Source organism: Bacillus sp. 22446, from assembly GCF_052044955.1.
GTDB classification, from domain to species: domain Bacteria; phylum Bacillota; class Bacilli; order Bacillales; family Bacillaceae; genus Bacillus; species Bacillus altitudinis.
In genome coordinates, this window is sequence record NZ_JBQEOD010000002.1 from 518,382 (window position 1) to 576,052 (window position 57,671).

The following is a 57,671-nucleotide window of genomic DNA, read 5'->3' on the forward strand; positions in this document are numbered from 1 at the left end:
TGATATCGTCAATGTCTTTAGACGTTCAGAGTTTTTGCCTGAGGTGGCGAAAGAATTTCTTGAAATAGACGCACCTGTTTTTTGGGCGCAGCAAGGCGTATATCATGAAGAGGCAAAAAGGCTGATTGAGGAAAATGGCAAGGTCGCCATCATGGATTTATGTATCAAAGTGGCTCATGCGATGACAAAAACTCATTAAATCGTCAAAAATCCTTGGTTTTTCAAGGATTTTTGCTTTTTTGTTGCAGAAATATATTTGCGATTCTAGAAGAAAGCGATAAAATAAGGCGACAGGGACCTATCGGTGACCTTGCATATCGAGAAAAAGAGCGATAAGATAAATATAGAACATTTGTTCTGTTTTGCTAAAACCATCATATGATTGCATTTGGCTTATGAAACAGTCTTGTTTATAATGGACTTCTAGTTCTGATTGCAGAATGTAGAACATTCTCATAACCGTGCAAAAGAGCATGTATCGCTGAATCACACATGCATGGTGATGATGCAGCTTATTAAAGTGGACAGTAATGAGCAGCATGATCATCATTAAAATCTAGAGAGATCATTGATGATTAGCCGGTTATGTTTGTTAGTGAAAGGGGATTAAGCATTTGGTTAAAAAGCAGCAAGTAGATTATAACGATGATTCTATTCAGGTGCTAGAGGGGCTTGAAGCGGTCCGTAAACGCCCAGGGATGTATATTGGATCGACGGATTCACGCGGTCTTCATCACCTTGTCTATGAGATTGTAGACAACTCTGTCGATGAAGTGCTCGCTGGCCATGGAGATCATATCATTGTCAAAATACATAAAGATAACAGCATTTCCGTCCAAGATAAAGGGCGCGGAATGCCTACTGGTATGCATAAGCTTGGAAAACCGACACCAGAAATCATTTTAACGGTCCTGCACGCAGGCGGAAAATTTGGTCAGGGCGGTTATAAAACAAGTGGTGGACTTCACGGAGTTGGGGCGTCCGTTGTGAACGCACTTTCAGAGTGGCTCACCGTGACGATAGAACGCGATGGATTTATTTATCACCAGCGCTTTGAACATGGCGGAAAGCCAGTCACATCACTTGAAAAAATCGGGAAAACGAAAAAGACCGGTACACTGATTCATTTTAAGCCAGATCCAACGATGTTCAGTGTCACCACCTATAATTTTGATACATTATCAGAGCGTTTAAGAGAATCAGCCTTTTTATTAAAAGGGTTAAAAATAGAGCTGATTGATGAGCGCCATGATGTGCAGGAAACCTTTTATTATGAGACAGGTATTGAAGCGTTCGTTGCTTATTTAAACGAGGAAAAGGATGTACTTAGTGAAGTCGTTTCGTTTGAAGGCGAACATCAGTCCATTGAAGTCGATTTTGCCTTTCAATTTAACGACGGATATTCAGAAAATATTTTGTCGTTCGTCAATAACGTAAGAACCAAAGATGGCGGTACGCATGAGTCTGGTGCAAAAACGGCCATGACGAGAGCCTTTAATGAATATGCACGCAAAGTGACCCTTTTAAAAGAAAAAGACAAAAATTTAGAAGGTACGGATATTCGTGAAGGCCTGTCAGCTGTTATTTCTGTCAGAATTCCTGAAGAACTTCTTCAATTTGAAGGACAAACAAAAGGAAAGCTTGGAACGAGTGAGGCAAGGTCAGCTGTTGATGCCGTGATTTCTGAAAAATTGGCTTATTTCCTTGAAGAAAACCGCGAAACGGCGACACTGCTTGTGAAAAAAGCGATTAAAGCGCAGCAGGCAAGAGAAGCGGCTAGAAAAGCAAGAGAAGAAGCAAGAAGCGGCAAGAAACGGAAAAAGTCTGAAGCGACACTAAGCGGAAAATTAACACCTGCTCAATCTAGAAACCCGGCAAGAAATGAACTGTATCTAGTAGAGGGTGACTCAGCGGGTGGATCAGCCAAGCAAGGACGTGACCGGAAATTCCAAGCGGTGCTGCCGCTTCGAGGAAAGGTCATTAATACAGAGAAAGCAAAGCTTGCGGATATTTTCAAAAACGAAGAAATCAACACCATTATCCATGCTATTGGCGGCGGGGTTGGTGTCGATTTTAATGTAGAAGACATCAATTATGACAAAATTGTCATCATGACAGATGCTGATACAGATGGAGCACATATTCAGGTTCTATTGCTTACATTCTTCTACCGCTATATGAAGCCGCTGATTGAGCATGGCAAAGTATTCATTGCCCTTCCGCCTTTATATAAAGTTAGCAAAGGCTCAGGGAAGAAAGAAGTCATTGAATATGCTTGGTCTGATGAAGAAATGGATGACGTACTAAAGAAAGTTGGAAAAGGATATACGATTCAGCGCTATAAAGGTTTAGGTGAAATGAATGCCGACCAGCTATGGGAAACGACAATGAATCCAGAGTCGAGAACGCTTGTCAGGGTGAAGATCGATGATGCTGCACGAGTGGAGCGCCGCGTCACGACACTGATGGGTGACAAAGTAGAACCACGCCGTAAATGGATTGAAAAGAATGTCGCCTTTGGACTTGATGAGGAAAGCAACATTCTTGAAAATGAAAACTTGTCGCTAGCTGAGGAGGTTTAAACATGGCACAACAAGAACGATTTCATGATTTACCGTTAGAAGAAGTGATTGGGGACCGTTTTGGTCGCTATAGTAAATATATTATCCAAGATCGTGCACTTCCAGATGCACGTGATGGATTAAAGCCTGTACAACGAAGAATTTTATATGCAATGTATGCGGAAGGAAATACACAAGATAAAAACTTCCGTAAAGCTGCCAAAACAGTCGGTAACGTCATTGGTAACTATCATCCGCATGGTGATTCTTCTGTTTATGAAGCAATGGTGAGAATGAGCCAGGATTGGAAAGTGCGAAATGTGCTGATTGAGATGCATGGAAATAACGGGAGTATCGACGGAGATCCTCCTGCTGCCATGCGTTATACGGAAGCAAGGCTTTCTGCCATTGCATCAGAGCTTTTAAAGGACCTCGACAAGGAGACAGTCGAATTTGTCGCGAACTTTGATGATACAAGCAAAGAGCCTGTTGTCTTACCAGCGATGTTTCCCAACCTTCTTGTGAACGGGTCAACAGGGATTTCAGCCGGTTATGCGACTGATATTCCGCCGCACCATCTAGGAGAAGTGATTGATGGCGTGATTAAGCGAATCGAACAGCCGCATTGTACGGTTGAGGATTTAATGACAGTCATCAAAGGACCAGATTTCCCAACAGGCGGGATCATTCAAGGTGTGGATGGTATTAAGAAGGCATATGAAACAGGTAAAGGAAAGATTATGATTCGCGGAAAAGCGGAGATTGAAACCATTCGTGGTGGACGCCAGCAAATCGTGATCACAGAAATTCCTTATGAAGTGAATAAGGCCAATCTTGTCAAAAAGATGGACGAGTTCCGCATTGAAAGAAAAGTAGAAGGAATTTCTGAGGTTCGGGATGAGACGGATCGTACCGGCCTTCGGATTGTTGTAGAGCTGAAAAAAGAAGCGGATGCGAATGGTGTCTTGAATTTCTTATATAAAAATTCTGATCTGCAAATCCCATATAACTTTAATATGGTCGCGATACATAACAGAAGACCGACTTTAATGACGCTTACAACTGTACTAGACGCTTACATTGCTCATCAAAAAGAAGTGGTGACGAACCGCTCAGCATACGAGCTTCGAAAAGCAAAAGAACGTCATCATATTGTAGATGGATTAATTAAAGCTCTTTCCATTTTAGATGAAGTCATTGCGACGATTCGTTCGTCTAATGATAAGCGTGATGCGAAAAACAATTTGATGGAGAAATATGATTTTACAGAAGCTCAATCAGAAGCGATTGTTTCTCTCCAGTTATATCGTTTAACAAATACAGATATCACTCAACTAAGAGACGAAGCAAGAGAGCTTGACGTGCGAATTGCAGAGCTGGAAGACATTTTAGCGAATGAGAAGAAGCTGTTTAAAGTCATTACGAACAACTTGAAGAAGTTGAAAAAGACGTATGCTGATGAAAGACGATCCGTCATTGAGGAAAAAATTGAAGAAATTAAGATTAACCTTGAAGTGATGATCGCATCAGAGGACGTGTACGTCACAGTCACAAAAGATGGATACATCAAACGGACAAGCCAGCGTTCATATGCTGCATCAAACGGTAAGGACTTCGGTATGAAGGATACAGACCGACTGATTCACCAGTTTGAAATGAATACAACAGATGTTCTTCTGCTCTTTACGAATAAAGGGAGCTACATTTACTGTCCAGTTCATCAGCTGCCAGATATACGCTGGAAAGATATGGGGCAGCACATTACGAATATTATTTCGATTGATCGGGATGAATCCATTCAAAAAGCGATCCCAATTAAAGAATTCGATGAATCATCGTATCTCTTGTTCTTCACAAAAGGCGGTATGGTGAAGAAAACAGAGCTTCTCCAATATAAAGCGCAGCGCTATTCAAAACCGCTTGTCGCCTTGAATTTAAAAGGTGACGATGAACTTGTAGATGTTCATGTTACAACAGGTCAGCAAGAATTGTTTATTGCAACGAAAAATGGCTATGGATTATGGTTTGATGAAGAAGAAGTGAGTGTGGTCGGTCCGAGAGCGGCTGGTGTGAAAGGCATCAATTTGAAGGACGGAGACGAGGTGGTCTCTGGACAAATCATTGATCCGAAGAACAATGTGCTTGTTCTCACGACACAAAGAGGTGCTGTGAAGCGGATGAACCTCTCTGAATTTGATAAGACATCAAGAGCAAAACGTGGAGTGATCATGCTAAGAGAATTAAAGAAAAACCCTCACAGAATTGTTGCTGTGATTGCTGCTTCACTGCACGATACACTTGAGATTGATACGGAAAAGGGTGCCACGATCCCGCTCGATATTTCCACACTAAGGGCAAATGATCGTTATAGCAATGGATCGTTTATTTTAGATGAGGAAGAGCAGGGAGAAGTAACTCAAGTTCTTTTATCACCTGCTGCATCTGACCAAGATGACAATAAATAAGCAAAATGAAAACCCCCTGCGTAAGGCAGGGGGTTTTTTATGATGAGGTCAATTTAACTCTCGTGATTGCCAAACATGCTTGTGATGGCATGCACTACTTCAATTCCTTGGTAAACGAAAAGAGAAAGTGAAGTGACAGAGAATAGACCTAGAATGAATACTCTTAAGAAAAATAACATCGTGTAAAACCTCCCAATTTTTGTTTGATTTAAATGGTTGGGTTAACACGAGCTACTCGGAAATTCGAAGACTGGTAGAACACTGCAAGTAAATGCTTCTTTTTCCGGTCAAATCGATCAGTATAAGTGATGCGTGCAAATCCAGCTGCCATACTGCCAATGACTAGCAGTGCTGTAAATGCCGCAAATACTGCGTTCACATGTTTTTGTTTCTTTTCATCGCCTACTGTCTGAACGATTTTCATTTCATGTGATTCTTGATCAGCAACCACCTTTGCATGATGGTATACCTGAACGGAATGAGGCATTGAGAACAAATGAAAACTTGCAAGTGCTATGAATAAGACTGCTAATTTTAACAGCATATTTTTTTTCATTTTTCTCACCCCTTCCTGTTTATTTTCATGATCTTACCACGTTTTCAGTTATTTGAAAAGTCTTATTTTTTTACTTTCCCTCTTTAAAAAAGCGCTAAACATCAAGACATCTATAGGACTGTTTCACTTCATGAAAGGTTTCAATTTTATTTTTTAAATTTAAAAAAAGTACCGAGATCAAAGATCTGGCACTTGTCAAAAAGAATGTATTGATGTCGGTTTTGCAACAGCTTTTGTAAAGATTCCTGCAATACAAATGGCAAACAGAACAAAAATAAACGCATGAAGCAGTCCGACTTGATTGGCGAGCAGTCCTAAAACAGGGGGCCCTGATAGAGAGGCTGTATACCCAGATAAAGTGACGATACTGACACGTTTGACAGCATAGCGGCTATCATCACCAGCTGCTGAAATGGTCAGCGGGAAGCCTAAGGACGCGCCAAGTCCCCATAAAAAGATAGATATCATACACACGACGAGTGAAATCTTTAAAATCACCAAGAATAGTCCGGCGGCAGCAGATAAGATCGCGATTCTTAGCAATAGCACCCTGCCAAAGCGATCAATGAAACGTCCGCTCAGTAATCTGCCACTAATCATTCCGCACAAAAATAATGCATAGATGACCGTACTCATTGAATGAGAAACCTGATAGCCATCAACCATTGCTAGTGGAATCCAATCATTTGCAGAACCTTCTACAAATGCGAGACATAAGGCAATCATCGCTAATGAGATCGTCCGTTTGTTCAGCCATGATGTTTGAGAAGCCTCAACTGATTCTGTCTGCGTCTCATCCGGATCTTTTCCTGTCCCGTGCGGAATAAACCGTGTACAAATTAGGATGCTGAGAAAGAAAAGGAGTGCAATGGTGAGAAGGTGAATGAGGACAGACACACCTAAATAAATAAAGAGAATTCCGGCACCTGCACCAATTAACGTTCCAATACTGAAAGAAGCATGCAAAATCGGCAGGATCGTTCTCTTGATCTGATACTCAATCTCCGTTCCTTCTAAGTTCATGGCTACATTGCACATGCCTGATCCTGAACCAAAAAGAAAAAGACCAGCAGTGACAATTAGCGTAGAAGAGAGGGTGGCGCCGATTGCAAGGGTTGAGAATCCAATAAACATCAAAAAAGCGCTGACCACAATCGCCACTCGGCCGCCTTTTTTGCGAACGAATACATTGGAAAGAATCAGCCCGACAATGGAACCTACAGATAGGCCGAGTAAAATGAGTCCCATTGTGCCTGTATCTGCTTGCAACAAATCTCTCACTTCTGGTGTTCTTGAAAACCAAGTGGAGATGGAGATCCCAGACATCGTAAAAATAACAATGATCGCTTTATACCACTTTAATTTCATCTAATCCCTCATATCTATGTAGTCATACAGAACAAATCTACTCGATTATAAATGAGACTTCCTGATTCGTAAATAACATGAGGGAGGATCATCATGAAGAAAATATTCCAACTTCATCATTCTTTGATAGAATAAAGACAAAAGGGGCGATACATATGTCATATCGAATAGGTGTTTTAAAGGGAGACGGGATTGGACCGGAAATTGTTAATTCTAGTATGCGTATTTTAAAGACAGCGCTGTCACAGTTCAATGAACCATTTGTGGAATTTGTAGAGTGTCCTATCGGTGCTGAAGCCATTCATTCTCATCAAGATCCAGTGCCAGCATCTACGATAGCCGCCTTGAAAAAATGCCATGGCTGGATATTAGGACCTCATGATTCAGCTTCATATCCTGATCAATTGAAAGAAAGAAGAAATCCAAGTGGAGAACTGCGTCATACATTTGATTTATTTGCAAATATTCGTCCATCGCAATCGCTGCCAGGTGTGAAAAGCGTTGCCAGTGGCGTCGACCTTGTCATTTTTCGAGAAAATACAGAAGGCTTTTATCCAGACCGGAATATGTATCAGGGGACAGGAGAGTGGATGATTACACCAGATGTCGCCATATCTACAGGTGTGTTTACAAAAAAAGCAATTACCCGTATTGCCCACGCGGCCTTTCAACGTGCAGTGGAGAGGAGGGGGAAAGTCACCATTGTTCATAAAGCGAACGTGATCAAATTAGGATCTGGCTTGTTTTTACGAACATGTCAAGAGGTAGCGAAAGCATATCCACAAGTGGAGGTTGAGGATATTCATATTGATGCGATGGCTGCTCATTTAGTGAGACGTGCAGGTGATTTTGATGTGATTGTGACAGAAAATATGTTTGGCGACATATTATCTGATCTTGCAGGGGAACTAGTCGGCAGTTTAGGAATGGCACCCTCATTAAATTGCAACGAAAATCAAGCGATGGCACAGGCGGCACATGGTTCAGCACCGGATATTGCTGGTCAAAATATCGCCAATCCAATGGGCATGATTCTTTCTACAGTGATGCTTTGTAACTGGCTACATGTGAAATATCAAGATGAAAGATTAAAACAGACAGCCAGTCTGATCGAACATACTCTTGGTGAGACCTTAAAAAAGAACTTGAAAACGAAGGATTTAGGAGGAAATGAGACGACGACACAATTCACCGAGGCATTCATTCAAACGATGAATGAAGTTTCAATAAAAGGGAGATGAACATGAAAACAGAAAAAGAAAAGATGATCAAGGGAGAATACTATCACCCAAATGACCACACATTGATGGCAGATCGAGCAAAAGCGCGACAATTGACATTTGCCTATCAGCAAACAAATGAGGCATCACAGAGAATGGCCATTTTAAAGGAGCTTTTAGGCGCTTGCGGAGATGATGTGGTATTTGAAGGCAGAATACAATGTGATTATGGATACAATATCGAGGTTGGCGAGCATTTTTTTGCAAATTTTGATGCTGTGTTATTAGATGTTTGCAAGATTACAATTGGAGATCATTGTTTGTTAGGTCCGAATGTACATATATATACAGCTGGACATCCATTAAATCCAGAAGAACGTCAAACAGGTATTGAATTCGGCAAACCAGTCACAATTGGACATCATGTATGGATTGGCGGCGGTGCCATTATCAATCAAAATCTTAAAACATTTAGAGGAATGAAAATCTGACGAATCATCTGACGAATCAACCGTTGGATTTTCATTTTTTATTTTATCTCAATAAGATAAGTATACTTAATAATGAGACAAAGAAAATTCAATTGTTGTTTAACTTCCTAGAATATATATTATGTAAACTAGATATTAATTAATGCAAAAAGAGAACCTTTGACTTGATCCTCTTTATTATTAGATTTTATATTCAATCGACTCAAACGCAGCACTACTTTCCAGTCTCAGCAAACTGTTTCAATCGATCTCCAATTTCATCTCTTACCCTTTGGAAAAATGACCACTTCTCTTCTTCTGTTCCTTCTGCTTTTGCTGGATCATCAAAGCCCCAATGGACACGCTCGACATGAGGAGGAGTCATCGGGCATTTATCAGCTGCGTCCCCGCATAGTGTTACGACTAAGTCAGCGTGATGCAATATTTTCGGATCAATCAGGTCAGACGTTTGATGAGAAATATCAATCGCTATTTCTTTCATTGCTTTTACAGCATTCGGATTTAATCCATGAGCTTCAATACCAGCGCTATAGACCTTCCACTCATCTCCAAGATATTTTTTAGCCCAACCTTCAGCCATTTGACTGCGGCAAGAATTACCGGTACATAAAAAGTATATTGTTTTCTTTGACATGTTGATCGTCTCCTTTAATGTATAATCATTAGCCAGAAATACAATGCTAAAAGTGTGATGAATAGCGTTGGTACAGTTAAAATAACCCCTATTTTGAAATATGTCCCCCAGGAAATCTTCACACCTTTTTGAGAAAGGACATGAAGCCATAGTAGTGTTGCTAAGGAGCCAATGGGCGTAATTTTTGGTCCTAAATCAGAACCAATGACATTTGCGTATATTAACGCTTCTCTCATCATTCCTTGTGTATCGGTGCCGGATATGGCTAATGCATCGATCATGACCGTCGGCATATTATTCATGACAGATGAAAGAATCGCTGCGATAAACCCCATACCAAGAGTCCCTGCCAATAAACCTTGATCTGCTACAGCTTGAATCACGCTAGAAAGAGCATCAGTAAGCCCTGCATTACGCATGCCATAGACAACAACGTACATACCTATGGAAAAGAAAACGATCGCCCAGGGAGCTTCTTTTAGAACGCTTTTTGTTTGAACAGAAGGGCTTTTTTGTGCAATGACCAAGAATAAAATGGCAATCACACCAGCTATGACCGATACAGGTATAGATAAAAATTCGCTTGCAAAATAACCAATCAATAAAAAAGCTAATATATACCAAGATAATCTAAACATCTTTGGATCTTTTATTGCTTCACTAGGTTGCTTTAACTCATTCATATCATAGCGTTTTGGTATACTCTTTCTAAAGAAAAGGTACAGCACAGTGATACTCGCTAGCAATGAAAAAAGGTTTGGAACAACCATTCTGGATGCATATTCAATAAACGTAATGTTGAAATAGTCGGCTGTTACAATGTTCACCAAATTACTTACGACAAGTGGAAGCGATGTTGTATCTGCAATAAACCCACTCGCGATAATAAAAGGGAATACTATTTTTTCATTGAAGTGTAATGCTCTGACCATGGCTAAAACAATGGGTGTCAAAATAAGTGCTGCACCATCGTTTGCAAATAGAGCAGCGACGATTGCACCAAGGATGGTCACATACACAAACATACGTAGCCCACTGCCTTTTGCAGCCTTTGCCATATGCAATGCTGCCCATTCAAAAAAGCCGATTCGATCAAGGATGAGTGAAATGACGATAATGGCGACAAAAGCTAAAGTCGCATTCCAAACGATGCCTGTCACGGTGATCACATCGTCAACATTCACAACACCTACGATTAATGCTAAAATGGCCCCTCCACATGCGGACCACCCTATGGATAAATTTCTTGGCTGCCAGATAACCAGTACCAAAGTTAACAAAAATATGATTAATGATAAAACGGCAAAACTCAAACCCAGCCCTCCTTACGAACAAGAAATGTTTGTTGCGTTCTGTTGTATTCTTTTTAAAAGGTCATCTTCTTTATTAATTTGATTTAAGATCATACGAATCGTCTCAATTTCTGGACACAGTGTATTAATTGAATAATAACGCCACTGCCCTTTTCTGTTCTCATTGACAAATCCAGCTTTTTTTAATTTTCGTAGATGCTGACTAATAGCTGGTTGACTCATTTCGAACATATCTACCAGTTCACACACACAATATTCTTTCTCCAAAAACAATTTCATCATGATCAGTCTTGTTTGATCACTGAGTGTTTTTAAACAATTCGACATATGTGTCACACCAATTGAAACATCTGCAGTCACAATGATTACCCCCTCTTTTCAAATATGGGTGTCGGTCCCTGTTATCAACTCCTTCAACAGTATATAACTGAAAACTTATATAATCAATTGATTATATGAATTTAAACAAAAATTTATTCTTAGTTATGCTCCCCTTTCATTTCACCTTAAGGAAATTCTATTTTTGGATCATAATTGCTATCATTTTTGTGCCAGCATGCTGTTGGATTTATGCTATCATGAGTCATTAGGGGGTTTTAATTACCAGTACCAACATTTTTTTGCAAACCAATTTTCTGCTTATGCTTTGGTTATTGTGTAATGTCGAGCTGTTTGAATATGTTATAATATCGCTTTCGTACTTTATTGCAAGCAAAAAACCATGTCAATTAAGACATGGTTTTACGAACTTTATCCTTGACCTCTATTTTATTGAGGGAAAGAATCAATTGATCCGTAAAGATTCTCTTTACTTTATATAAATCCCAAAGGCTCATTTTGTTGATGTGCCAGTTCCATTCCCATTCCCATTCCCATTCCCTCTGCCAGATGGAGAGCGTTCATTTATCCATATCATCATCTGGCCAATTGCGGATCAGTTGACGCAATCTAACTGCAACGGTCTGACAAACCTCTGGCATTAAGTAACTATCAGAATCCGAAAGATCAAGCAAAGGAATGATGTCATCTGTAAAGTTTTCAAAATGTGCTTCGCAATGAGTAAAATCCATTCCCACGAATCATTCCTCCGTTTTCAAATTGTAATGGTCGTTTCAACACTCGCTAATATCACTCCTGATTGATCATATAATAGGTCAACGAGCACGCAACTCTCTATTCTATCTGGGTTTCTAAGGTTTATGTTGATTTAATTCCTGCACCACAAAGAGGAATGATGACGCTTTCTGCTGATTCCTTTTGATATTTCATGTAGCCAGCAAAATTGATGGCAGATGTCACCTCTACATAAAATCCTTTCTCACTTAGTTTAGAGCGTGCATGGAGAATTTCTTCTTCTTCAATATCAATAAACGTACCATTCGTCTTGTATACAGCTTCTAAAATTTGTTTGGAGCGCGCCGGGGCAGCAATAGCTATTCCTTCTGCTACAGTCCCTTTATTTGTCATAGGCGTTGCTGATTCCTCCGCATGTTGAAAAGCTTTCACAAGTGGTGCGCAGTTCTTTGCTTGTACGGCAATAATTTTCGGTATTTTATGAATGAGACCATTTTCGAATAACTCTTTAAAGCCATAATACGCACCGAGCAGCAGAGTTCCGTTTCCAACCGGAATGATTAAAGCATCCGGTGCTCCTTTTAGTTGCTCATAGATTTCATAGGCATATGTTTTTGTACCTTCGAAAAAATAAGGGTTATAGACATGGCTTGCATAAAAAACGTTTTCCTCGTCTACTGCCTTTTGGGCCGCAGCTGCAATGTCCTCTCGTGTACCATGAATTTCTTTAATCGTTGCTCCGTGGGCCTTTATTTGAGCCACTTTTTTAGGTGATGTTTGATCACTTAGATAGATGTCACAGGCAATACTACAACGCGCAGCATACGCAGCAATTGCCGTTCCTGCATTCCCGCTGCTATCAGCAATGACTTTTGTTACCCCTAATTCCTTAGCTTTTGTCATTAACACAGCTGCTCCACGGTCTTTAAATGATAGTGTAGGCATCATATAATCAACTTTTACATAAGTAGTTGGCTCACTAGGATCTAGAACGATTAAAGGAGATTGGCCCTCGCCCATTGTCACAGTTTCCCACGTCTTAGAACCTTTTGGAAATGGCATGGTTTCAACATAACGCCATAATGAATTTGGATAGTGCTCCCAAGCTGCGACGTCTATTTTCGGGGTATCTTTCACTAGATTGAATACTCCACCACAATCACATTTCCATAGAGTTGGTGTTATCTCATATTTTTCCCCGCAATGGTTACAAATCAATTGATTCATCAATCATCAACCCCTATAAATATTTTTTTATACGAAATATAATTTTTTATATGGAATGAGCAAAAAAATATATTAAACATATGCAATGGCATCCATTTCAATTTTGAATCCAAAATGTAATGCATTCGTTGGCACAACCGTACGAGCTGGTTTATGTTCACCGAAAAATTCGGTATAAACCGCATCTACTTTGTCCCATAATTCAATATCTGAAATGTATAATGTCATGCGCAAAATCTTTTCTTTTTGACTTCCTGCAGCTTCTACAATCATCTCCACATTCTTAAGCGCTTGTAATGTTTCTTCTTCAATGGGGCCGAACTCTTTTTCTGTCGTTTCGGGATTGATAGCAAATTGTCCCGAAACATAGACCGTGTTTTGATGAATGGTTGCGAATGCATAGTGTCCGTTTGATTTTAGATTTCCTACCTCGAGTATGCTTTCCATTTTGACACTCCTTACCTCAATTTATTTTTGATTTCATCCAAATAGCTATAGACGGTTACTTTGGAAATGCCTAACATAGATGCGACCTTCTCAACAGATCCTTTCATTAAAAAAATGCCCTTTTCATCCATAAATTTGATTAGTTCAATTTTTTCATGGCGTTTCATGACTGGGTGAACACTGTTTTGAATGATCTGTTGAATCAATTGATCGACGATTTCTTCCACATTTTCAAGATCATCATTTGATGTTGTTTCTTTTTCTTGAGCTTCCACTTGTGTAGAAAGAAATGTGTCCATAAATTGCTGCATTTGATTTAGTGCTTCAACATCAAAATTGATACAGAAAGCACCGATTACTTTTTGCTTTGAATCACGTATTAATGAAGTCGAAGAACGAATCGTACGCTTATCTTCTGTTACAAATGTATAACCAGCCAAATAATCTTCTTTAAAATCTTCTGATTGTAATACAGTCTTGACTAGATGATCAAATGATTGGCCGATTTCTCTTCCTGTCACATGGTTATTTACTGTAAACATGACAGATGCTTGAGGGTTCGTTAAATCATGAATCACCACTTCACAATTTGGTCCAAACATTTTTGCAGTAGATTTTGCTAAAGGAATATAACTCTCTAATAACTTTTTAATATGTTCCATGCCTAAGCACCTCATTTTTTTATTCCACTAGATTATATAATTTTTTATATACAAAAACAATATATAGATTTATTTATATGTTGTAATGCTCACAAGATCACAAATATGAAAATCACCACATAAAAAAAGCAGCCATTGACTGCTTTTTGCTTATGCTCCTTTCTAATTGTCTTCCTGCTGGATTCCATACAAAATGACGTCAATTCCCCATCGGAACCGTTCCATTGATACGGTATCACCTGCAAACATTTCTTCTTTTACACGATGAATGAAAGGAAACTGCGTTTTGTCTGCTTGAAGAAATGCTTTTTTTGTGTCTGAAATCTGTGAAGAGCCTTGTTTCTTCCAAGAGACCTTTTCGTAAGCTACGGAAGATACATATAACAGCAATAGGTCTACTCCCCATGCTGCGGATGTAGATTTGATCCCGCCTTCATGCAATGCAGCGAGAAGATGTTCGGTCAACTGAAGAAAGTTCGTTCCTTGTGGAATGGTGGAAAGAGAAATTTCAGCGAGACCAGGTTTTTCGAACAGCAGTAGGAAATAAGTATGCAATAGGTCGAATAACTGTTCTTTCCATGTGCTATCCTTTGAATCTGGATAGACCATTTGTCCGAGACCATAATCCAATACGTAAGCACTGAGTTCTTGAACATTGTTCACGTAGACATACAAGGATGCAGGTCCCGTATCGAGTGCTTTAGCCACCTTACGCATACTCATGCCCTCTATCCCATGCTCCTTAAGAAGCTCATAGGCCGTTTTCACAATAAGCTCACGGCTTAAGGGTTCTTTAGCCGGCCGAGACCGGCGACTGATCATACGACGATTTGAATTGTTCATACTCTCTTTATAACATGTCAAAGTAAAATAGTAAATTGAGCATCAATCATCATCCTTTTGAAAAGAGTTCATCATATCTGCAAGCTTGACCGCAGCGTCTTTTGAAAAACACAGTTTTAAACTATTCTCCGATTCATTAGCTTTTTTCGATGAATATTCGTACATCATGTCTTCGTATTCTTCAATCGCCTTTTCAAAATGATGAGGATGCCGGACAATAGCAAGTGCTAGCTCCCTTGCATCAAACATCGCCATGTTCACACCCTCGCCTGCGAATGGCGACATGACGTGAGCTGCATCACCGATAAGCGTTACTCCTTTATGACGATTCCATTTGAAACCGACAGGAAGCGTATAAATCCGTCTTGGAATGATGGCATCTTCTGCATAACGAATATAATTTTTCAGCTGATCATCCCAATCACTAAATAACGCTAATAATTGTTCTTTTGCTTCTTTCGCTTGATGAAACGGTATACCACAAGTCTCGATCCAGTTGCGTTCTACCATAAGGCTTGCATACACTTTGATTCGGCCATCTCCGTTTAACTGCCCAATCAGTCCTTTGTGGTCTGCCAAAGCAAACATCTTACCACGTTTATTAAATGCAGCTAAATCAGGGTGGTTCACCTCTACGCTTAAGACATTCAGTTCTAGCATCGTGAGCCCAGAGTATTCAATCTCAATATCTGTTAACAGAGGACGCACACGAGAAAAAGCACCATCTGCCCCAATTAAAAGATCAACTGTCTCGACAACCCCGTTTTCAAAATGAAGCTCTGTCATACCACTTTCTAATGAAACGCATCTTTCTAGTTTATATCCATATTTGATGGTTTCAGCATCAATTTGTTCTAACAGTAGTTCACATAACACACCACGATCAATTTCCGGGCGAGTACCTGTTTGATCTGATTCCGTTTCTTCATCTAAATAAATTCTTCCTGATTTATCAAGTAATCGGAAATCTTCCCCTTCATAGCGGGCGTTCTTTTGAAATTTCTCATAAACTCCTGCTTCTTTTAAGGCTTTTTGACCTGTTTCTTCGTGAATATCCAGTGAGCCGCCTCGTTCAAGGCTCTTGTCATGCATCTCTCGTTCATAAATGGTTGTTTGTATACCGTAATTTTGCAAAATTAAGGCAAGTGTTAGTCCCCCAGGTCCTCCTCCGATGATAGCGATTTGCTTTTGATTCTTAGATAATGACGTCATCTTCTGCATCTCCTCATCCCTTTGTGGAAATCGTTTTAAATTCCATTTCATTTATATTATAACGAACATCGTTCGTAAAGAACAGTGTTCGTTCAAAATCGTTTGTTGTACGATTGTGTTTTCATGAAAAGAAACCAATCGCCCAACATCATATGATACACTCCATTTAGGACGATTAAAGGTTGTCGAATCATAACAATGATACTTAGATCAGTAGGGCTCCATTGTTCTCACTCTAAGTGTAAGAGGTGTTTCTATGAATAAATTGTTTGCCATGTTGATATTAGGATTAGGCTTTAGTGGTGCCGCACTTATTCTTTCTATCCCTTTGTTATTCAAAGTCAAACCAGAGCAAACTGAGCTGGTGTTTGCTGCTGGATCAGCGGGTGCTTTCGCAGTATTTACTGTCTCATGCCTAGTTCTTCGTAAACGATTCAATCGCTAAAAAACCTAAACAAATACCCATTGTTTATGACGGTGGATTTTGTTTAGGTTTTTGTGATTTACCTTAGTGTTCAGTCAAAGAATGTATACAAGCTGACCCCGATAGGGAATCTACTTATTCAAAACAAAAGAAACCGCTGAAACATATCACGATGTGCACGCTAAACGAATCACTAGCTTTGGCATAATAGATATCAATGCGAAAATCTTTGATATGAATTCTGACCTTCCTCATATCACAAAAGGTCCATTAAACGCATATCGTTTTGTGATATAATCTTGAGTCAAAGACAAGCGCTAAGAGAAAATGAACTGGCTGAATGGACATCATGACTGTGAAAAATTCTGAAGAAATGATAGGGTGATAGCGATGAGAAGACTTGAGTCTGGTATATCAGTAGACAACGAAACATTTTCTGATGTTGCCAGATATGAAAACGAAAAAATTAGCAGAACGACAATCATCAACTCAAATGTTCGTTCTCCTATTTTTTGGAGCTGTCACTTGGATCATCTTGTATTTGATACGTGTGATCTGACGAATGCGAGATTTTTTGCCGGTAGTACGATTGATCATCGTACTTTTAGTCATTCAGACTTGCGCTCTGTGGGCATTGGCAAAAACGAAGCTGTCTTCACCAATTGCGAATTTTCTTCCTGCGATATGAGGGGAATGACATTGGAGAATGCTACGTTTATCGATTGTACTTTCTCTAATTGTAGATTCAATGACCGTGTTTTACAGGCAGCGAACATCGTCAATTGTACCTTTGCTGGTAAGCTAATAGATATAACGTTTGAGGGAAATGGCAAACAAAAGCTGATCGCCAATTTTGAAAACTGCACCCTTGATGGTGTTCGTTTTATAGGCTGTGACCTAGCGGCATGTATTCCGCCAGCTTCCAAAAACCATTTATATGTTGAACATGTATCTGCACGTGTGAAAAAGGCCTTAGAGAAGATAGATGATGATCCTACTCTGTCTGACCATGATCGGAAAATACTAGTGCGGAGTCTGCGGAAGCTTGAACAAATGGAACAGTATATTTTTAACACGAAATATATGGAGAACATACATGGGGCCGCTTTTGTTGAACGATTTTTCAGTCATCTTAGATGTAGCAAGGATCACATGTAACATTTGCTACATCCCTTTTCCTACTTTATCATTATGTCGTACATCAGCTTCGAGTATATTTGAGCGGAATGAGTTCTTCGATTTTCACCTTGACCAGCTCCCCATCCATATCAAGGATGACAAAACACGTTGGTCCAAAGTCTGAAATGAGCTCTCGGCAGATGCCACAAGGGCTGACTACCCTAATTCTTCTATCTTTTTCATCTGAATAAGGGTGTCTCACTGCAACGATTGTATCAAAATCTTTGTATCCATTCGATAAAGCGCTGCCAATCGCAATGGCTTCTGCACAAACAGTTACCCGTCCGATATAGGCTTCTATATGGACAGCTGATATGATTTCTCCTGTTTTCATGCGGATCGCTGCCCCTACATGATGCTTGTCATCTTCATAAAGACTGATAATCCTCTTTTTTGCTTCGTCTATTAATTCGATATCTTCTTGTGATAGATCAAACGTTTTCATCGCGTTTCCCCTTTCGCCTCACTGCTCGTATGTATTATACCAAACATGAGGTGATGAACTGAACTTCACTCTCCTTTACTAACCAGCCAAAAGACCGTTCGTTCTGTAGTGAATTGCCATTTTGAACGTATTTCATATTCAATTGAAAAAGGCTGCTTTCAAATAAGCAACCTTTTCCCCTATTTACATCAGAACATGTACCCTTTCTAGGTGTGAACTAAATCCCTAACGATTGATCACTTGAATGATTTTCTTCAGAGCATCTGCCGCTTCTGGAATTGGCATGACAACAAACACATGCAGCATTTCAGGATAAACAAAGGTTTTGATGTCCATTCCTTGTGCTGTTAATTTTTCATCAAGCTTGATGGCATCTGGATATAACATATCATGTGTTCCGATAAAATGAGTGATCTTCGCTAGTCCTTTGAAGTCGCCGTATATGGGACTGATCAATGGATCTGTGAGACTTTGATCAGCTGCCCACAATTTAGTGATGACTTCCATTCCTTCATGACCTAGAATCGGGTCCTTTTTTGCATATTCAAAAATGAGAGGGTTGCTCATACTCATATCAACACACGCAGATAGTAACACGATATCCTTTGGCTGCGGCAGATCTTCCTTCTTTAAAAGGTGCGCAAGACCAAGTGAGATGTTTCCGCCAGCTGAATCTCCCATGATCGTCAATTGATTGGCACTTCCGGCAGTTTTCAGAAGGTCTTTATATAGGTTAAGCATTTTCGGATACGTATCCTGGTTGCTATAATGAGGTACTTTTGGGTAAATAGGAGCGACTACTTTCGCACCTAGTGATTGCGCCATTTTATCCATGAACCACCAATGGACATTCAAAGGCTGATTTGTCCACGCGCCACCATGTAGATAGAGAATGACTTTTTGATTTTGTGATGCTTGTTCATTCAATGTGAAAACTTGCATGCCTTCGAAAGTCTGCTCTTGTACCTCACTGATTAAATTCACATCATCCCCAATGGCATAAGGCTGTGTATTTTCAATTCCTTTTTGCTCGAGGAATTTTTTTGTCTGTTCGATACTGGAAAAACTCTCTTTATTACTTTGCGAAGCGAATAATGTTTCAAATTGAATACTTTCTTTAGAACGTTCACCATGATACATTTCTACACTCATTTTTTTCTCTCCTTCACTCAATAGGTTTATTGATCATCCTGCTTTGGAACACGAAATGATTCCAGGTAGAGTTGTACTTTTTTTTCAGGGGTTTTTAATAAGTTAGATAAAAGGTCTTGAATGAGACGAAGGCTTTTAATTTTCTTTTCAATTTCTTCATGTTTAAGATGGACAATTTGTCTTAGGGTATCAAGGTCTATGTCTTGACTTAGCATGTCCATAATTTCTGCTATTTCCTTTAATGAATAACCGAGCGTTTTCGCATCTTTGATCAATTGAATTTTCACAACATAGTCGTCTGTATAGAGTCTGTAACCGTTTGAACGTCGTCTTGGAGCAGGTAATATGTTGTGTTCTTCATAGTAACGAATTGCGGCAGGACTTACTCCTGTTTTTTTGGCAAGTTCTCCTCTAGTCATCAACTCCATCGTTACTCCTTTTTTATTATTTTGTTTTACTATATGTACATTATAAAGGTTGAACTATACTTCAAGGTCAAGGTGAAACATTTTTCGGCCAACTTTTGTTATCAAATGATTGTAGCAAAGAGATCTCTAGCTTGAACATCCGGGTAGAACATCTTCAAATGGTTCGACTTTACTGATTGTAGATTCAGAGGGGGCGAAGTCAACTTTTTTTCTGAAAAAATAAATTGAAATATCGATCATCATTTTATGGTTTAACATATTTAAGGTTGCTGTAAGGTTCGGATTAATACGAGTTAAGGTTGAGGTTGTACAATGGGTTTGTAAGGAATTGAGGGATGAGTCAAATGGTCCCCTCTTCTAAATCAATCATAGAGGTGAAAAGCTTTGAGAGAAAATAAAATTTTGTCTTCATTATGTTACTTCAGTATCTTTTTTGCACCGTTTCTATTTCCGATTATCGTTTATTTCTTAGGAAAAGACGAAGTGAAATACCATGCGAAAAAATCACTATGGACACATATTATTCCTTATTTGATTTTCGGTCTTGGTATTGCCGGTTCAGGTTTACTTGGCATGAACGATATCAGTCATGCTGGTCCGTTCTTAATTGCAACATATGCTGTGACATTCCTTGTGGCGATCTACTTCTTCATTTGGAACATTGTGAAAGGCATAAAAGTGTTTTCAGAATAAGAGTTAGAAAAAACGGTTCTGTGATTGAGCAGAACCGTTTTTTTGTATGTCCGTTTAAGCGGGTAATTGGATATCAATCGTTGTTCCTTCTCCTATCATACTTTGTATTGTAATATCTCCCCCATGTTTTTGGATGATATCTTTTGCAATCGCCATTCCAAGGCCTGAGCCTGCATGTGTCCCTCCAGTATTCGTCCCTCTATAGTAGCGATCAAACACTTTTTCTAGCTCTGCCTCTTCAATTCCTTTGCCGTTGTCTTGAATGGTGATGTGGGTATGTTCTTTTTGTTCAAGCTGTACAATGATTTTCACATCAGCATCATTGTGAACAAGGGCATTTAAAATGAGATTGGTGACCGCTCTTCGTATGAGGATCGTATCAATATTCAGCATGAGCTTGTCTACATTCGTTTGTAGCTCAATGGTCTGATCTGCATATCTCGAATCGTTGAGGATATCAATTAACGTTTCACGCAGCAATGGCACAATGTTCACAAGCTCTTTATGCAACATCACGTCGTTATTTTTCAGCCTTGTTGTTAAATTTAGATCCTCCATCACATCTTTGATGTACAGTGATTTATTCTCTATGATGCTGGCATAATGTCTAATGTCTTGATTTGAAAGAGGATAATTTGGATCTTTCATGATTTCTGCATAGCCTTGAATAGAGGATAATGGTGTTTTAATATCATGAGAAATATGACTGATCCACTCTTCTCGCATTTGCTCTAATTTGTCTTTTTCTTTTTGGCTTGAAGCGAGCTGCTCTGATAAGTGATTGACATTATAGAACACATCTTTATATATCCCCTTCGTTGGCAACTTCGTCGTATAATCTCCGTTTGCGAGCCTCTGGATGCCATGAATGGCACGGCCGAGCGGTTTGATGAGTTGCCGGCTGAATAAGTATCCAATGAATAAGGCAATGATGGCATCAATCGATAATAAAATCATCGTCCCGATATTGAATTGCGATATTAATTCTTTCGTATCAAAAGAAAATAAATATTTTCCGATGGAAGGGTCCTTAAATCCGATGAAATAGCTGTATTCCTTACCCTTTCCATTTTTTCCTCCAGCATAGATCGTCGACATCAATTGCTTATCTTTATATTTATGTAAGTTAACGACTTCTATAGGTGTGTATTTGCTCTTTAAGCCTTTAGGTGCTAGTGCATGATAGACGTCTTGTCCATTTTCGTCTAATATTTGAATCCACGCATTTTGTTGTTTTAAAGCTTGCTGTCCTTCTTTACTCACAGTGATATCTTGATCAGACAAAGTGATGTATTGTTCAAATGTTCTTGTAAAGGTTTCCGGCGTATTTTCTTCGTTTTGCTGACTGCTTGCTTGTAGTACAAGCCATATCATGAATCCAAATAAGTTAATAAAGACCGTGATAATGGTCACGATAATGACAGAGACCATGTATCTGCCTGTTAATCGCCATTTCATCTTTACGCATCCTTTACAACAAATTTATAGCCAAGCCCTTTGACCGTCACGAGAAATTCTGGTGTAGATGGGGAATGTTCTATTTTTTCCCGAAGTCTTCGTATATGAACCATTACCGTATTATCAGAACCGAAGAAATCCTCTCCCCAAACCGTTTGATAAAGCGTTTCTTTACTGATCACGCGATTCGGATGCTGCAAGAAATAAGTCATCAACATAAGTTCTTTCGGAGTGAGCTCAATCGCCGCTCCGTTTTTCGTCAGTTCGGCTTGCTGCTCGTTTAACTCAAATGGGCCTTTTTTGATCACTGGCTCCGCTTGAGAAGGCTGTAAGTATGATGACCGTCTTAGCTGGGCTTTTACCCGGTAAGCGACTTCTTTTGGACTAAACGGTTTTGTAATGTAATCATCGCCGCCAATGGCAAGTCCTACAATTTTGTCTGATTCCTCTCCCTTTGCTGATAAAAAGATAATCGGAACATGCGAGACATCTCTGATTTGTTTGCAAATATCGTAGCCTTCTCCGTCTGGCAGCATAATATCCAGTATGACGAGATCTGGTTGTTCTTGATGAAATTGCGTGAGCCCATCACGGGCAGTTGAAGCTGTTAACACCTGGTCAATGCCTTCTCTTGTTAATACGGTATGGATTAATTCTAAAATTTCTTTTTCGTCATCTATAATCAATACTTTGCTTTGAACCTTTGGCATGATGATCACTCTCCTGAAGTCATTGTTATTATTATACCCAAAGTGTTGACGTCGTGAAAAATCAACTTTCTATTTACACAGAAAAAAGCCAATTTTCTTTTTTAATGAGAAAATTGGCTTTTCGTGTTTCTTTAGCGTTTGACCACAAATGTTGTCACACTTTGAGCAGGGAGATGAGCCCAAAATTGATTTCCTGATATGTTTAAGTCAGTTCCAGGCTGAAGGTTGCTGCTGCCGCTCGTCACCCATCTAGACGCCTGAGAAACGGAGCCATTTTGCACGACGAAGTGTTGATTGACCCCTGCATTGTTTTTATTAATCGCCACAATGACGACCTGATTGTTTCCTTTATAGGCTGAGACGAAAACATTCGGTTCAGGGCTTTTCGTTGCATCAATCCTGACGTACCCTGGTCGCACAAACTTGGAGAAATGCGCCATGTTGTATCCGCGTTTGCTAATCATTCCATCTTCTTTCAAAGGACCGTATGATCTCCGGATGTACCACCACACATACGCCTGAAAGTCCCCTTCCACCATTGAATGGTGAATATGCTCTGATACCCCTAATGCCTCAGGCCAGCGGTCCGCTGAATTGTTATCACTATTCGGATAGTAGACCTCTGTCATCCATAGCTCTTTCCCTGCCCCTTTTTGTTTGAAAAGAGGGTAAGGAAGCTGGCTAATTTGGGTTCCGTATAGATGAGCGCCGAGAATGTCCATATTCCTAAGCGCCTGCGGATCGTTTAAGATAGGATCTGAGATATTCTTAAGGTATTGAAAAGATTCTGGTGCAATCACACGTGCATTAATGGAGCCGGCATTTTCTCTCATGAATCGCAGGATTTCCTGAGGTGTCCACCATGTCCATTCGTGTGCATAATCGGGCTCGTTTTGAACAGAAATCGCATAAAGATTGACTCCGTTGTTTTTCATGTAAGTGACAAAATCATTCAGATGCTGAGCATATGCTGCGTATTGATTGTATTTAAGCCGCTTGGCAGGTGATCCATTCCGGTTGAATGTTTCAACCATACTGCTTGGAGGATTCCAAGGGGAAGCAATGACTAGAGCACCATGCTCGATCGCTCGTTTGGCCGTCGCGACTTCTCTGCTCCAATTGTTTCTGTTTTCGTCTACATAAATTCTAAGAATGGAAAACCCTAACTGATTTTGTCCATTGCCAAAGGCGGTTTCCCTTTGTGGTGCTGTCAAATCACCAATCCAAGCTGGATGGTTCATTCCGCCAAAACCACGAATCACTTGTCTTTCTGCGTTGAGGTTAATGTTTGCGTCAGCTGCTGATACTTCAGCTACTCCGGGGCCTATGAACATGACAGATAGCATGGTGAAACACACCAATAAAGCAAGCATTGGTTTTTTTATACATGACATCAAATTTCCCACTCCTCTATCAAACATTTAAGCACCTTTATTCGCTACCTTTGAGTAAACTGCCAAGAATCAAATTGGAATAGATTTCCCCCGCCTGTTCCGGTAAAGACAAAAAATACGTTGTGCACTCCGGATGCGCCGTTAATCGATGTTTCTATTTCCCGCCAGTTTTGTGTTCCACCGGTGGAAGGGACATTCAGTGTACCGACCAGTCTGCCGTTCGCGCTGCCAAGGCGTACTTCTATTTTCCCGCCTACTGTCGATGCGACATTGGCTTTAAATGTTCTAGCGCCATTTGAACCAAAGTCTACATTCCCTAAAGCGACCCAATCGCCGTTTTGAATGTTGGTGACATGCTGGTTATTCACTGGTCCTCCTGGTGCTGACGAGGCTTCTGTCAAAATGCGTCCATTCCAAGCGAATGTTTCAGCTTCAACACGTTGATATGGATTCAGATTAGATAGCTGTTTCACTCCTTCATAATTGGCTGCTACTTCTCGAAGGGAGCCATCTGCATTATGAACCAGCTTGTTAATATGTGGAGAGCGATAGCCTTTGCCGCTTCCGTATAATGCAGAGCTAACGGTTTGCGTATGATACACCACATACCACTCATTTTTAAAATTGAACACCGCATGATGGTTGTTACCGCCGCCACCAAAAAAAGCACCCGGATTTTTCAGAAAGTGTCCTTTATACGTGAAGGGTCCCATCGGACTTGAGCTCGTCATATAGCCGATTTCACCAGGTGGTTTATCAGCAGGATGTGAGCCACCAAAATTGATGCAATAGGAATAGTAGTAGGTTCCGTTATACTTATGCATCCCTGAGTCTTCAAACATAAAAGGAGCATCAATGGTGGATGCGCTACTGGCCACACTTGTCATATCAGCACCTAGCTTCAAAACTCTTGCTGTTTTAGGATTTGCCCATTGTCCCTGCGTTGGATTGGAACCACCTGGAACGCCTCCGCCGGCATATAGATAGCCAGTGCCGTCATCATCTACAAATACGGCCGGATCAAAAAGCCATACAACTCCGGACATGCCAGGTGTACTTGGCGTAACGAGTGGTTTTCCAATCGGATCAGTCCATGGGCCGATCGGGCTGTCTGCTGTAAGGACACCTATCCCTCCGCCGCTGTTAGCGAAATAAAGGAAAAATTTATCCTTTCCGTTGATCTTCTTTACCGCTGCTGATGGGGCCCATGATGCGCCTGCCCATTTGGCAATGCCTCTGCCGCCGTTTGCCCCATTTGCCCCCGCTACTGGAATCGCTCCGTGATCGGTCCAGTTGACCATATCCGCCGAAGAGATGACGAATACTCTATTCAGATTTGCAAATGAATTGTCCTTAATCGTTCCGTTGCTTTGATATTCATAGTCATCACTCGACATATAAAGGTACACTCTTCCGTTATAGGTAAGTGCAAACGGGTCTGCTCCTAAGTGATGATCAATGAGCGGGTTTGCATTTCCTACTTGTTTGGCAATAGGAGTGCTTGCCGCATTCGCTTCATATACCGGCAAACAACTCAGTACCAAAGTGAAAATCAATAAACAAACGCTGCACTTCATCCTCGTCCTCATCGTGTCATTTCCTCCTGTTTTCATCTTCCTGATATTGGGGTTTAGGCCCAATTTCAAATTATGTTGATGTTTCGTGATGAAGAATGAATACAAAGAATGATTTCTCCCTGTGAAACCCTGTAAAGAGTGCGATGAAAACCCTTACTTTTTAACTAGAAGACAACAAAAAAATGCAGTCTCCATTTTGGAGCTGCATTCTTTCTCAATGTTCAATAAATGTACTTCTACATATACCGAGCGGTCACCATTTTCTTTCTCGTGTAAAACTCTACTCCGTCTGTTCCATTGGCGTGCAAGTCTCCGTAGAAGGAATCTTTCCAGCCGGAAAATGGGAAGAAAGCCATTGGAGCAGGAACACCAATGTTAATGCCTAACATGCCGGCTTCGATGTTTTCACGAAATTCTCTTATGCTTGAAGCGCTGTCTGTGTATAGGCAGGCACCGTTTGCGAATTTTGATTGATTGGACAGGTCGATTGCTTCTGCGAGTGATGAGACACGGACAATGGATAAGACTGGGGCAAAAATCTCGTCCTGCCAGATTTTCATTTGATTTGTGACATGATCAAAGATCGTTGGTCCGACAAAATACCCTTCTCCATTTGTTTCGTTATCTTGTCTGCCATCACGAATCAGGCTTGCGCCTTCTTCAATTCCTGATTGGATATATTGAAGAGTTCGTTCTTTATGCTCTTTCCGAATGACTGGTCCGAGAAAGACATCTTCATTTATTCCGTTTCCGATGACAAGCTGGTTGGATTCATCGACCAATTGTTGAATCAAGTCGTCCGCCACGTCTTCTTCCACTGCGACAACGGCTGCTGCCATGCAGCGTTCACCTGCTGATCCAAAAGCAGCGCCAATGATCTGTTTTGTTGCCGATTCTAAATCAGCATCTTTCAAGACGATGGAGTGATTTTTTGCACCGGCAAGTGCTTGTACACGTTTACCATGTGCTGTCCCTTTTTTATAGACGTATTCTGCGACTGGCTGAGAGCCGACAAACGAAATGGCTTTTACCTTTTCATGTTCAAGTAGACCGTTTACTACATCGTGAGCGCCATTGACAATGTTGAGCACACCTTTTGGAAGTCCCGCTTCTTCAAATAGTTCTGCTAACCGTGCAGCAAGGATTGGCGTCCGTTCTGAAGGCTTTAAAACAAATGTATTTCCACAAGCGATGGCAAGCGGGAACATCCAGCATGGGACCATCATCGGAAAGTTAAACGGGGTAATGCCGCCGATGACGCCAATTGGGTAGCGGTACATGCCAGACTCTAGACCAGTCGCAATATCAGGCAGTTGTTTCCCCATCATTAAGGTTGGTGCACCAGCGGCAAATTCCACACATTCAATTCCTCGCTGCACCTCTCCTTTTGCTTCTGTTACACTTTTTCCGTTTTCCAGCGTGACGAGTTCAGCCAACTCATCCCATTTCTCAACGAGTAACTGTTGGTATTTAAATAAAATACGTGCCCGCCGGGGAACAGCTGTTTTAGACCAAGTGGTGAACGCTTCTTGTGCTGCTTGGACTGCATGTTCTACATCCGTTTTTGTTGAAAGCGGTACTTCTGCGATGACTTCGCCAGTAGCTGGATTATAAACAGCTTCCGTTTGGTTCGTTTCGGCGTCCACCCATTGTCCACCAATATAATTTTTCAACGTTTGTACATCTGTTTTGGTCATGTTCCCTCTCTCCTCTTTGTTTGGATTGTGATGCAATCGTGTGTTGATTTATCGTCATTGTCTCATCTAAGGGGCCTTCATCTGTATACACTCTTTGTCAAATGAAACCACAGTTTTGCTTTACGTTCTGATAAAACATGTGAAGTCTATCGCTTTCAGCTCTTTTGGTTCCGCAGATCTGTCCCCCCTTTTAGGTCGTTTTATCTGTGTGTCATGTGGCATGATCATGTTAACTAATTTATGGTGTATTTTTGGTTAACTGTTGGTTAACTTTAGAAAAATCATAATATTAAAAACACTTCCAGTCAATGATCAGTTTGTTGATCTAAAAAAACCTGATGCCAAGTGCATCAGGCTAAGACTGTTTATGTTAGTTATTTAGAAGAAATTGCGTATTGACTCGGCTCTGTATAAGCCGGGAGCATCTCCCCGTGTGCTTCAATTAATTCATTACATAGTTTGATGGTGTCATCAATTGATAATTCAGCACTTGTATGCGGGTCTAATAATGCCGCTTGGTAAATGTGTTCTTTTTTGCCGCTGATTGCAGCTTCAATCGTCATGAGCTGTGAGCTGATATTGGTCCGGTTGAGTCCAGCCAATTGTTCAGGTATCTCTCCGATATAACATGGCATGATACCGCTCCGGTCTGCAACACATGGCACTTCGACACAGGCTTTTTCAGGAAGATTGTGAATGAGTCCACCTGTGTTCAGTACATTTCCACCAAATTTAAAGGGAACGTTCGTTTCAATCGCTTCAATGATACGTGAACCATATTCTTTAGAGCGCGTATGCGTGATCTGTGTGTTTCCCACAAGGTCATGTTTCATCGTATTCCAATTGTTGATTTGTTCCTCGCAGCGTCTTGGGTATTCATCGAGCGGAATGTTAAACTGTCCAATCAGTTCTGGATAACGAGATTTGATAAAATACGGATGATATTCTGCATTGTGCTCTGAGGATTCGGTGACATAGTAGCCGAATTTATCCATTAGTTCAAAACGAACCATATCTGGATGCCGCGTTTTTTGTTTTTCTTTTGCTCTTGCTTTGATTTCTGGATACAAGTCTTGACCGTCCCGTTTTACTTCTAATAACCATGCCATGTGATTAATGCCGGCAATTTTTTCTTCAATGCCTTCATGGTCCATTTCAAGTGATTGAAATAAATCTTTCGTACACACCTGTACGCTATGGCAAAGACCAACCGTTTGAACCCGAGTATAACGCAGCATAGCGCCAGTCAGTGTGGCCATTGGATTCGTGTAATTTAATAATAAAGCGTGTGGACATACTTCTTCTATATCCTTTGCGAAGTCCAGCATCACGGGAATGGTTCGAAGTGAACGGAAAATACCGCCGATGCCAACCGTATCCGCAATCGTTTGTCTTAATCCATATTTTTTTGGAATCTCAAAATCAATAACAGTGCTTGGCTGATAGCCTCCTACCTGGATGGCATTGATGACATATTTCGCATTCTTTAAGGCTTCTTTCCGGTTGTGATACGACTGAATGGTCACATGTGCACCGTAGTTCTCTTTTAAGTGACGTAGCATCGTTTCTGATTCTTTCAGCCGGTTGTGGTCGATATCATATAACGCAAATTCGAAGCCGGCAAGTGCGGGAACGAACAGACAATCTCCTAATATATTTTTAGCAAACACGGTACTTCCTGCACCGATAAATGTAATTTTAGACATAGACGACACTCCTTTTTACATCAAGGTTGGATTACCCTTTAACAGAGCCTTGAGACAGCCCTGCGATAAAGTATTTTTGCAAAAGTAAAAACATCGTGACCATTGGCAGCATCGCAATGAGAGCAGCGGCGCCAACGAGCTGGAGCTGGTGTTGATTTTGACCAAAGAAATTGGATAAGGCGACTGTCAGTGTATGCATCTCTTTATCTTGCAAGAAGAAGATGGCAAATTGATAGTCGTTCCAAATATACACACAGGCAATGATTAAAACAGAAGCGGTAATCGGCTTCAGCAGCGGAAAAACGACGGTGAAAAAGACTCTAAGTGTTCCCGCACCATCAATACGAGCGGCTTCTTCAAGCTCCTTTGGAATCGTCGACCGGATAAAACCGGCATATAGAAAAATCGTCAGTGGCAAAAAAGCAGCAACATTGTTTAAAATAGCGATTTGATAAGTATTCATCATGCCAATTTGTACAACCATTTTGTATAGCGGGACAAGGGCGGTGAGCGGCGGTATGACCATAATGGCAATGAATAAGAGATACACCGCTTGATTCAGCTTTGTTCCTCTTCTTGCGAGTGGATAGGCGGCAAGTGATCCAAAGATGATGAGTAGGGCAGCGGAGCTGAACGTAATGATCACTGTATTCAAAAAGGACTGGCCAAGCTGAGCATCTGTCCATGCCATGCGAAAGTTTTCAAAATGAAGCGTTGATGGGAACAACCATTTTGAGCTAAAATCTCCTATCCCCTTTAGAGAGGTCGTGACTAAAATATAAAATGGAATCAGGTGAAGCAATGTTATCAAAAGGGCGAGTAAGGAGTACCATCTTTTCTTTCGTTTATAGGCGTTATCCATCACACCTCGGTCTCCTTTCGTTTGAAATAAATGAGCGCTGCGACACTAACGACAAGGATGATGACAGCCATAAAGACACCTTGCGTCGCTGCATAGCCTGCATCCTGCCGTTTGAAATAAAGATCATACATAAAGGTCGACATCGATTGCGAGGAATCTCCGGGTCCTCCGCCAGTGAGCGCGACAATGACATCAAATAATTTAAGTCCACCGATGACATTGAGCACAACATTGATGGTGATAGATGGCATTAAAAGTGGTAATGTGATGCGCCAAAATTGCTGAAGACCTGAAGCTCCGTCGAGTTGTGCTGCTTCATAATAATCTTTAGGAATGCTTTGGAGTCCTGCTAAATAAATGATCATGGCAATCCCGACGAATTGATACGTATTCACAAACACGATGATCCAAGTGTTTAGCTGCGGATTACCAAGTGCGTTCATTGGATCAAATCCAAAAAGGGTAACAACGTCGTTTAAAGCACCACCTTGGTACGCAAAGACAAAATACCAAATATAGCCCATGGCAATCGGGCTGATCATAACGGGTAAATAGATCACCGTTCTTGTGATGGCTCTCATTTTTAAACTTTGATTTAATAAGAGTGCATATCCAAGACCAATCATATTTTGTAAGATGGTGCTCCCGATGCCGTAAAGAAGGGTATTTTTCACAACAAGCCATGTGGTTGGATCTTGCAGCAATCGTTTGTATTGATCCAGTCCGATCCACTTATACTGTTGTGAGAAACCGTTCCAATTTGTAAAAGAGAGCTGAATCCCGTTAAAAAAGGGATAAATGATAAAGGTACTGACAACGAGAACAGCAGGCAGATACATCCACCAAAGTGAAGAATTTTGGCTATTTTTCATCTTCTGTTTTGGAAAAGAGGTAAATGTCGCCGCCTGTTTTTCTTTTGTGATGTCACTCATTGGCTTCACTCCTGTTTCAGCATGAGCCTGCTATTGTTTTTTCAGACGCTTATATTCCTCTTCCATTTTCTTCGATAGTTGTTCCGGTGTGATGGAGCCTGCTAATAATTCTTGACCGGTCGTTGCCATGACAGCCCACATGCCGCTCGGTAAGTATTTCCGATCAAAATATGGTTCAATCTTAATATCTTCATATTGCTCGTAAAATGTAGAGTAATAGTTTTTGGCTTTGACTTCTTTTAAAGCCGTTTCAGAGGAAGTGCCCTCTGCGATTTTTTTTGCGTTTTCAGGCTTTGCTAAAAAGTCAATGAATTGTTGTGCTTCTTTTAGATGCTTTGAGTCTTTCCATGCCGCAACAGTAAAGCGTTCCCCGCCAATCCAGCTTTGCTCATCTCCTTCATGAATCGCTGGTACGGGCATGGTGCCTACTTTGATCGATTGATTGAGTTCAGTCGCCTCAGGTCCTAAAGATCCTCCCACAAAGGTGAAAGCAATTTTGTTTTGTGCCATCAGCTCAGGTGCTTGGGATAGTTTCGCAGTGAGTACATCTTTGTTTAAAAGGTCTTGATCTTTCAGCCCCTTCATAAACTGTGCAAGCGGTGTATAGTGAGACCAATCAAATGATCCATTTTCAAGGTCTTTTCCGTATTGATGTTTTTGATCGGTAATGAGTAAAGGCGTTGCCAGCTCATCAAAGACTTGGGCAATATTAGAATTATCGCCTCCTGGGATCCAGAGCGGCACAACGTCTCCTTTACTTTTTTCTTTGACAGTCTGTAAAGCAGTTCTCAGTTCATCCAGTGTTTTAGGAACTTTTATGCCATATTCTTTTAATAGATTGGCATTAAAACTAAGTCCGTCTTTTGCTTGATTCAGCGGATAGGCATAGACTTTGCCATCTTTGTCTTTTAAAATTTGATCAAGTGAAGGATCGAGTTGTTTTACCCAGTCCATCTCCTTTAGATCAGCCACGTATTCGCTATATCGCAGCTTGGCCCAGCCGTGTGTATCAAATAGGTCTGGCATGTCGTTTGCGCCCATTTTGACGCGTATCATATCTTCATAGCTGTTGCCAGGGAAGTTGGCATCAATTCGGATGTTTTGATGTTCTTTTTCAAAGTCACGGATCACTTCTTCAAATGCCTTTCTCTCCCCGCTGTTGCTCATTGTAGAGAATAGAGTCAAGGTCACTTTTCCGTTTGCTTCAGACGCACCGTTATTGCCACAAGCAGACAAGATCATCGACAAAACTAGAGCTGCACACAGCATCAAATTTTTTTTATTCATCGTTTCCTCCTTTTGATCACTGAAAATTCAGACGATTATAGGTAGAATTCATGCAGTTGCGGAAACAAAAGAAGTCCATTATACTGGAATTCTATTCTTTTCAAAGAGATAAGAGAGCAATTGGGTAAACTGCGTTGTTTTCAGCATGATCTGGCCATCATGCTCAGCAGCTCCCTCCCTGCTTTTTTGTCTCTTTTTTGTTTACTGAAATGCTTATTCACCCCCTTTCATGGATTGGGCATGTGCTGCCTCTTTGCATGAGTTTTGTTGGCACGACGACTTTTAGAGGCAGCTTTCTTCCTTCTATCCGCTCAAGCAAAAGCTTTAGACCTACTTCCCCCATTTGTTCTGTATATACTTTAACCGTTGTGAGCGGCGGGCTTGAAAAGGAAGCGGCTTCGATATCATTAAACCCTACGATTGAGACATCTTGAGGTACACGAAGACCGGCCTCATGTAGCGCACGCATAGCGCCTATTGCCATAGAGTCACTTCCGATAAAAAAGGCTTCTGGAAGCTTTCCTTTCTGAATGGCTTTTTGCATAAGCGAGTAGCCTTCTTGCATCGAATATTCGCCTATGTGGATGTCATTCATATGAAGGGTTCCCGCTTCTTGCATTCTTTTGATAAAAGTTGTTTGTCTTTCGTCCTCAATCACAGCATTTCCTTCAAAATAATGCTCCCTCTCTTTCCCGCCAATATAGCCTAGATGTGTGTAGCCGAGAGATTGCAGATGACGAATGGCACGATCTGCCGCTCTGACAAAATCCACATGTACACAATCATACAAATCTTCATCCGCATAATGATTGATAAAAACGATATGTTCCATTCGGTTTGTCATCTTTTCAACCGTATCAGGGCTGATTCGTCCAATGACAATCAAACCGTCAATATCCTTTAGTATCGCCCCTTTATCCATGTTTCTTAGGCGAAAGGTATGGAGAGTAGACAGACCTTGTTTGGCATATTCTTTTTCAATTCCTTTTCGAATCGATGAAAAAAAGGGATCATTTAATTCTTCGTCAATGGATTGGGCGACAACGACACCGATGACTGGGGATGCGGGTGGGCTTTTTACTTCTATTTGATCGGCTTTTCTTGCTCTGACTGGGGTATAGTTTAATTTCTTGGCTATGTCGAGGATGTTTTGTCTTGTTGCGTGTGAAACGGCAAGCGTTTGGTCGCCATTTAACACACGGGATACAGTAGAGACGGATACTTTTGCATCATGAGCAATATCTTTGAGTGTAGTCATAGGCAAACTCCTCATCATTTTTGACTAAATGTTTACTAAAGATATTTGAAGAATAACACATAAATAAAGCGCTTTCAATTATAAATTTGTGCTTTTATGAAGTTTTTGAGTATGTTTTGATAAGGAGATAGTTCGTTTAGTAAAATTGCGTAAAAAAGAGGATGGGCTTCATCCTCCTTTTTACTAAGGTGATTTCATTGTGGCTGTTTCTTTTGCGAACAATTGCTTCATTATTTCCCATGCTTTATCTAATTCTTCGTGAAGTCCAAATAAACCTGAGGTGCCGATGATGTAAATTTCATTTCCTGCCTCAGCAAGCAGCCGGAACGTGCTTTCATTACAAGAGCCGTCTACCTCAATTGAAAATGAGTATCCCCCCTTCTCTTTGATTTCTTTCACCTCTTTCATTTTCGGAAGCATTTCTTTGATAAAAGGCTGACCCGCAAACCCTGGATCAATTGTCATGATCGTCACCCGGTCTATTAAATGAATAAAAGCATCTAATGCTGCAACTGGTGTGGCGGGATTGAGAACAAAGCCGACCTCACACTTTCTTTCGTGGATATGCCGAATGATTCGAAAAACGTCTTTTTGCACCACTTCTGGATGTAAACAAATCATCGTTGCGCCTGCATCAATACATGCATCAATTAAAAATTCCTGAGGCTGTTCGGCCATTAGATGAACATCAATCGGAACGTCTGTCAGTTTCCGAAGTTGTTCAATGAAAAAGGGTGATAAGGTCATATTTTTTACATAATGACCATCCATGACGTCGACATGATAACGATCTGCCCTTGTGTTCAGAAGCTGAATTTGTTCACGGAAGTGCGTTAAATCCATGCACATCAATGAAGGTGAGAAAATAGCTGTCATCCTGAAATGCCTCCTTTTTAAAGATGAAATATAAATTTGATCAATCCAATCAAGATTCCGATGATACCGAAGTCTGTATCGCCAAATGTTGTCCCTTCAAAGCCAAGAGTGCCTAACACAGGAAGTAAACAAGCTGGTAAAAATGAAAGGAGTATTCCATTCACAAAGGAACCGGCGACTGCACCTCTCACTCCCCCTGTTGCATTGCCATATACGCCCGCTGTCGCACCGCAGAAAAAGTGCGGCACAAGTCCAGGAACAATGACAGTTAAACCAAACAAAGGAAGAAGGAAAATAGACACGATGCCTCCAGCAAAACTGCATAAAAAACCGATGATCACTGCATTTGGAGCAAATGGGAAAACAGTTGGCGCATCAAGTGCCGGCTTTGCCCCTTTGACGAAACGATCGGCAATCCCTTTGAAAGAAGGCACAATTTCCCCGATTGCCATCCGTACACCTGCTAAAATAATGTACACCCCAGCAGCAAAGGTAATGGCCTGAATGAGAATGAAGACAGCAAAATTCGTACCACCACTAATGTTTTCTATGAATGAAATTCCCGCAAACGGTGCAATCGCAAAGAAAAGCAAAGCCATCGTAATGGAGATGGCCACCGATGTATCTCTTAGAAAACCGAGTGATTTAGGCACTTGAATGGTTTCCGTTGATTTCTCTGGGCGCCCGACCCATTTGCCGATCATTCCCGCTGTAAAATAGCCGAACGTACTGAAATGACCGAGTGCCAGATCATCACTTCCAGTGACTTTCCTTGTAAACGGCTGAAGGATTGCGGGAGCAATGACCATCGCTGCACCTAATACGATTGAACCAGTGGTGATCAGCAGCGTTCCTTGCATGCCGGCTGTTGACAGAACGACTGCAAGCATAGCCGCCATATATAGCGTATGATGCCCAGTTAAAAAGACGTATTTAAAGGGTGTGAATTTTGCCAAAAGCAAATTGACCACCATACCAAAAATCATAATGAGCGCTGTCTGTGTACCGAATTCCTTTTGGGCAATGGCCGCCATGGCATCTGTATTTGGGACAACCCCTTGAATGTGAAAGGCTGCTTCAAACATCTTCCTGAAAACCCCAAGTGAATCAGATACGACTGTGGCGCCCGCTCCTAATATTAAAAAACCCATTGTTGTTTTTAAGGTGCCTGATACAGTATCGGCAGCTGACTTTTTCTGCAAAAGTAAACCAGCCAGTGCAAACAAACCGATGAGAATTGCGGGTGTGCCCAATATATCGTTCATGATCAGTTCTATCATGATGTGAATCCCCCTTTTTCCGTCGATTATATGTGTTTACGAAGGACGTCTTTAATGGCTTCCTGGTCTAACAAGTTATTTAATCCAGCGACCTTTCTTGTGCCGTCATCCAGCTGATCGATAATGTCTGTTGCTCCGATATAGAGGTCTGCTTGTTCATTTTTGCTTGTACTGAGATCGGTGTGATCCACTTCCGCTAAAAGTCCTAATTCTTCTAAAGCCTTTTTGACATTCATTTCAACAATAAAGCTGCTTCCTAAACCGTTTCCGCATACAACTAGAATTTTTTTCATTCTCTTTTTCCTCCTTTAAACTTGTGAAAATTGATTGATTAGTTGTTGGATGGTTGCTAATTCCTCTGCTTCAATCAATTGTCTCACCCGTTTTTCTTCACTTAACAGCATCGTCAGCTGTTTGAGTGCTTTCAGGTGGGTCATACTGTCAATGGCAGCTAATACAATGATGAGCCGAACTTGCTTTTTTCCATCCTTTGAAAAGAAAACGGGCTGATGACATGACATAAGTGACATGCTTAATTTGTTCACGCCATCCTCTGGCCTGGCATGCGGAATCGCCACTTGTGGCGCAATCACAATATAAGGGCCATTTTGATGAACAGACTGGATCATCGCTTTCACATAACTTTCCTGAATCGCTTGTTGATCAAGCAAAGGCTGCGCTGCTTTTGTAATGGCCTCCTGCCATGTGTCTGCTGTTTGCTGGAGCTGAATGGTTTCTTCTGTTAATAAATCGTTTAACACTGGTTTCCACCCTTTCTGGTGTGATACATATGTGGAATGAAGCAGCTCCTTCAAGTCATGAAGCAATGCTTTTTCATTTTGAACGATGGTATGCTGCTGAATGATATTGAATAAAGCATTCACATGGTGCTCATCAAGCTTAGGTTCTGAGCCTTCTCCATATTGAAGCAATGTTTTTTTCTCATAAGCAGTGAGAATAGGGTGAACGAGATGAACAGGTTTTCCTTTAAACGAAATAGGTGTCGTTGATACAACAAAGTCGGCATCAATGGTTGTTAATTCTTCATATGAACGTTTTGATAACAGTCCGCGTATGTCGATGTAGCCGATTAATTCAAGAAGCTGCGTTTTCAGCATGTGACTTGTGCCAATTCCTTCTCCGCAGACAATGTAAACAGAACGTTTCGCAATCGACGAAATCCCTTCTCTTCTCATCCAGCCGCCAAAATGCATCGCCACATAGGCAATTTCATGATCGCTCATCTTTGAACAGGCCGCCTTCTCTAAATGGCAAGCAACCTTTTGCGTGATGTCAAACACCTCTGGCTGTGCATGTTTCATGGAATCTGTTAATTCATTGATGATATCAATGTGATAGATGAGTCTATAATAGGCAGGAATTAAATGCATGGTTAAGTTTTGTTCCAAGACTTCTACTTCCTGGAAGGAAATACACGCATAACGCTGAAAGTCAATGATCATTTGTCTCGCAATGGTTCGAATGAGATGTTCTTCTGGTTTTTGACTTGATGGAAGTTTTTGTTTTTTGGCACTGAGCCATAGCGTACTAAGAAAATAGATTTCATCATCATGAACCAAAAGACTGGTTTCTTTTTGAATTTGCGCCATGAAACGAATAGCAGCCAAGCATTCATCTGTTTCCTGCAATGTCCGTTTTTCTTCTGTTGAAATGTGTACAGCACGTCCTAGCTTCATCCGTTTGAAGTAGAAAAAGAGATCCATAGACAGCTGATCCAGCATGTCATCTGCAAACTCAAGCTTCAGATCTTGTTCGGACTGTTGAAGGAGAGCATGTATTCTCTTATATGAGATAGGACCCTTTAACCAAACCGATGGAAATGTTTTTTCATTTTTTATCATGTTGCGAATGAAATGAATATAAGGTTTCAGCGCCAACCGAATTGTTCTTTCTTCTCCTGAAATTAAATAGCCACTGGCCGCCTGATAATGAAGTGTAAGCTGCTGTTTTGAAAGTGCTTCTTTTAGTTGTTTCATATCTTCAAGCAGTGTATTGCGGCTTACCTTCGTCATCTCCATAAAATCATCAATTTTTAGATGCTTCTCACTGCATGTAATGGATAGGAGCAAGATGGCACGTCTTTCTTTTACACATGGTTCATAGTCATGACCGACTAGAACGGTGTCAGCTTTTTCGATAATGACTTCTTTCTCGTGTGGATTTAAATAGTAGCCTCGTTGATCTTTTCGCTGGACGCCACTAAGCTGATGGGTTTCCAGCCAGCTATTCATTCGCTTGATTTCAGCGTAGACCGTTCGAGTAGAGACATTCAGTCGATTCTGTAAATCTTCAATTGATAGATAAGTGGTCGTGTGAAGCAGCATCGATAATAAAGTCGTGCCCCTCTTGGTTAAGTGCAGTTGGAATCCCTCCCTTCTTCCCTTTGGTTATAAGTCTAATCAACTCACATGTGTCAAAGAAGTCCAAATGTCTTCAGTAAATGCTGTGCAGCTTTTGGATGCTGTTTTTTCGTCAAAAAAGCACACCCGTATGAGTGTGCTTTCAACCTTATAGACAAAGATTTCTTAGTCTTCTTTTACTTGAAAGAAAACGATGCTAACGATGTCGTGAATGTTCTGGTAAATCTTTCTTCACAAATTAGTGTTTTGCATCAGTTCATATTTCTTCTGTGTTCAATCCCAATAATAAATATAGTGCTGAGTTGAAGAATCGCTTGTCATCCCCATTTTTTCATACAATTGTTGTGCTTTTATATTAGAAGTTGCTGTTTCTAAACAGATAAATCGGGTTCCTTTATCATTTGCAAATGAAAATGCTTTTTTCATCAATTCCTTACCTACTCCCTTTTGACGAAAATCGTTTATAACAAACAAATCATTTAAAATGAACGCATCTTTCATCGCAACAGATGAAAATGTGGGATACAGTTGTACAAATCCTACATATTGTTCACCTTGCTTTGCAACAAACAAAATAGACTCTTGTTTACGGTATCGTTCCACTAGAAAATGATAAGCACCTTCTACATTAGAAATCTGCTTATAAAATTGGCGATATTGATCAAACAGAACCGAAACTTGTTTTAAATCATTTTCATTAGCTCTTACTATATCCACTCTTCTATCCCCTTTTCATATCAATTAGTAGTATAATAATCGATATTCTGACATGTAAAAATGTACAGATTTATACTTTATTAAATGTCAGAAGGGAGAAATGAAGAAATGAAACATTATATTTTCCCTTTCAGTGCCAATCAACCAAAATATAAACAAATTTATGAACAATTTAAAAAATTAATCGAGGAGGGAAAGTTAAAAACAGGAGAAAATCTTCCTTCCATTCGTTCACTAGCCAATGAGCGTAAAAGCTATAGTGTCAATGAATTTGAACCAATATTTCTTCATACCCCGATTCCAGAAGAAACTAGAAATGAACCAATACAATTGATCGATTTCATTGATTTCAAAGCAAGTACTGTTGATGAGGAACAATTCCCTTTAAAAGTTTGGCGGCAATTTTCCAACAAAGTGCTGCAGCAATCCATTAGCTTTCAATATGGAGATCCTTTTGGAGAACCGGGGTTTAAACAAGAACTGACTGATTATTTATTTCAAGCGAGAGGTATGATCATTAACCCCAAAAATATTATCGTTGGAAGTAATACACAGCAACTACTGTTGTATTTGGGATTTCTATTAAAAGAAAGTTTTTCTAGTATGATTGTTGAAAACCCTGGTTATAGCGGTGTACGGGAGGTCTTTCATTTACATGGATTTGAAATGGAGAGTATTCCTGCATTAAAACAGGGTGTATTATTGGACCAACTTGTACATAAAAATGGGAAATTATTGTATATAACACCTTCACATCAATATCCTACTGGTACTGCACTATCGATTCAACAAAGAATGGAATTGATTCAATGGGTACGATCAAATAACGGTTTCTTATTAGAGGACGATTACGATGGAGAATTTCGATATGGACAAAAACCGTTTCCTGCTTTAGCCTCTTTAGATGCTGCACATGTCATTTATTTTGGTACGTTTTCAAAAGCATTTCTACCAGCTATACGATTAGCATATATGGTTTTACCTGATTCATTAATCAATATCTATATGAGTAAATTTGAACATTTCGAACATAATGCTTCTTTATTGCACCAACTGACCATGACTGAATTTATGAAAAGTGGTGAATGGACAAAGCATATTAAGCGTATGCGCAATACTTATAAAAGGAAAATGAATTTATTGGTACAACAAGTTCAACATTTATTTGGAAAACAAATTGAGATCATTGGTGACAATGCAGGGTTATATATCATGTTACGTATACACACTCCCTATTCCGAAAAAGAATTAATTGAAAAAGCTCTTCAACAGCATGTTAAAGTGTATCCTACAAGTCATTTATTTATCGAAAATCCACCTGTACAACCGCACATACTGCTCGGTTTCGCAAACCTTACTCTTGGACAAATCGAAAGAGGTATTTGTTTATTAAAAGAAGCATGGAAATAAAATTGATGGTTCATTGAAGGTTTTTTTGTAACTTAGATGGATAAACTCATCTAACGCTTCCTCTGGCGAATCAATATCCTGATGAAATGTCCCATCTAAAAAATCTTCTAACTTCTTTAAATAACTGGAGCTCTCATTCATTGAATCACCTCTGCAATGTATTATATCTTTTCTACTATTGAAAAAAGTTAAATAAATGAAAGGGTATAACATATTTTATATGACGAATATGTTATACCCCTTCTTCTTAAACTAACGCACCTGTTAGCACAACAAGGAAATGATTATTTTATTTTTTTTAGCATTTTAAAATTAGCCAACTTAACCCCCTTTTTTTCCACAGTTTGTGAACAAACAATGTTGTAACCTAGATGTTCAAAAAATGGCTTAGCTGTAATACTTGCTTCGGTATCAATTTCTAAAAGATTTAGTTTCTTTGCCTCAGATTCGAGCATATTAACTAAAGCTGTGGCTATACCTTGTCCTTGATAATCTTTATGAACGAATAGTCTATCTAAGTACCCGGTATGCGTTAAATCGCTAAAACCAACAACTTTATCATTCACTTTAGCAACAAATGTTATATTTTGACCCAATGATTCCTTCCAAGAATTCATTTTAGATTCTTTTTCATCTCTTGGTGCCCAAGCATCCAATTGTACTTGGGAATAATTTTTTGAATTTACGGAATGAACTGTTTCATAAAATAATGAAACAATTTCTTTTGTATCAGTTTCCTTAAACTTTATAATCTCCACTTTCTGTTATACCTCCCCTTATTAGGATAAGCATCCTATGTTGTTATTCTCAATGAGAACTTCTTGCACCCTCATAACACATTTCTCATAAAAGATATTACCGCTTCGTCTAAAGACCTCACATTGTCCTTTCTTACGCCTTAGACTTAAGCAATTGCAGCTCTTGATCCATGACCTCAGCTGCCTCGGTAATAAATTGAATGATTAAATCCAATTCTTCAGGCTTGTATTCATTTGTGAGTTTTTTGGTGGATGCCGATAAAGATAGAAAGAGTTCCTTCACTTGTGATTTCCCAGCCGTTAATGGAACAATGATGACCCTTCGCTTGTCTTTTGGGTCCTTCTCCCTTTTGACGTAGCCTGCTTTTTCTAACCGGTCAATGAGAGCTGTGACCGCACCTGAGCTGAGACCGGTTTTTTCACTTAATTCACCTGCTGTGAGTGGTCCAAGTTCGTTTAACAAATCTGCTGATTTGAGATCTGTTGGGAAAAGGCCGAGCGATTGAGCGGCTGCTTGGTGAAATAGGACTGTTCGTGTAGCAAGGCGTCTCATCGTATGTATGATCTGGTCCGCTCGATCTTCTGCCTCGTTCTTTATTGACAACTTGTTCTCCTCCCTTTAAAATCAATTTATCTTGATCATCAAGATAAATGTTCTCTTACTTTATAATTAACTTGATCATAGCAAAAAAGTGAAGAGAACGTAAGCAGGAGGTAAATGAAATGAATAACGTGGATCATAAAGGCAAGGCATCCACTCGCTTTGTTGTCATCGGTTTGCTGTTAGGGATTTTTATGGCAGCGATGGACAACACCATTGTCGCAACAGCAATGGGAAGCATCGTCGCCGATTTGGGCAGTTTTGATAAATTTGCTTGGGTGACTGCTTCTTATATGGTGGCAGTGATGGCCGGTATGCCGATTTATGGAAAGCTTTCAGATATGTATGGTCGAAAGCGTTTTTTTCTGTTTGGACTTATTTTCTTTTTAATTGGATCTGCGCTGTGCGGCATCGCACAAACGATGGATCAGCTCATTATTTACCGTGCGATTCAAGGACTTGGAGGCGGTGCTCTTCTTCCGATCGCTTTCACGATTATCTTTGATATCTTCCCGCCAGAAAAGCGCGGGAAAATGTCCGGTATGTTTGGTGCAGTTTTTGGTCTATCCAGTGTATTAGGACCGCTGTTAGGAGCAATTATTACGGATTCGATCGGCTGGCATTGGGTGTTTTATATTAACGTACCAATCGGTATTGTCAGTGTGTTCTTGATCGCCAAATTTTATCAAGAATCGCTCGAGCATCGTAAGCAGAAAATTGACTGGTCAGGTGCCATTACACTTGTCGTTGCGGTTGTCAGTTTAATGTTCGCTCTTGAGCTTGGCGGTAAATCGTATGCATGGGATTCTGTTCAAATCTTGACACTATTTGCTGTGTTTGTTGTCTTTGGCACCATCTTCTTCATTGTTGAACGGAAGGCAGAAGAACCGATTATTTCATTTTGGATGTTTAAAAATCGTTTGTTTGCGACATCTCAAATTTTGGCGTTTTTATATGGCGGGACGTTTATTATTCTAGCTGTCTTTATTCCTATCTTCGTCCAGGCGGTGTACGGTGAATCTGCAACAAGTGCCGGGTTCATTTTAACACCGATGATGATTGGTTCCGTGATTGGCAGTATGATTGGCGGAACGATGCAGACGAAAGTACCTTTTAGACGATTAATGACCATCTCTGTGATTTCATTTTTTGCTGGGATGCTGCTGCTTGCCAATATGTCGCCTGATACAGCAAGATTGTGGCTTACGCTCTTTATGATGATTTCAGGTTTTGGCGTTGGATTTAGCTTCTCCCTTCTGCCATCTGCTTCAATGAATGATCTCTCTCCGCGCTACCGCGGCAGTGCTAATTCTACCAATTCGTTCATGAGATCACTTGGGATGACTTTAGGCGTGACGATTTTTGGAACGATTCAAACCAATGTCCTGACAAATCGTTTAGCAGATGCTTTTAGCGGAATGAAAGGAGCTTCTTCTCAAGTTGGTGATCCACAAGCCATTTTCCAAGAGGGGGCACGCTCACAAATTCCGCCTGATATTTTAAATAAAGTGATTGATGCGATGTCACAAAGTATTACGTATGTATTTATGATTGCTTTATTCCCGATTGCACTTGCGGCGATTACGGTCGTATTTATGGGAAATGCACGAGTACGTACATCAAATGAAATGAAAGAAAGCGAATAATGTGAAAAAAGCAGAGCGATGCGGCTCTGCTTTTTTTCATCTTATTGATATAAAAGTTGGGCTTTTCCTTCACTGCCAACGATCTTTATTTTAGATGTGACCATGTCTTTTGCTGCTTGTTTTGCTTTTTGTAAATACATACGCGGATCTAAGCTTTCAGGTTCGTTTGAGAAATGATCACGAATCGCTTCAGAGTATGCATTTTTCAGTTCAGTGGACACATTGACCTTTGCCATACCGAGTGCGACACATCTTTTGACATCCTCATCTGGTACAGCTGAACCACCATGAAGGACAAGCGGCACATCGACAAGCGCTGCAATTTGTTCAATGCGGTCAAAGTCGATATCCGGCACCCCTTTATAAATGCCGTGGGCCGTGCCGATCGCAGGTGCTAAAGTAGGTACACTAGTTTCTTCTACAAATTGACGGCATTCTGATGGAATGGCTTTTTGAGCATCCTTTTCATCCACGACAATATCATCTTCTACCCCGCCTACCTTGCCTAACTCGGCTTCTACATTCACACCTACTTTTAAGGCAAGGTCCACCACTTCTTTTGTGCGGCGTACATTTTCTTCATATGAATGCATGGAAGCATCGATCATCACGGATGTATATCCCGCTCGTATACAAGTAAGAATCACATCACAATCAGTGCAATGATCGAGATGAAGGCCGATTGGTATTTGGTATTGATCAGCTGCCGCCTTTACTGTATCTGCAATGGCTTTTGCGCCAAGCGATTGGACCGTGCCAACCGTTGTTTGCAAAATGACAGGTGATTTTAATTCAGCTGCCGTTTCGAGTACCCAGTAAATACTATCAAAGGAATGTACATTGAATGCGACAATTCCGTATTTTTCTTTTTTTGCTGCTTCAAGCATAGGTGTTGTGGAAAGTAAAGGCATGGTCAAACATCCTCTCTCGTCAAAATATCTGTTTTTAATACAGCGAGCATTTCTTCATTTGTTCTTGTTTCGAGCAGTTTTTGTCGTTTCGTTTCATCCATTAATCCGCGTGAAAGAGCAGAAAGTGCTTGTAAGTGAGTGGTTCCTGCTTCACTTTTTGGAATGAGTAAGGATAAGAAGAAAAAGCAAGGCTTTCCATCAAAAGCGTCCCATTCGATTCCGGTTTCTGTACGAACGATGACGAGTGCCGGTACTTGAATGGCGTCTGACTGTGTATGCGGAATGGCAAATCCATCTTGAAAGCCGGTTGTACTCAGAGCTTCTCTTTCAGCTAGTCCTTTTTTGACTGCCTCAGGAGATGTACAAATCCCTGCTTCAGAGGCAATGTCAGCTATGGCTGCGAAAACGCCAGCCTGTGAAGAAGCTGTTTCATGTAGATTCATATAAATATGTTCCATCATTTTTCTTCCTCCCTATTAAACTGCGGGTTTGTCTATTTTCTTGCGGTAAAGTCCGTATAGAATCGCACCTACAAGTGATCCGATGAGTATGGATAGTACCCATTGGAATGCGCCTGTGACGACTGGAAGGACAAGGAATCCACCGTGCGGAGCTGGAACCTGTACGCCAAAGAGATACGTCAATATAGCAGAGATGGCGGAACCAAACATGATAATTGGCAGGACAACGACTGGGTTTTTTGCTGCAAATGGAATGGCTCCTTCAGTAATATGAGTCGCTCCGAGAATATAGTTGATCATCCCAGCATTTCGTTCTTGTGGTGTAAAATGTTTTCGGAAAATCGTTGTGGCAATCGCAATGATAAGCGGCGGTGTGATACATGCTGCTGACACCCCTGCCATGAAGTAAAGGTTACCTTCTGCGAGTAAAGCCGTTCCTGTGACATAGGCTGCTTTGTTAAAAGGTCCTCCCATATCAAATCCACACATGGCTCCAACAATTAAACCTAAAAGCAATGGATTTGTGGATTGAACTGATGAGAGAAAATCCATTAATGAATTATTTAGCCCTGTAATTGGAACTAATAGCGGGGTCATGACAGCCCCAATTAAGAAAATACCAATGACAGGATAGATGAAAATTGATTTTAATCCGTCAAGTGATGCTGGTAATTTTTGAAGCAGGAATTGAAGAAGTACGATGATATACCCTGCTGCAAAACCTGCGATAATACCACCTAAGAATCCAGCGCCTCCATCGTTTGCAAGCAAGCCACCGATAAATCCGACAACCATCCCTGGGCGTTTCGCGATTGAATCAGCGATAAATGCTGCTAAAATAGGTACCATTAAGCTAAAGCCGAGTCCGCCAATGTTTTTCAAGTAGGCAGCAAACGGATGATACGTTTCATGCTGAGGATCAGCTGAGTAAATACCGAATAGAAAAGATAAAGCAATTAAGACCCCGCCTCCAACAACAAATGGAAGCATGTGTGATACACCGTTCATTAAATGTTTGTAGATGGTGTGTATCCACTTATTCGCTGACTTTTGTTGAGCTGATGAAGGCGCAGATGGTTTTTCTGTTCCAGAAGCTCTTCCTTTCACTTGATGAACGGGGGCTTCTCCATTGATAATGCCTTGAATCAGTTCGTTTGGTGTGCGAATCCCCTTTGCTACAGGCACTTCAATGAGTGGTTTGCCGTGAAAGCGATCTGTATTCACATCTTTGTCAGCAGCGACAATGACCCCATCGGCCTCCAAAATGTCTTGATCCGTTAAAGCGTTTTCAATTCCTACTTGACCATGCGTTTCAACTTTGATGTCGACCCCTAATTGCTCAGCTGCGATTTTTAATGCCTCAGCTGCCATAAATGTGTGCGCAATGCCTGTTGGACAGCCAGTGGCAGCGACAATTTTCTTGCGGCTCATGTGAACTCCCCCTTATATGTTCTGAATGTGTATTTGCTCAATTAATGAATCAATGTCATGTAAATCACTTAACCCTTTTGAAAAGGCGGTAGATGCCCCTGTTGCAATGCCATAGCGTAAGCATTCTTCATGAGGTTGTCCTTCCAGCTGTTTACTTAGGAATGCAGCGAGCATGGCATCACCAGAACAAGCCGTGTTTACAACCGTTCCTATTGGTGCATTTCCTTTTAATACGGCTTCGTTTGTAAGGAATAGTGCACCTTCTCCTCCTCGGGAAATGAGTACTTGCTCTGCACCCATCTCGATCAGCTTTCGTCCTGATTCAACGAGTTCTGTTTCTGATAAATGGTGGGTTTTTCCAAAAAATGCGGCAATCTCTTCTTCATTTGGTTTTAGTAAATATGGTTTGTATTGAAGTGTTTCTAAAACCGCTTTAGAGCTTGTGTCTAAAATAAATTTCACGTTGTTTTGATGACAAATAGCGGCTAACTCTGAGAAAATGCTAGCAGGAACGCCTTTAGGCAGACTGCCTGACATAATGAAGATGCTGCCTTTTGGAATGGTCGAGATTTTTTCGCGAAAGGCATCAAGCGCTTTTGCCTCAATAGCAGGTCCTTGATTCACAAGCTTGTATTCTTCCGTTGTGTTAATAAATACATTAATGCGTGTAATCCCCTCCACTGGGATAAAATCGGTTTGAATGGAGAGATCTTTTAACGATTGTTCAATATATGAACCTGAAAACCCAGCAATAAATCCTAATGCAGTGCTGGTGAAGCCATATTTCTTTAGCATAATGGACACATTAACACCTTTTCCATTCGGCTGATAATCCTCATCTTCCGTGCGGTTGACTGTATCTGCCCGCATTTCTTTTAATGCAATATATAGGTCAATAGCAGGATTTAAGGTGCAGGTATAAATCAATTGGTTTCACCTTCTTTCTTTTCTCTAAAGAAAGTATCTCATACGATTCAGTGAAAATGTTTTCAGATTGTGTAAAGGTTTTCACGGTAAAAAGCCTCCCATCATGAAGTGTGGAAGGCTTTTTGAGTGTTTATTTCATCCGAATCACATAGGCGTCTAGTAAAATACGGGCAATGACATGAAGCGACAGGCGGGACCTGACTTCATAATCTGGGAAGAATGATTGTTCCCCTTTATATCCGACGAGTGTCATATCTGATATTTTACTTAATGTAGAATCAATTCTAGTTGTGACCGTAATGGTCGTGACCTGCTTCATACTGAGGTTTTGGCAGGCTTCTACTAGTTCCGACGTTTCTCCATTTAATGAAACAAAGATGGCAAGTTCGTTTTTATCAATGTCACGCGATTTGAGCCGAATGATATTCGGGTCGTCATGAACTTCACATGTTTTTCCGATGAGCTGCAATTTGATGGTCATCTCTTTGGCGATCATCTCTGAAAAGCCTCTGCCAAAAATATAAATTTTGTCTGCATCGTGGATCTTTTGAACCGCATCCTCAATTTGCCCAATACTTTGCAGTTGAATCGTCTTTAAGACCTCTTCTTCATTTTTTCGAATGGCTAGTTTGATGTCTTCGTCAATATTTTTTAGTTGATCACTATCATCTGTCATTTTCTTTTCTTGTTTCAATCGATATTTAAAGGATGTATAGCCATTGTATCCGATTTTCTTCATCAGTCTGACAATGGTCGCCGTCGACACGTTGGCTCTTTCACTTAATGTGACGATGGATAAGGTGGAGATATCCTCTAAATGCTGGTGAATATAATGCAGTAAATAACGTTCTGTTTCACTTAACGTTTGGTACACATCACTTGGTATATTAAATAATGGTTCATTCAATGCGATTCCCCCTTACTCATTTCATACTATAATTAAATGCCCTATGAAAACAAGGTGATTCTTTTATCCTGTATTTTTTATTAGAAAGCTGGATGAGTGAAATTTTGTTTTTAACATAAGCTAAGAAAAAGAACGGTTTGTGTGAAAGGAGTTGATCACTGTGCTTCAATTCTTGTTTTTTCTGATCCTTTTATATGTGGTGTATGTATTTTTGACCGCATTTGTCTTGTTTTATTTACCGTTTCAAAAAACTTGTAAAGAACATTGCATCTATAAAGCTTCTTCCATCTCAGGAGACGACCAAGGCATAAATCAAGTCATGCTGCTTGATGACGGATTTGAATCGGGTCAAGTGAGAGTTCAAATGATTCGAGAGGCTAAAAAGAACATTCGTTTGAGTTATTATTCCATTCAAAAAGGAAAAACCGCCGAATGGGTGCTTGGTGCTTTAATTGAAGCGGCTGATCGAGGAGTAAAAGTTCAGCTGTTGTTAGATGGCATTTGCCATAGCCTGCGTGGACCGCTGAAGCATTTGCGTTATGCTGTGGCGAATCATCCGAATATGGCCATTCGTTTTTATGAGCCTTTTCGTTTGTTCAAGCCATGGACGTGGCATAACCGCCTTCACGATAAGCTTCTTTTGGCAGATGGCAGGGTCGCTGTCATGGGCGGCAGAAATATTGGTGATAAATACTTTGCAGATCAGCCGCCGAAAGACTTTGCATATGACCGAGATGTGCTGCTGTACAACGCCAAAAAAGGAAAAGTATTAGATGAAATGGAACAGTATTTCGTTTATTTGTGGAATCATGATTTTACGAAAAGAACGAAAGATGTATTTTCCAAGGCAAAAGCGAAAAAAGGAAAAAAGCTAAGAAAACAGCTGCTTCGATCTTATCAGGAAGCCATTCGTACAAAAGAACCCTTTGTCATGTCCACATATGATTGGGCAAAAGACGCCATTCGTGCAAAGCAGATTGCATTTTTCACAAATCCAGTGGAACGCTTAAATAAACGTCCGCTCGTCTTGAAAAAGTTAAACGATCTCGCACAGCGGTCAAAGCGTTCGGTTCTTATCCAGACGCCTTATGTCATACCGACACGGCCAATGAAAGACGGACTCACGCCATTACCAAGTGATATTCAAACGACGGTCGTGACGAATTCTCTTACAGCGACACCAAACCCTTTAGCATTTGCAGGATATTTAAGCACGAAAAAGGAACTCATGAAAACGGGTGTTCATTTGTATGAATATCAAGGTCCATATTCAATTCACGCCAAATCAATGGTCATTGATGATAACTTAAGTATTATTGGAACATATAATCTAGATGCAAGATCCAGCTTTTTAAATACTGAATCGATTTTGGTGATTGATAGTGCACCATTTGCGTTATCTCTTACGGAAGCAATCGAACGAAAAATCGCTTATAGTGTTCTCGTAGCGAAAGATCGGACAGCATATAAAGCAAGCGACTACGGACAGAAAAAAAAGCCTTTCATGAAAAGGCTCCTTTTAACTGGTTTATCTACCATAACGGTTTTATGGCGGCGGTTGATTTAAATAAAAGGGCAGCTACTTTTGTGGCAGCCCTTTTTCTCTTGACTGCTCCTCTTCTACTGGTTCAAGCTTGGTTAACTTAAATACGAGGATTCCTGCCACAATGACAAGTACACCTAATAATTTTGTAAAAGAAAATGTTACTTTTTCTAACCCAAGCCAGCCAAGCGAATCAAATAGAAGCGCACAACCTAGCTGGGAGGTGAGAACAATCGAGATTCCATAAGTGGGACCGAGACGTTTGATGCTCTGAACAAGACAGATGACAACGCCTACCCCGATGGCTCCGCTTATCCAGTACCAGGCTTCCATATGCCTTAATTGAAACATGCCGGTTCCTTCTAACAAAAGACCCATCAGAAGTGAAGCGATAAAGCCCATTCCTAGAACTAGCGTCGTTGTTGACCAAGAGCCTGTATGCTCATTGACTTTACTATTAAAAATGGTTTGTAAGCTGACAAGTGCCCCAGCAGTGACAGCTAATATTATTCCTATGATCATATAAAAGTCCTTTCGTTTCTTCTATTCATAAATGTTGTGTTCTGCTATTTCTAAAAGCCCTTTTTGATCACAAATCGTAATCTTTCCTCTTCGCCTTTCAATCAGCCCTTTTTCTTGGAACTGCTGAATGACCCGATTAATATGGCGGTAGCTTGTTCCAATTAAGCTCGCTGCATCCGTGAGGCGAAGCGTGCGTGCGTGCGCGTCAGCATCACCTGTTAAAACAGACAATAAATAGCTTGCAAGCCTGACCTCTACAGGGTATAAAAGGTGGAAGCTTAGATCATTTGATTTTGTATAAAATTTGTTTGTGATGCCCTTAAGCAAAAAGGTTAAAACTCGAGGATCGTCCTTTGCATGACGCATGAGGGCTTGATGAGAAATCCTGAGCATATGTACTTCTGTAACGGCTTCAACTGTATTGACCATATCTGTCTGCTGAACGTATTCAATATCTCCAATCGCTTCAAGAGGGTTTTTAAAGCAAAGAATAAATGTTTTTCCTTCCTTTGTGGTGGTGAAAATCTTTAATTTTCCTTTCACCAGCAAGTACATATACTCCCTTTTATCCCCTTTTGAACAAATCAGCTCACCTTGCTGATAGCGCCACAAGCTCACATGTGAGATGAGTTTTTGATGAAAGACATTCTGTAACTGATGCGTCTTCATATAAGAGGAAAAAAGAGATTCATCATGCAGCTCCTCCATCTGATGCCCTCCTTTATAGTTTTAAGATGATGACGCCTGCAATCATTAAAAAGATGCCTGCATAATGGGGCCATTTCATTTTTTTCTTCTGAACACCAAACCATCCTTTTGCATCGATGGCAAAGGTAAACGCAAGCTGTGCGATAAGTAAAGCAGCGATGGTGAGTGTCACACCAATGATTTGAATGGCAGTGACCTCATTAAAGATAATAATGGCTGCAAATGCACCTCCAATTAAATAAAGAGGCTGCACTTTTTTGTATTCCTTAAAGTGGCCATCCCGTACGATGAGTAAAATGACGAGAGAGATGATAAACCCTGTCAGCTGCGTGATCGTTGCCGCCTGCCACGTCCCGATATCTTGACTAATTCTGGCGTTGGCTACGCCTTGCAGTGTAATACAAGCGCCTCCTAATAATGCAAAAATAACACCTTTCATTCGTTCAAAAGCTCCTTCTTTTTTCAGTCTAGTTTCATTAAATGATAGATGCCCTCATGTTGAAAAGGACATATGTCCCACTTTGCGTATTATATCAGAAACTTTTTCTCATGCAGTTTCTCCGTTTTAGATTTTTCACAGTGGGTACAGTTTTATATGAGCTGAAAACAGAATATTGGATTGAATCACACATAAAAAGGAGACATGTCAGAATGAGAAATCAAGAGAAACACTTTATTAATGGAGAATGGGTCGCATCAACAGGAAACGAAACGACGGAGGTCATTAACCCTGCGACAGAGGAAGTCATTGGCACCATTAGTTTAGGAACGAAAGAAGATTTAAATCAAGCTGTCAAAGCAGCTCGAGCTGCCTTCCCTTCTTTCTCAAAAACATCTCGAAATGAACGAGTAGAAATGCTGGAAAACATTGTGCGCGGGTACGAAAAACGCAAGGATGAACTTGTAGAAGTGATGACAAAAGAGCTTGGTGCACCGCTGAAAGTATCCGAAGAAGTTCATTACAAAATGGGTTATGAACATTTTTCTAAAGCAGCGGAAGCACTGAAATCTTATACATTTACCGAAGACCGCGGTGGACATACGATTATAAAAGAAGCAATTGGTGTCAGCGGATTGATTACACCGTGGAACTTCCCGACGAATCAGACATCTCTTAAAATTGCGGGTGCCATTGCGGCAGGCTCAACAGTTGTCTTAAAACCAGCGGAAATTACCCCTTTTGCTGCGATGATTCTTGCAGAAATTATTGATGAAGCAGGTGTACCGAAAGGAGTCTTCAACTTAGTAAACGGAACGGGTGACGTGATTGGTGACGGCATTAGCTCACATCCTGATATTGACTTCGTTTCATTTACAGGATCAGGTGCCGTCGGCTCTAAAATTATGGAAAACGCAGCGGACAATGTGAAGAAAGTAGCACTTGAGCTTGGCGGAAAATCCCCTCTTATCGTCTTAGACGATGCAGATGTGGACGAAGCAGCAGAAACAGCCATTCATCATATTGCGATGAATACAGGTCAAGTGTGTTCTGCAGCTACACGTGTGCTAATTCCAGAATCAATGAAAGACAAGTTTGAAAAAGCGCTGCTGAACGCCCTGCCAAAGTTTACAGTTGGTGATCCGAGAGAAGATCACGCTACTGGCCCGCTTGTTTCTAAAAAACAGTGGGATACGGTGCAATCTTATATTGAAAAAGGAATCGAAGAAGGTGCTACCCTTCTTGCTGGGGGAACTGGAAAGCCAGACGGAATCGATAAAGGATATTTCGCCAAGCATACCATTTTCACCAATGTGAAAAATGATATGACCATTGCGCAAGAAGAAATCTTTGGGCCAGTCATGAGTGTGATCACGTATCAAGACCTCGATCATGCCCTTGAGATCGCCAACGATACAGTGTATGGTCTTGCCGGGTATGTTGTTGGTCAAGATGAAAAAACATTAAAATATGTCGCTGAACATATTCGTGCCGGTCAAATCACCATTAACAATGCAGAAACAGATTACTTTGCCCCATTTGGCGGCTTTAAGCAATCAGGTATCGGAAGAGAATGGGGAGACTTCGGTATCGAGGAATATTTAGAAGTGAAAGCTGTGATGGGGCTTCCAACGGCGTAAGTCAGGCGAAAAAGAGGAAAACGGTGATCCGTTTTCCTTTTTTTGTGCCCTTTCCCCTATTCATCCGTGTTTTGTCATTAGAAATCTTAATCATGACAATCAATATTATATATTTTACTTAATGGCAAACTTTCGGTAAAGTTCAAATTGAACCTATATATATAATTCCTATCGAATTAATCTATGTTTATATTCCTTGTGAGGTGGATATTGTTGCAACTTCATGTATTGAACAGTCCGTTTAGCCAGGAGCAGGCAGAGTTACTCAATCAGCTGCTTCCGACTTTAACAGATCAGCAAAAAATTTGGCTTACTGGTTATTTATCAGCGCAGGCAACGCTTGCCGGCTCAGAAGCTGTCACTCCGGCGCCTTCTGCCCAGCCTGTGAGCAAAGATGTGACCGTGCTTTATGGGTCGCAAACAGGCAATTCCGAAGGGTTAGCAAAAAAGACAGCCCAGCATCTTGAAGAGAAAGGCTTTCAAGTGACGCTCTCTTCTATGTCCGATTTTAAACCGAATAATCTGAAAAAAATAAACAATTTACTGGTCATTGTCAGCACACATGGCGAAGGAGATCCGCCGGATAATGCCCTTTCGTTCCATGAATATGTTCACGGCAGACGTGCGCCAAAGCTCGATCATTTAAGCTTTTCTGTCCTTTCATTAGGTGACAGCTCATACGAATTCTTCTGTCAGACAGGAAAAGAATTTGACGAACGCTTTGAAGAACTTGGCGGTACTCGCCTGTTTGACCGAGTGGATTGTGACCTTGATTATGATGAGCCGTTTTCAGAATGGCTTCAAGGTGTTGCCTCTTCTTTGAGTGAAGGTGAAGCTGTATCACTGCCGCAAGAATCAGCGGGAGCCAACAGTACGGCCGTTTCTGAATATTCAAGAACGAATCCTTTTTATGCTGAAGTTCTTGAAAATATCAACTTAAATGGGCGTGGATCTAATAAAGAAACACGTCACTTAGAGCTTTCGCTTGAAGGTTCAGGTCTCGTGTATGAGCCAGGTGACAGCCTTGGCATTTATCCGACAAATGATCCTGCGCTTGTCGACGAACTGATTCAAACATGCGGGTGGAATGCAGAAGAATCCGTCACCGTTCATAAAAATGGAGACACTCTTCCTTTAAAAGACGCACTCACCTCGCATTTTGAGATCACGGTTTTAACAAAACCACTTCTTCAAAAGATCGCTGAACTGACAAAAAGCGAATCCTTGCATGCCCTTTTAGAAGAAGGAAACGAAGAAAAACTGAAAGAATATATCGCAGGCCGGGACTTAGTAGATGCGGCTCGTGACTTCGGTCCTTTTGAAGGAACCGCCGCAGACTTCACGTCCATTTTAAGAAAAATCCCTGCACGCCTTTATTCCATTGCAAGCAGTCTCAAAGCAAATGACGAAGAGGTTCATTTGACGATAGGGGCTGTCAGATATGATGCGCACGGCAGAGAACGCCAAGGTGTCTGTTCGATTTTATGTGCAGAGCGCCTGCAGCCAGGTGATACGTTACCTGTTTATATTCAGCACAACCAAAACTTTAAGCTTCCTCAAGATCCAGATGCACCGATCATTATGGTAGGACCAGGCACAGGCATCGCCCCTTTCCGTTCATTTATGCAGGAACGTGAGGAACTGGGTGCAAACGGAAAGTCATGGTTATTCTTCGGTGATCAGCATTTTGTGACGGATTTCTTATACCAAACGGAATGGCAAAAGTGGTTAAAGGACGGCGTCTTAACGAAAATGGACGTGGCTTTTTCAAGAGATACTGAGGAAAAAGTGTATGTCCAGCACCAAATGAAGAAACAAAGCAAAGAATTATATGAATGGCTTGAGCAAGGTGCTTACGTGTATATTTGCGGAGATGAAAAGCATATGGCGCATGATGTTCACAATACCCTTCTATCCATTATTCAAGAAGAAGGTGCGATGAGCAAAGAAAAAGCAGAAAGCTATCTTGCCAACTTACAGCAGCAAAAACGCTATCAGCGTGACGTTTATTGATTTGATGCTTGAAAGAAAGGAGCTTTTACTTACATGGTGAAGACAGCATTAACAGCGCCGGATGGACCTCCGAGCGACGTAGAGGAAATCAAAGAAAAAAGTGATTATTTACGGGGTACGTTAAAAGAAGTGATGCTTGATCCGATTTCAGCGGGAATTCCGGATGATGACAACCGTCTGATGAAGCATCACGGCAGCTACTTACAAGACGATCGTGATCTGAGAAATGAACGACAAAAACAAAAGCTTGAGCCTGCCTATCAATTTATGCTGCGTGTCCGTCTGCCTGGCGGAATCGCCACATCTAAGCAGTGGCTTGTGATGGATGAGCTTGCTCACAAATACGGAAACGGTACGTTAAAGCTGACTACCCGTGAAACCTTTCAGCTTCACGGTATTTTAAAATGGAATATGAAAAAAACCATTCAAGACATTCATTCTACTATGCTTGATACAATCGCTGCTTGCGGCGACGTGAACCGGAATGTCATGTGTACATCGAATCCTTATCAATCAGAAGTGCACCATGATGTATACGAGCTGGCGAAAAAATTAAGTGATGACCTGCTCCCGCAAACAAGAGCTTATCACGAAATTTGGCTTGATGAGGAAAAGGTTGCGGCAACGCCAGATACGGAAGTTGAACCGATGTATGGTCCGCTTTATTTGCCAAGGAAATTCAAAATTGGTGTGGCGGTCCCTCCTGCTAACGATATTGATGTCTTTTCGCAGGATTTAGGCTTTATTGCCATTATCGAAAACGATCAATTGGTCGGTTTTAATGTCGCAATTGGCGGCGGAATGGGTATGACGCATGGTGATACAGCGACTTATCCGCAGCTTGCAAAGGTCATCGGCTTTTGTACACCTGAACAGGTCGTAGAAATTGCCAAACAAGTCATCACCATTCAGCGTGACTACGGAAACCGTTCCGTGCGAAAAAATGCCCGCTTTAAATATACGGTGGATCGCCTTGGTCTTGAGAATGTAAAAGAAGAGCTTGAGCGCCGTCTTGGGTTTACTCTTTTAGAGGCAAAGGATTATCACTTTGATCATAACGGTGACCGTTATGGCTGGGTAAAAGGCATTAATGGCAGATGGCATTATACGATGTTTGTAGAAGGCGGACGCATTACAGATTATGATGATTATCCGCTGATGACAGGCATCCGCGAAATCGCCAAGGTTCATACAGGTGACTTCCGTTTAACCGCCAATCAGAATTTAATCATTGGGAATGTGACAACTCATAAAAAGAAACAAATCGAACAGCTCATTCAGAAGTTTGGTTTATCAGACGGCCAGCAGCACTCTGCCCTGCGCCGCAGCTCAATGGCTTGTGTATCTTTGCCAACATGCGGTTTAGCGATGGCTGAAGCAGAGCGCTACCTTCCACGATTGATTGATAAAATCGAAGACATCGTTGAAGAAAACGGATTAAGTGATAAAGAAATCACCATTCGAATGACTGGTTGTCCAAATGGCTGTGCTCGTCATGCGCTTGGAGAGATTGGATTTATCGGAAAATCACCTGGTAAGTATAATATGTATCTTGGTGCCGCATTTGATGGCAGCAGATTAAGTAAATTATACCGTGAAAATGTGGGTGAGGAAGACATTCTAAAAGAACTTGGCTCTATTCTCCCCCGCTACGCAAAAGAACGAGAAGAAAATGAACATTTCGGCGATTTTGTCATTCGTGCAGGGATTGTGAAAGAGACAACAGATGGAACGAATTTTCATGTGCAATAAAAAGAGACAGGAACCATCCTGTCTCAGATTGTTGACAAAGGGCTAAAATGAACTTTATTTTAGCCCTTTGTCTTCTTTTCAGCGTGATAGAAAACCTTTGCAGCCCTAGGAAGGACGAGCATCGGCGCGGAGCGAATTTAACATTCGTGAGCACCGAAGCGCAGGACTGACACCGAATGCGAGGGTTTGCCTACACGCTGAGACAGGAACCATCCTGTCTTTTTTATTTTTTCTGTTTCTTATTCAAGTATTCGGTCAGACTCTTATATACATCTGGATTGTCTAATGAAGATAGATCGGGTGAAGGCTGATCTTCATACGCCCCTTTAAGTAAACGCCGTACGATTTTTCCATTCCTTGTTTTCGGCAAAGCTGAAATGAGATGAACTTCTTTTGGTGTGAGCGCTTTTCCGGCATGTGAACCAACATGGGCTGAAAGCTCTTGGATAAGGGCAGCTTCTTCAAAAGCATGCGGACTGGTCACGATGAAACAGACGAGCGCCTCCCCTTTCACCTCATCCTTTACCCCGATCACAGCGGCTTCATGCACGGCAGGATGCCAGGTAAGGATGGATTCAATTTCAGCTGGCCCGATGCGTTTCCCTGCTGTATTAATGACATCATCCGATCTGCCGGTGATGTGGAATTCTCCGTCCTCTGTTTGCATGACCCAATCTCCGTGTGTCCATACACCATCAAATCGTTTGAAATACGTATCTTCATAACGCTCCGGTTCGTTCCAAAAACCACATGTCATGCCGACCCATGGCTTTTTCACCACAAGCTCCCCTACTTCATTCATCACGCTTTGCCCAGCTTCATTGTATACATCTGCCGCCATTCCTAAGATCGCCGCATTAAAGAGAATCGGTTTGATGGGGCGAAGCAGCGTACTGCCTACAATGCCACCAGAAACCTCGGTTCCTCCTGAATAATTTAAGATTGGAATGTTCTTTTGACCAATGGTGTGAAATAACCATTGCCACGGAGCTTCATTCCATGGTTCCCCTGTAGAAATAATGGCTTTGACATGCGATAGTTCGACCCCATCAATCGTTTGCTGCATCGCAGAACGAACAAATGTAGGGGAAAGTCCAAAATGAGTGACTTTCTTCTCGTGGATGAATGACCAGAGCTGCTGCTCATCTGGATAATCGGGAGCGCCGTCATATAAAACGATGGCAGCTCCATTGATCAAGCCGCCAAAGACGAGGAATGGCCCCATCATCCAGCCCATATCAGTCAGCCAAAACAGCCGGTCTCCTTTTGCCACATCCATACATAGCCCGGCATCAAAAGCTGCCTTTATCGGAAAGCCTGCGTGTGTATGAACGGCTCCCTTTGGAGTGCCGGTTGTGCCTGACGTATACAAGATCATCAGCGGGTCTTCATTTGTGACATAGGTCGCGCCGGTGAACGGCTGTTCTTTTAACAAATCATTCAGCAGGACATCGTCCTGATATCCGGTATGAG

Annotated in this window: 55 protein-coding genes and 2 pseudogenes (2 of these 57 cut by a window edge); 15 read left to right on the forward strand and 42 right to left on the reverse strand. The window is 41.0% G+C overall.

The window, feature by feature from the left end:
- From ACTJJD_RS06890 to parC, 3 genes are all read left to right on the forward strand, one after another.
- On the forward strand, positions 1–199 hold the final stretch of the coding sequence (locus ACTJJD_RS06890) for a CoA-binding protein (RefSeq protein ID WP_429617395.1). The gene continues 215 nt to the left of window position 1, outside the view; the window shows 199 of its 414 coding nt (coding positions 216–414); its start codon lies off the left edge, out of view; its stop codon occupies positions 197–199.
- A gap of 415 nt (positions 200–614) precedes the next feature.
- Positions 615–2,582 (forward strand): DNA topoisomerase IV subunit B, encoded by a 1,968-nt coding sequence (gene parE / locus ACTJJD_RS06895; protein ID WP_007499323.1) that lies wholly within the window; start codon positions 615–617, stop codon positions 2,580–2,582.
- Positions 2,583–2,584: 2 nt separating this feature from the next.
- Positions 2,585–5,026, forward strand: a complete 2,442-nt coding sequence (parC, locus tag ACTJJD_RS06900; RefSeq protein WP_048001482.1) for a DNA topoisomerase IV subunit A — start codon at positions 2,585–2,587, stop codon at positions 5,024–5,026.
- 53 nt (positions 5,027–5,079) lie between these two features.
- Here the strand turns inward: parC and ACTJJD_RS06905 are convergent, their stop codons facing one another.
- The 3 genes from ACTJJD_RS06905 to ACTJJD_RS06915 form a co-directional block, all read right to left on the reverse strand.
- Positions 5,080–5,205, reverse strand: coding sequence for a hypothetical protein (locus ACTJJD_RS06905; RefSeq protein ID WP_008343787.1), 126 nt, complete (start codon positions 5,203–5,205; stop codon positions 5,080–5,082).
- A 29-nt stretch (positions 5,206–5,234) separates the two neighbouring features.
- Complete coding sequence (locus ACTJJD_RS06910; RefSeq protein WP_366963174.1) at positions 5,235–5,582, reverse strand: hypothetical protein; 348 nt, start codon at positions 5,580–5,582, stop codon at positions 5,235–5,237.
- Positions 5,583–5,777: 195 nt separating this feature from the next.
- Positions 5,778–6,950: an MFS transporter gene (locus tag ACTJJD_RS06915; protein WP_440608219.1), complete on the reverse strand. Its 1,173-nt coding sequence runs from the start codon at positions 6,948–6,950 to the stop codon at positions 5,778–5,780.
- A gap of 77 nt (positions 6,951–7,027) precedes the next feature.
- On the opposite strand from ACTJJD_RS06915, the gene ACTJJD_RS06920 reads away from it, so the two are divergent.
- Together ACTJJD_RS06920 and ACTJJD_RS06925 are read left to right on the forward strand one after the other, a co-directional pair.
- Positions 7,028–8,191 carry an isocitrate/isopropylmalate dehydrogenase family protein gene (locus ACTJJD_RS06920; protein ID WP_046527313.1) on the forward strand — a complete coding sequence of 388 codons (1,164 nt, stop codon included), beginning with the start codon at positions 7,028–7,030 and terminating at the stop codon, positions 8,189–8,191.
- 2 nt (positions 8,192–8,193) lie between these two features.
- Complete coding sequence (locus ACTJJD_RS06925) at positions 8,194–8,661, forward strand: sugar O-acetyltransferase (protein ID WP_440608220.1); 468 nt, start codon at positions 8,194–8,196, stop codon at positions 8,659–8,661.
- A gap of 214 nt (positions 8,662–8,875) precedes the next feature.
- On the opposite strand, the gene arsC is transcribed toward ACTJJD_RS06925, so the two are convergent.
- From arsC to ACTJJD_RS06970, 9 genes are all read right to left on the reverse strand, one after another.
- Positions 8,876–9,295, reverse strand: a complete 420-nt coding sequence (arsC, locus tag ACTJJD_RS06930; protein WP_098680458.1) for an arsenate reductase (thioredoxin) — start codon at positions 9,293–9,295, stop codon at positions 8,876–8,878.
- Positions 9,296–9,309: 14 nt separating this feature from the next.
- Entirely contained in the window at positions 9,310–10,608 is a 1,299-nt protein-coding gene (locus tag ACTJJD_RS06935; protein WP_440608221.1) for an arsenic transporter, read from the reverse strand.
- 12 nt (positions 10,609–10,620) lie between these two features.
- Positions 10,621–10,935: an ArsR/SmtB family transcription factor gene (locus ACTJJD_RS06940; protein ID WP_173408458.1), complete on the reverse strand. Its 315-nt coding sequence runs from the start codon at positions 10,933–10,935 to the stop codon at positions 10,621–10,623.
- A gap of 572 nt (positions 10,936–11,507) precedes the next feature.
- Positions 11,508–11,684 (reverse strand): hypothetical protein, encoded by a 177-nt coding sequence (locus ACTJJD_RS06945; RefSeq protein WP_440608245.1) that lies wholly within the window; start codon positions 11,682–11,684, stop codon positions 11,508–11,510.
- 121 nt (positions 11,685–11,805) lie between these two features.
- Entirely contained in the window at positions 11,806–12,909 is a 1,104-nt protein-coding gene (locus tag ACTJJD_RS06950) for a threonine synthase (protein WP_440608222.1), read from the reverse strand.
- Between the two features lie 72 nt (positions 12,910–12,981).
- On the reverse strand, positions 12,982–13,356 hold the full coding sequence (locus ACTJJD_RS06955; RefSeq protein ID WP_440608223.1) for a RidA family protein: 375 nt from the start codon (positions 13,354–13,356) through the stop codon (positions 12,982–12,984).
- A gap of 11 nt (positions 13,357–13,367) precedes the next feature.
- A complete protein-coding gene (locus ACTJJD_RS06960; protein ID WP_281215193.1) occupies positions 13,368–14,018 on the reverse strand; it encodes a helix-turn-helix transcriptional regulator in 651 nt (216 codons plus the stop codon).
- A 162-nt stretch (positions 14,019–14,180) separates the two neighbouring features.
- The gene (locus tag ACTJJD_RS06965) at positions 14,181–14,840 is read right to left on the reverse strand and encodes a TetR/AcrR family transcriptional regulator (RefSeq protein WP_046343660.1); all 660 of its coding nucleotides are present in this window, start codon (positions 14,838–14,840) and stop codon (positions 14,181–14,183) included.
- 63 nt (positions 14,841–14,903) lie between these two features.
- Positions 14,904–16,073, reverse strand: a complete 1,170-nt coding sequence (locus ACTJJD_RS06970) for an FAD-dependent oxidoreductase (RefSeq protein WP_282833674.1) — start codon at positions 16,071–16,073, stop codon at positions 14,904–14,906.
- Positions 16,074–16,329: 256 nt separating this feature from the next.
- Between ACTJJD_RS06970 and ACTJJD_RS06975 the strand changes: the two genes are divergently transcribed.
- The 3 genes from ACTJJD_RS06975 to ACTJJD_RS06985 all read left to right on the forward strand — a co-directional run bounded on the left by ACTJJD_RS06975 (position 16,330) and on the right by ACTJJD_RS06985 (position 17,655).
- On the forward strand, positions 16,330–16,518 hold the full coding sequence (locus ACTJJD_RS06975) for a hypothetical protein (protein WP_282833675.1): 189 nt from the start codon (positions 16,330–16,332) through the stop codon (positions 16,516–16,518).
- 108 nt (positions 16,519–16,626) lie between these two features.
- A complete protein-coding gene (locus ACTJJD_RS06980; RefSeq protein ID WP_440608244.1) occupies positions 16,627–16,794 on the forward strand; it encodes a YdhR family protein in 168 nt (55 codons plus the stop codon).
- A gap of 93 nt (positions 16,795–16,887) precedes the next feature.
- Entirely contained in the window at positions 16,888–17,655 is a 768-nt protein-coding gene (locus ACTJJD_RS06985) for a pentapeptide repeat-containing protein (protein WP_440608224.1), read from the forward strand.
- A 43-nt stretch (positions 17,656–17,698) separates the two neighbouring features.
- Here the strand turns inward: ACTJJD_RS06985 and ACTJJD_RS06990 are convergent, their stop codons facing one another.
- From ACTJJD_RS06990 to ACTJJD_RS07000, 3 genes are all read right to left on the reverse strand, one after another.
- Entirely contained in the window at positions 17,699–18,121 is a 423-nt protein-coding gene (locus ACTJJD_RS06990; RefSeq protein ID WP_270107717.1) for a cytidine deaminase, read from the reverse strand.
- A 225-nt stretch (positions 18,122–18,346) separates the two neighbouring features.
- A complete protein-coding gene (locus tag ACTJJD_RS06995; RefSeq protein ID WP_079920340.1) occupies positions 18,347–19,273 on the reverse strand; it encodes an alpha/beta hydrolase fold domain-containing protein in 927 nt (308 codons plus the stop codon).
- Between the two features lie 26 nt (positions 19,274–19,299).
- Complete coding sequence (locus ACTJJD_RS07000) at positions 19,300–19,701, reverse strand: MerR family transcriptional regulator (RefSeq protein ID WP_017359557.1); 402 nt, start codon at positions 19,699–19,701, stop codon at positions 19,300–19,302.
- A gap of 384 nt (positions 19,702–20,085) precedes the next feature.
- Here ACTJJD_RS07000 and ACTJJD_RS07005 point away from each other — a divergent pair, with 384 nt between their 5' ends.
- On the forward strand, positions 20,086–20,394 hold the full coding sequence (locus ACTJJD_RS07005; protein WP_007499277.1) for a DUF4870 domain-containing protein: 309 nt from the start codon (positions 20,086–20,088) through the stop codon (positions 20,392–20,394).
- 54 nt (positions 20,395–20,448) lie between these two features.
- On the opposite strand, the gene ACTJJD_RS07010 is transcribed toward ACTJJD_RS07005, so the two are convergent.
- The 15 genes from ACTJJD_RS07010 to ACTJJD_RS07080 all read right to left on the reverse strand — a co-directional run bounded on the left by ACTJJD_RS07010 (position 20,449) and on the right by ACTJJD_RS07080 (position 38,529).
- Positions 20,449–21,852, reverse strand: coding sequence for an ATP-binding protein (locus ACTJJD_RS07010; protein ID WP_440608225.1), 1,404 nt, complete (start codon positions 21,850–21,852; stop codon positions 20,449–20,451).
- Positions 21,853–21,854: 2 nt separating this feature from the next.
- On the reverse strand, positions 21,855–22,562 hold the full coding sequence (locus tag ACTJJD_RS07015) for a response regulator transcription factor (RefSeq protein ID WP_008343743.1): 708 nt from the start codon (positions 22,560–22,562) through the stop codon (positions 21,855–21,857).
- Between the two features lie 131 nt (positions 22,563–22,693).
- Positions 22,694–23,959: a glucuronoxylanase gene (locus tag ACTJJD_RS07020; protein WP_440608226.1), complete on the reverse strand. Its 1,266-nt coding sequence runs from the start codon at positions 23,957–23,959 to the stop codon at positions 22,694–22,696.
- Positions 23,960–24,000: 41 nt separating this feature from the next.
- Complete coding sequence (locus ACTJJD_RS07025) at positions 24,001–25,545, reverse strand: glycoside hydrolase family 43 protein (RefSeq protein ID WP_056408605.1); 1,545 nt, start codon at positions 25,543–25,545, stop codon at positions 24,001–24,003.
- A gap of 224 nt (positions 25,546–25,769) precedes the next feature.
- Positions 25,770–27,230, reverse strand: coding sequence for a CoA-acylating methylmalonate-semialdehyde dehydrogenase (locus tag ACTJJD_RS07030; protein ID WP_041092751.1), 1,461 nt, complete (start codon positions 27,228–27,230; stop codon positions 25,770–25,772).
- Between the two features lie 374 nt (positions 27,231–27,604).
- The gene (locus ACTJJD_RS07035; protein WP_138278584.1) at positions 27,605–28,936 is read right to left on the reverse strand and encodes an alpha-glucosidase/alpha-galactosidase; all 1,332 of its coding nucleotides are present in this window, start codon (positions 28,934–28,936) and stop codon (positions 27,605–27,607) included.
- A gap of 31 nt (positions 28,937–28,967) precedes the next feature.
- Entirely contained in the window at positions 28,968–29,798 is an 831-nt protein-coding gene (locus tag ACTJJD_RS07040) for a carbohydrate ABC transporter permease (RefSeq protein ID WP_039167804.1), read from the reverse strand.
- Positions 29,798–30,730, reverse strand: coding sequence for a carbohydrate ABC transporter permease (locus ACTJJD_RS07045; protein WP_100325064.1), 933 nt, complete (start codon positions 30,728–30,730; stop codon positions 29,798–29,800). Before ACTJJD_RS07045 ends, ACTJJD_RS07040 begins: the two co-directional genes overlap by 1 nt.
- Positions 30,731–30,760: 30 nt before the next feature.
- On the reverse strand, positions 30,761–32,017 hold the full coding sequence (locus tag ACTJJD_RS07050; RefSeq protein WP_440608227.1) for an ABC transporter substrate-binding protein: 1,257 nt from the start codon (positions 32,015–32,017) through the stop codon (positions 30,761–30,763).
- Positions 32,018–32,234: 217 nt separating this feature from the next.
- Positions 32,235–33,275, reverse strand: coding sequence for a LacI family DNA-binding transcriptional regulator (locus ACTJJD_RS07055; RefSeq protein WP_440608228.1), 1,041 nt, complete (start codon positions 33,273–33,275; stop codon positions 32,235–32,237).
- Positions 33,276–33,458: 183 nt separating this feature from the next.
- A complete protein-coding gene (gene alsE, locus ACTJJD_RS07060; RefSeq protein ID WP_008343724.1) occupies positions 33,459–34,151 on the reverse strand; it encodes a D-allulose 6-phosphate 3-epimerase in 693 nt (230 codons plus the stop codon).
- 17 nt (positions 34,152–34,168) lie between these two features.
- On the reverse strand, positions 34,169–35,431 hold the full coding sequence (locus ACTJJD_RS07065; RefSeq protein WP_440608229.1) for a PTS ascorbate transporter subunit IIC: 1,263 nt from the start codon (positions 35,429–35,431) through the stop codon (positions 34,169–34,171).
- 26 nt (positions 35,432–35,457) lie between these two features.
- Positions 35,458–35,724, reverse strand: a complete 267-nt coding sequence (locus ACTJJD_RS07070; RefSeq protein ID WP_017359544.1) for a PTS sugar transporter subunit IIB — start codon at positions 35,722–35,724, stop codon at positions 35,458–35,460.
- Between the two features lie 15 nt (positions 35,725–35,739).
- Positions 35,740–37,812 carry a BglG family transcription antiterminator gene (locus ACTJJD_RS07075; RefSeq protein ID WP_342499555.1) on the reverse strand — a complete coding sequence of 691 codons (2,073 nt, stop codon included), beginning with the start codon at positions 37,810–37,812 and terminating at the stop codon, positions 35,740–35,742.
- Between the two features lie 273 nt (positions 37,813–38,085).
- Positions 38,086–38,529, reverse strand: a complete 444-nt coding sequence (locus tag ACTJJD_RS07080) for a GNAT family N-acetyltransferase (protein WP_440608230.1) — start codon at positions 38,527–38,529, stop codon at positions 38,086–38,088.
- A 108-nt stretch (positions 38,530–38,637) separates the two neighbouring features.
- On the opposite strand from ACTJJD_RS07080, the gene pdxR reads away from it, so the two are divergent.
- Positions 38,638–39,939, forward strand: a complete 1,302-nt coding sequence (gene pdxR / locus ACTJJD_RS07085; protein WP_440608231.1) for a MocR-like pyridoxine biosynthesis transcription factor PdxR — start codon at positions 38,638–38,640, stop codon at positions 39,937–39,939.
- A gap of 39 nt (positions 39,940–39,978) precedes the next feature.
- On the opposite strand, the pseudogene ACTJJD_RS07090 reads toward pdxR, so the two are convergent.
- The 3 genes and pseudogenes from ACTJJD_RS07090 to ACTJJD_RS07100 form a co-directional block, all read right to left on the reverse strand.
- Positions 39,979–40,080, reverse strand: a pseudogene (locus tag ACTJJD_RS07090) (contact-dependent growth inhibition system immunity protein); the annotation flags it as partial.
- 143 nt (positions 40,081–40,223) lie between these two features.
- Complete coding sequence (locus ACTJJD_RS07095; RefSeq protein ID WP_440608232.1) at positions 40,224–40,697, reverse strand: GNAT family N-acetyltransferase; 474 nt, start codon at positions 40,695–40,697, stop codon at positions 40,224–40,226.
- A gap of 133 nt (positions 40,698–40,830) precedes the next feature.
- Positions 40,831–41,250 carry a MarR family winged helix-turn-helix transcriptional regulator gene (locus ACTJJD_RS07100; RefSeq protein WP_045034820.1) on the reverse strand — a complete coding sequence of 140 codons (420 nt, stop codon included), beginning with the start codon at positions 41,248–41,250 and terminating at the stop codon, positions 40,831–40,833.
- A gap of 170 nt (positions 41,251–41,420) precedes the next feature.
- Between ACTJJD_RS07100 and ACTJJD_RS07105 the strand changes: the two are divergent.
- Positions 41,421–42,942 (forward strand): annotated as a pseudogene (locus ACTJJD_RS07105) (MDR family MFS transporter); the annotation flags it as partial.
- Positions 42,943–42,985: 43 nt separating this feature from the next.
- Here the strand turns inward: ACTJJD_RS07105 and ACTJJD_RS07110 are convergent.
- From ACTJJD_RS07110 to ACTJJD_RS07130, 5 genes are all read right to left on the reverse strand, one after another.
- On the reverse strand, positions 42,986–43,855 hold the full coding sequence (locus ACTJJD_RS07110; protein WP_440608233.1) for a class II fructose-bisphosphate aldolase: 870 nt from the start codon (positions 43,853–43,855) through the stop codon (positions 42,986–42,988).
- A 2-nt stretch (positions 43,856–43,857) separates the two neighbouring features.
- Positions 43,858–44,316, reverse strand: coding sequence for a PTS sugar transporter subunit IIA (locus ACTJJD_RS07115; RefSeq protein ID WP_178930230.1), 459 nt, complete (start codon positions 44,314–44,316; stop codon positions 43,858–43,860).
- A gap of 15 nt (positions 44,317–44,331) precedes the next feature.
- The gene (locus ACTJJD_RS07120) at positions 44,332–45,747 is read right to left on the reverse strand and encodes a PTS fructose transporter subunit IIC (protein ID WP_045034781.1); all 1,416 of its coding nucleotides are present in this window, start codon (positions 45,745–45,747) and stop codon (positions 44,332–44,334) included.
- A gap of 12 nt (positions 45,748–45,759) precedes the next feature.
- Positions 45,760–46,674 carry a 1-phosphofructokinase gene (gene pfkB / locus ACTJJD_RS07125; RefSeq protein ID WP_440608234.1) on the reverse strand — a complete coding sequence of 305 codons (915 nt, stop codon included), beginning with the start codon at positions 46,672–46,674 and terminating at the stop codon, positions 45,760–45,762.
- Between the two features lie 130 nt (positions 46,675–46,804).
- Positions 46,805–47,581, reverse strand: a complete 777-nt coding sequence (locus ACTJJD_RS07130; protein WP_007499235.1) for a MurR/RpiR family transcriptional regulator — start codon at positions 47,579–47,581, stop codon at positions 46,805–46,807.
- Between the two features lie 160 nt (positions 47,582–47,741).
- Here ACTJJD_RS07130 and ACTJJD_RS07135 point away from each other — a divergent pair, with 160 nt between their 5' ends.
- Positions 47,742–49,148 carry a phospholipase D-like domain-containing protein gene (locus ACTJJD_RS07135; RefSeq protein WP_144665540.1) on the forward strand — a complete coding sequence of 469 codons (1,407 nt, stop codon included), beginning with the start codon at positions 47,742–47,744 and terminating at the stop codon, positions 49,146–49,148.
- Positions 49,149–49,160: 12 nt separating this feature from the next.
- On the opposite strand, the gene ACTJJD_RS07140 is transcribed toward ACTJJD_RS07135, so the two are convergent.
- The 3 genes from ACTJJD_RS07140 to ACTJJD_RS07150 are packed head-to-tail and all read right to left on the reverse strand — an operon-like array spanning position 49,161 to position 50,793.
- Positions 49,161–49,646, reverse strand: coding sequence for a DMT family transporter (locus ACTJJD_RS07140; protein ID WP_024718278.1), 486 nt, complete (start codon positions 49,644–49,646; stop codon positions 49,161–49,163).
- Between the two features lie 21 nt (positions 49,647–49,667).
- Positions 49,668–50,354: a Crp/Fnr family transcriptional regulator gene (locus ACTJJD_RS07145; RefSeq protein WP_096881491.1), complete on the reverse strand. Its 687-nt coding sequence runs from the start codon at positions 50,352–50,354 to the stop codon at positions 49,668–49,670.
- Between the two features lie 13 nt (positions 50,355–50,367).
- Complete coding sequence (locus ACTJJD_RS07150) at positions 50,368–50,793, reverse strand: DMT family transporter (RefSeq protein WP_008343684.1); 426 nt, start codon at positions 50,791–50,793, stop codon at positions 50,368–50,370.
- Between the two features lie 212 nt (positions 50,794–51,005).
- On the opposite strand from ACTJJD_RS07150, the gene ACTJJD_RS07155 reads away from it, so the two are divergent.
- The 3 genes from ACTJJD_RS07155 (at position 51,006) to cysI (ending at position 56,198) form a co-directional block, all read left to right on the forward strand.
- Entirely contained in the window at positions 51,006–52,433 is a 1,428-nt protein-coding gene (locus ACTJJD_RS07155; RefSeq protein WP_216896214.1) for an aldehyde dehydrogenase family protein, read from the forward strand.
- 213 nt (positions 52,434–52,646) lie between these two features.
- A complete protein-coding gene (locus ACTJJD_RS07160; RefSeq protein WP_338706355.1) occupies positions 52,647–54,446 on the forward strand; it encodes an assimilatory sulfite reductase (NADPH) flavoprotein subunit in 1,800 nt (599 codons plus the stop codon).
- Positions 54,447–54,479: 33 nt separating this feature from the next.
- Positions 54,480–56,198: an assimilatory sulfite reductase (NADPH) hemoprotein subunit gene (cysI, locus tag ACTJJD_RS07165; protein ID WP_039167852.1), complete on the forward strand. Its 1,719-nt coding sequence runs from the start codon at positions 54,480–54,482 to the stop codon at positions 56,196–56,198.
- 223 nt (positions 56,199–56,421) lie between these two features.
- Here the strand turns inward: cysI and ACTJJD_RS07170 are convergent, their stop codons facing one another.
- Positions 56,422–57,671, reverse strand: the 3' portion of a protein-coding gene (locus ACTJJD_RS07170) for an AMP-binding protein (protein WP_440608235.1). It continues 685 nt past the right edge of the window; 1,250 of the gene's 1,935 nt are visible here — the last part of the coding sequence; the start codon falls outside the window, past its right edge; the stop codon is at positions 56,422–56,424.

Excerpts from the sequence above, each read along its gene's own strand:
- ACTJJD_RS07000 (WP_017359557.1), bottom strand. The coding sequence starts at position 19,701 with ATGGAGTTGATGACTAGAGGAGAACTTGCCAAAAAAACAGGAGTAAGT.
- ACTJJD_RS06915 (WP_440608219.1), bottom strand. The coding sequence starts at position 6,950 with ATGAAATTAAAGTGGTATAAAGCGATCATTGTTATTTTTACGATGTCT.
- ACTJJD_RS07110 (WP_440608233.1), bottom strand. The coding sequence starts at position 43,855 with ATGCCTTTACTTTCCACAACACCTATGCTTGAAGCAGCAAAAAAAGAA.
- ACTJJD_RS07010 (WP_440608225.1), bottom strand. The coding sequence starts at position 21,852 with ATGAAATGGCGATTAACAGGCAGATACATGGTCTCTGTCATTATCGTG.
- arsC (WP_098680458.1), bottom strand. The coding sequence starts at position 9,295 with ATGTCAAAGAAAACAATATACTTTTTATGTACCGGTAATTCTTGCCGC.
- alsE (WP_008343724.1), bottom strand. The coding sequence starts at position 34,151 with ATGACAGCTATTTTCTCACCTTCATTGATGTGCATGGATTTAACGCAC.
- ACTJJD_RS07140 (WP_024718278.1), bottom strand. The coding sequence starts at position 49,646 with ATGATCATAGGAATAATATTAGCTGTCACTGCTGGGGCACTTGTCAGC.
- ACTJJD_RS07100 (WP_045034820.1), bottom strand. The coding sequence starts at position 41,250 with ATGAGACGCCTTGCTACACGAACAGTCCTATTTCACCAAGCAGCCGCT.
- ACTJJD_RS07040 (WP_039167804.1), bottom strand. The coding sequence starts at position 29,798 with ATGGATAACGCCTATAAACGAAAGAAAAGATGGTACTCCTTACTCGCC.
- ACTJJD_RS06985 (WP_440608224.1), top strand. The coding sequence starts at position 16,888 with ATGAGAAGACTTGAGTCTGGTATATCAGTAGACAACGAAACATTTTCT.
- pdxR (WP_440608231.1), top strand. The coding sequence starts at position 38,638 with ATGAAACATTATATTTTCCCTTTCAGTGCCAATCAACCAAAATATAAA.
- ACTJJD_RS07070 (WP_017359544.1), bottom strand. The coding sequence starts at position 35,724 with ATGAAAAAAATTCTAGTTGTATGCGGAAACGGTTTAGGAAGCAGCTTT.
- cysI (WP_039167852.1), top strand. The coding sequence starts at position 54,480 with ATGGTGAAGACAGCATTAACAGCGCCGGATGGACCTCCGAGCGACGTA.
- ACTJJD_RS06950 (WP_440608222.1), bottom strand. The coding sequence starts at position 12,909 with ATGAATCAATTGATTTGTAACCATTGCGGGGAAAAATATGAGATAACA.
- ACTJJD_RS07115 (WP_178930230.1), bottom strand. The coding sequence starts at position 44,316 with ATGATGGAACATATTTATATGAATCTACATGAAACAGCTTCTTCACAG.
- ACTJJD_RS06910 (WP_366963174.1), bottom strand. The coding sequence starts at position 5,582 with ATGAAAAAAAATATGCTGTTAAAATTAGCAGTCTTATTCATAGCACTT.
- ACTJJD_RS07045 (WP_100325064.1), bottom strand. The coding sequence starts at position 30,730 with ATGAGTGACATCACAAAAGAAAAACAGGCGGCGACATTTACCTCTTTT.
- ACTJJD_RS07050 (WP_440608227.1), bottom strand. The coding sequence starts at position 32,017 with ATGAATAAAAAAAATTTGATGCTGTGTGCAGCTCTAGTTTTGTCGATG.
- parC (WP_048001482.1), top strand. The coding sequence starts at position 2,585 with ATGGCACAACAAGAACGATTTCATGATTTACCGTTAGAAGAAGTGATT.
- ACTJJD_RS07015 (WP_008343743.1), bottom strand. The coding sequence starts at position 22,562 with ATGCCAAAGGTTCAAAGCAAAGTATTGATTATAGATGACGAAAAAGAA.
- ACTJJD_RS07155 (WP_216896214.1), top strand. The coding sequence starts at position 51,006 with ATGAGAAATCAAGAGAAACACTTTATTAATGGAGAATGGGTCGCATCA.
- ACTJJD_RS06960 (WP_281215193.1), bottom strand. The coding sequence starts at position 14,018 with ATGGAACATATTAAAAAGTTATTAGAGAGTTATATTCCTTTAGCAAAA.
- ACTJJD_RS06920 (WP_046527313.1), top strand. The coding sequence starts at position 7,028 with ATGAGGGAGGATCATCATGAAGAAAATATTCCAACTTCATCATTCTTT.
- ACTJJD_RS06925 (WP_440608220.1), top strand. The coding sequence starts at position 8,194 with ATGAAAACAGAAAAAGAAAAGATGATCAAGGGAGAATACTATCACCCA.
- ACTJJD_RS06995 (WP_079920340.1), bottom strand. The coding sequence starts at position 19,273 with ATGAGTGTAGAAATGTATCATGGTGAACGTTCTAAAGAAAGTATTCAA.
- ACTJJD_RS06965 (WP_046343660.1), bottom strand. The coding sequence starts at position 14,840 with ATGATCAGTCGCCGGTCTCGGCCGGCTAAAGAACCCTTAAGCCGTGAG.
- ACTJJD_RS06990 (WP_270107717.1), bottom strand. The coding sequence starts at position 18,121 with ATGAAAACGTTTGATCTATCACAAGAAGATATCGAATTAATAGACGAA.
- ACTJJD_RS07055 (WP_440608228.1), bottom strand. The coding sequence starts at position 33,275 with ATGACTACACTCAAAGATATTGCTCATGATGCAAAAGTATCCGTCTCT.
- ACTJJD_RS07065 (WP_440608229.1), bottom strand. The coding sequence starts at position 35,431 with ATGATAGAACTGATCATGAACGATATATTGGGCACACCCGCAATTCTC.
- ACTJJD_RS07030 (WP_041092751.1), bottom strand. The coding sequence starts at position 27,230 with ATGACCAAAACAGATGTACAAACGTTGAAAAATTATATTGGTGGACAA.
- ACTJJD_RS06940 (WP_173408458.1), bottom strand. The coding sequence starts at position 10,935 with ATGTCGAATTGTTTAAAAACACTCAGTGATCAAACAAGACTGATCATG.
- ACTJJD_RS07145 (WP_096881491.1), bottom strand. The coding sequence starts at position 50,354 with ATGGAGGAGCTGCATGATGAATCTCTTTTTTCCTCTTATATGAAGACG.
- ACTJJD_RS07120 (WP_045034781.1), bottom strand. The coding sequence starts at position 45,747 with ATGAGCCGCAAGAAAATTGTCGCTGCCACTGGCTGTCCAACAGGCATT.
- ACTJJD_RS06905 (WP_008343787.1), bottom strand. The coding sequence starts at position 5,205 with ATGTTATTTTTCTTAAGAGTATTCATTCTAGGTCTATTCTCTGTCACT.
- ACTJJD_RS07035 (WP_138278584.1), bottom strand. The coding sequence starts at position 28,936 with ATGTCTAAAATTACATTTATCGGTGCAGGAAGTACCGTGTTTGCTAAA.
- ACTJJD_RS07150 (WP_008343684.1), bottom strand. The coding sequence starts at position 50,793 with ATGAAAGGTGTTATTTTTGCATTATTAGGAGGCGCTTGTATTACACTG.
- ACTJJD_RS06955 (WP_440608223.1), bottom strand. The coding sequence starts at position 13,356 with ATGGAAAGCATACTCGAGGTAGGAAATCTAAAATCAAACGGACACTAT.
- ACTJJD_RS06970 (WP_282833674.1), bottom strand. The coding sequence starts at position 16,073 with ATGACGTCATTATCTAAGAATCAAAAGCAAATCGCTATCATCGGAGGA.
- ACTJJD_RS07025 (WP_056408605.1), bottom strand. The coding sequence starts at position 25,545 with ATGAGGACGAGGATGAAGTGCAGCGTTTGTTTATTGATTTTCACTTTG.
- ACTJJD_RS06975 (WP_282833675.1), top strand. The coding sequence starts at position 16,330 with ATGAATAAATTGTTTGCCATGTTGATATTAGGATTAGGCTTTAGTGGT.